The organism is Methylobacterium sp. NEAU K, assembly GCF_030700285.1.
Classification (GTDB): domain Bacteria; phylum Pseudomonadota; class Alphaproteobacteria; order Rhizobiales; family Beijerinckiaceae; genus Methylobacterium.
Genome location: NZ_JAUYZJ010000008.1, coordinates 1 through 54,491, shown reverse-complemented (window position 1 = coordinate 54,491; position 54,491 = coordinate 1). Strand labels below are relative to the sequence as shown.

The 54,491-nt window shown below is 69.0% G+C and carries 60 protein-coding genes (1 of these 60 running past the window's edge); 20 read left to right on the top strand and 40 right to left on the bottom strand.

Annotation, left to right across the window (positions count from 1 at the left end; genetic code table 11):
- The 3 genes from secD to Q8W67_RS08645 form a co-directional block, all read right to left on the bottom strand.
- On the bottom strand, nt 1–1,192 hold the 5' portion of the coding sequence (gene secD, locus Q8W67_RS08655) for a protein translocase subunit SecD (protein WP_305543764.1). It extends 413 nt beyond the left edge of the window; the window shows 1,192 of its 1,605 coding nt (coding positions 1–1,192); its start codon is at nt 1,190–1,192; its stop codon lies beyond the left edge, outside the window.
- Nucleotides 1,193–1,249: 57 nt separating this feature from the next.
- Nucleotides 1,250–1,585, bottom strand: coding sequence for a preprotein translocase subunit YajC (yajC, locus tag Q8W67_RS08650; RefSeq protein WP_305543761.1), 336 nt, complete (start codon nt 1,583–1,585; stop codon nt 1,250–1,252).
- A 131-nt stretch (nt 1,586–1,716) separates the two neighbouring features.
- Nucleotides 1,717–2,598: an alpha/beta fold hydrolase gene (locus tag Q8W67_RS08645; RefSeq protein ID WP_305543758.1), complete on the bottom strand. Its 882-nt coding sequence runs from the start codon at nt 2,596–2,598 to the stop codon at nt 1,717–1,719.
- A 126-nt stretch (nt 2,599–2,724) separates the two neighbouring features.
- Between Q8W67_RS08645 and Q8W67_RS08640 the strand changes: the two genes are divergently transcribed.
- A complete protein-coding gene (locus tag Q8W67_RS08640) occupies nt 2,725–3,117 on the top strand; it encodes a YidB family protein (protein WP_305543755.1) in 393 nt (130 codons plus the stop codon).
- An 82-nt stretch (nt 3,118–3,199) separates the two neighbouring features.
- Nucleotides 3,200–3,559: a YidB family protein gene (locus Q8W67_RS08635; RefSeq protein WP_370693844.1), complete on the top strand. Its 360-nt coding sequence runs from the start codon at nt 3,200–3,202 to the stop codon at nt 3,557–3,559.
- 71 nt (nt 3,560–3,630) lie between these two features.
- On the opposite strand, the gene Q8W67_RS08630 is transcribed toward Q8W67_RS08635, so the two are convergent.
- Nucleotides 3,631–5,067: a peptidoglycan DD-metalloendopeptidase family protein gene (locus Q8W67_RS08630; RefSeq protein WP_305543749.1), complete on the bottom strand. Its 1,437-nt coding sequence runs from the start codon at nt 5,065–5,067 to the stop codon at nt 3,631–3,633.
- A gap of 189 nt (nt 5,068–5,256) precedes the next feature.
- Here Q8W67_RS08630 and Q8W67_RS08625 point away from each other — a divergent pair, with 189 nt between their 5' ends.
- Nucleotides 5,257–5,823: a GNAT family N-acetyltransferase gene (locus Q8W67_RS08625; protein WP_305543746.1), complete on the top strand. Its 567-nt coding sequence runs from the start codon at nt 5,257–5,259 to the stop codon at nt 5,821–5,823.
- A 44-nt stretch (nt 5,824–5,867) separates the two neighbouring features.
- On the opposite strand, the gene Q8W67_RS08620 is transcribed toward Q8W67_RS08625, so the two are convergent.
- The 6 genes from Q8W67_RS08620 to Q8W67_RS08595 form a co-directional block, all read right to left on the bottom strand.
- Nucleotides 5,868–6,206, bottom strand: coding sequence for a hypothetical protein (locus tag Q8W67_RS08620; protein WP_305543743.1), 339 nt, complete (start codon nt 6,204–6,206; stop codon nt 5,868–5,870).
- A gap of 294 nt (nt 6,207–6,500) precedes the next feature.
- Nucleotides 6,501–7,769 carry an outer membrane beta-barrel protein gene (locus tag Q8W67_RS08615; protein ID WP_305543740.1) on the bottom strand — a complete coding sequence of 423 codons (1,269 nt, stop codon included), beginning with the start codon at nt 7,767–7,769 and terminating at the stop codon, nt 6,501–6,503.
- 224 nt (nt 7,770–7,993) lie between these two features.
- Nucleotides 7,994–8,842, bottom strand: coding sequence for a 23S rRNA (adenine(2030)-N(6))-methyltransferase RlmJ (locus Q8W67_RS08610; protein ID WP_305543737.1), 849 nt, complete (start codon nt 8,840–8,842; stop codon nt 7,994–7,996).
- A gap of 66 nt (nt 8,843–8,908) precedes the next feature.
- Nucleotides 8,909–9,571, bottom strand: coding sequence for a ribonuclease T2 (locus tag Q8W67_RS08605; RefSeq protein WP_305543734.1), 663 nt, complete (start codon nt 9,569–9,571; stop codon nt 8,909–8,911).
- Nucleotides 9,572–9,573: 2 nt separating this feature from the next.
- The gene (locus Q8W67_RS08600; protein ID WP_305543732.1) at nt 9,574–10,035 is read right to left on the bottom strand and encodes a hypothetical protein; all 462 of its coding nucleotides are present in this window, start codon (nt 10,033–10,035) and stop codon (nt 9,574–9,576) included.
- A 169-nt stretch (nt 10,036–10,204) separates the two neighbouring features.
- Entirely contained in the window at nt 10,205–11,194 is a 990-nt protein-coding gene (locus tag Q8W67_RS08595) for an extensin family protein (RefSeq protein ID WP_305543729.1), read from the bottom strand.
- Between the two features lie 112 nt (nt 11,195–11,306).
- On the opposite strand from Q8W67_RS08595, the gene Q8W67_RS08590 reads away from it, so the two are divergent.
- The gene (locus Q8W67_RS08590) at nt 11,307–12,539 is read left to right on the top strand and encodes an amidase (RefSeq protein ID WP_305543726.1); all 1,233 of its coding nucleotides are present in this window, start codon (nt 11,307–11,309) and stop codon (nt 12,537–12,539) included.
- Between the two features lie 49 nt (nt 12,540–12,588).
- On the opposite strand, the gene Q8W67_RS08585 is transcribed toward Q8W67_RS08590, so the two are convergent.
- Nucleotides 12,589–13,734, bottom strand: coding sequence for an AI-2E family transporter (locus tag Q8W67_RS08585; RefSeq protein ID WP_305543723.1), 1,146 nt, complete (start codon nt 13,732–13,734; stop codon nt 12,589–12,591).
- A 247-nt stretch (nt 13,735–13,981) separates the two neighbouring features.
- On the bottom strand, nt 13,982–14,449 hold the full coding sequence (locus tag Q8W67_RS08580; RefSeq protein WP_305543720.1) for a molybdenum cofactor biosynthesis protein MoaE: 468 nt from the start codon (nt 14,447–14,449) through the stop codon (nt 13,982–13,984).
- Between the two features lie 201 nt (nt 14,450–14,650).
- On the opposite strand from Q8W67_RS08580, the gene Q8W67_RS08575 reads away from it, so the two are divergent.
- The gene (locus Q8W67_RS08575) at nt 14,651–15,670 is read left to right on the top strand and encodes a gamma carbonic anhydrase family protein (protein ID WP_305543717.1); all 1,020 of its coding nucleotides are present in this window, start codon (nt 14,651–14,653) and stop codon (nt 15,668–15,670) included.
- Between the two features lie 125 nt (nt 15,671–15,795).
- Here Q8W67_RS08575 and Q8W67_RS08570 read toward each other — a convergent pair whose 3' ends face one another.
- The 10 genes from Q8W67_RS08570 to Q8W67_RS08525 all read right to left on the bottom strand — a co-directional run bounded on the left by Q8W67_RS08570 (nt 15,796) and on the right by Q8W67_RS08525 (nt 25,135).
- Nucleotides 15,796–16,524 (bottom strand): amino acid ABC transporter ATP-binding protein, encoded by a 729-nt coding sequence (locus Q8W67_RS08570; protein ID WP_305544171.1) that lies wholly within the window; start codon nt 16,522–16,524, stop codon nt 15,796–15,798.
- Between the two features lie 152 nt (nt 16,525–16,676).
- Nucleotides 16,677–17,369: an amino acid ABC transporter permease gene (locus Q8W67_RS08565; RefSeq protein ID WP_305543714.1), complete on the bottom strand. Its 693-nt coding sequence runs from the start codon at nt 17,367–17,369 to the stop codon at nt 16,677–16,679.
- A 60-nt stretch (nt 17,370–17,429) separates the two neighbouring features.
- Complete coding sequence (locus Q8W67_RS08560) at nt 17,430–18,152, bottom strand: amino acid ABC transporter permease (protein WP_305543711.1); 723 nt, start codon at nt 18,150–18,152, stop codon at nt 17,430–17,432.
- A 78-nt stretch (nt 18,153–18,230) separates the two neighbouring features.
- The gene (locus Q8W67_RS08555; protein WP_305543708.1) at nt 18,231–19,154 is read right to left on the bottom strand and encodes an amino acid ABC transporter substrate-binding protein; all 924 of its coding nucleotides are present in this window, start codon (nt 19,152–19,154) and stop codon (nt 18,231–18,233) included.
- A 386-nt stretch (nt 19,155–19,540) separates the two neighbouring features.
- Entirely contained in the window at nt 19,541–20,662 is a 1,122-nt protein-coding gene (locus Q8W67_RS08550) for a branched-chain amino acid ABC transporter substrate-binding protein (protein WP_305543705.1), read from the bottom strand.
- 49 nt (nt 20,663–20,711) lie between these two features.
- Nucleotides 20,712–21,080 carry a DUF6867 family protein gene (locus Q8W67_RS08545; RefSeq protein ID WP_305544168.1) on the bottom strand — a complete coding sequence of 123 codons (369 nt, stop codon included), beginning with the start codon at nt 21,078–21,080 and terminating at the stop codon, nt 20,712–20,714.
- Between the two features lie 5 nt (nt 21,081–21,085).
- Nucleotides 21,086–21,883: an ABC transporter ATP-binding protein gene (locus tag Q8W67_RS08540; protein WP_305543702.1), complete on the bottom strand. Its 798-nt coding sequence runs from the start codon at nt 21,881–21,883 to the stop codon at nt 21,086–21,088.
- The gene (locus tag Q8W67_RS08535; protein ID WP_305543700.1) at nt 21,880–22,809 is read right to left on the bottom strand and encodes an ABC transporter ATP-binding protein; all 930 of its coding nucleotides are present in this window, start codon (nt 22,807–22,809) and stop codon (nt 21,880–21,882) included. The genes Q8W67_RS08540 and Q8W67_RS08535 overlap by 4 nt, the downstream gene beginning before the upstream one ends.
- On the bottom strand, nt 22,809–24,218 hold the full coding sequence (gene livM / locus Q8W67_RS08530; protein ID WP_305543697.1) for a high-affinity branched-chain amino acid ABC transporter permease LivM: 1,410 nt from the start codon (nt 24,216–24,218) through the stop codon (nt 22,809–22,811). The genes Q8W67_RS08535 and livM overlap by 1 nt, the downstream gene beginning before the upstream one ends.
- Entirely contained in the window at nt 24,218–25,135 is a 918-nt protein-coding gene (locus tag Q8W67_RS08525; protein WP_305543694.1) for a branched-chain amino acid ABC transporter permease, read from the bottom strand. The genes livM and Q8W67_RS08525 overlap by 1 nt, the downstream gene beginning before the upstream one ends.
- Nucleotides 25,136–25,380: 245 nt before the next feature.
- Here Q8W67_RS08525 and Q8W67_RS08520 point away from each other — a divergent pair, with 245 nt between their 5' ends.
- The 5 genes from Q8W67_RS08520 (at nt 25,381) to Q8W67_RS08500 (ending at nt 30,292) form a co-directional block, all read left to right on the top strand.
- The gene (locus tag Q8W67_RS08520) at nt 25,381–26,661 is read left to right on the top strand and encodes a dicarboxylate/amino acid:cation symporter (RefSeq protein ID WP_305543691.1); all 1,281 of its coding nucleotides are present in this window, start codon (nt 25,381–25,383) and stop codon (nt 26,659–26,661) included.
- Between the two features lie 28 nt (nt 26,662–26,689).
- Nucleotides 26,690–27,601 (top strand): amino acid ABC transporter substrate-binding protein, encoded by a 912-nt coding sequence (locus Q8W67_RS08515; protein ID WP_305543688.1) that lies wholly within the window; start codon nt 26,690–26,692, stop codon nt 27,599–27,601.
- A 109-nt stretch (nt 27,602–27,710) separates the two neighbouring features.
- Nucleotides 27,711–28,385 (top strand): DUF1007 family protein, encoded by a 675-nt coding sequence (locus tag Q8W67_RS08510; protein ID WP_305543685.1) that lies wholly within the window; start codon nt 27,711–27,713, stop codon nt 28,383–28,385.
- Nucleotides 28,376–29,368 carry a nickel/cobalt transporter gene (locus Q8W67_RS08505; RefSeq protein ID WP_305543682.1) on the top strand — a complete coding sequence of 331 codons (993 nt, stop codon included), beginning with the start codon at nt 28,376–28,378 and terminating at the stop codon, nt 29,366–29,368. The genes Q8W67_RS08510 and Q8W67_RS08505 overlap by 10 nt, the downstream gene beginning before the upstream one ends.
- A gap of 213 nt (nt 29,369–29,581) precedes the next feature.
- On the top strand, nt 29,582–30,292 hold the full coding sequence (locus Q8W67_RS08500) for a hypothetical protein (RefSeq protein WP_305543679.1): 711 nt from the start codon (nt 29,582–29,584) through the stop codon (nt 30,290–30,292).
- Here the strand turns inward: Q8W67_RS08500 and Q8W67_RS08495 are convergent, their stop codons facing one another.
- Both Q8W67_RS08495 and Q8W67_RS08490 read right to left on the bottom strand, forming a co-directional pair.
- Complete coding sequence (locus Q8W67_RS08495; RefSeq protein ID WP_305543672.1) at nt 30,293–30,880, bottom strand: histidine phosphatase family protein; 588 nt, start codon at nt 30,878–30,880, stop codon at nt 30,293–30,295.
- A gap of 41 nt (nt 30,881–30,921) precedes the next feature.
- Complete coding sequence (locus tag Q8W67_RS08490) at nt 30,922–31,317, bottom strand: VOC family protein (RefSeq protein WP_305543665.1); 396 nt, start codon at nt 31,315–31,317, stop codon at nt 30,922–30,924.
- Nucleotides 31,318–31,770: 453 nt separating this feature from the next.
- Between Q8W67_RS08490 and Q8W67_RS08485 the strand changes: the two genes are divergently transcribed.
- The gene (locus Q8W67_RS08485) at nt 31,771–33,462 is read left to right on the top strand and encodes a methyl-accepting chemotaxis protein (RefSeq protein ID WP_305543663.1); all 1,692 of its coding nucleotides are present in this window, start codon (nt 31,771–31,773) and stop codon (nt 33,460–33,462) included.
- Between the two features lie 43 nt (nt 33,463–33,505).
- On the opposite strand, the gene recF is transcribed toward Q8W67_RS08485, so the two are convergent.
- From recF to dnaN, 3 genes are all read right to left on the bottom strand, one after another.
- Nucleotides 33,506–34,642, bottom strand: coding sequence for a DNA replication/repair protein RecF (recF, locus tag Q8W67_RS08480; protein WP_305543660.1), 1,137 nt, complete (start codon nt 34,640–34,642; stop codon nt 33,506–33,508).
- Entirely contained in the window at nt 34,635–34,916 is a 282-nt protein-coding gene (locus Q8W67_RS26790; protein ID WP_370693841.1) for a type II toxin-antitoxin system RelE/ParE family toxin, read from the bottom strand. The genes recF and Q8W67_RS26790 overlap by 8 nt, the downstream gene beginning before the upstream one ends.
- 236 nt (nt 34,917–35,152) lie before the next feature.
- A complete protein-coding gene (gene dnaN / locus Q8W67_RS08470) occupies nt 35,153–36,274 on the bottom strand; it encodes a DNA polymerase III subunit beta (protein WP_305543654.1) in 1,122 nt (373 codons plus the stop codon).
- A gap of 221 nt (nt 36,275–36,495) precedes the next feature.
- Between dnaN and Q8W67_RS08465 the strand changes: the two genes are divergently transcribed.
- Nucleotides 36,496–37,794 carry an MFS transporter gene (locus Q8W67_RS08465; protein ID WP_305543651.1) on the top strand — a complete coding sequence of 433 codons (1,299 nt, stop codon included), beginning with the start codon at nt 36,496–36,498 and terminating at the stop codon, nt 37,792–37,794.
- Nucleotides 37,795–37,971: 177 nt separating this feature from the next.
- On the opposite strand, the gene Q8W67_RS08460 is transcribed toward Q8W67_RS08465, so the two are convergent.
- Nucleotides 37,972–39,222: a hypothetical protein gene (locus tag Q8W67_RS08460; RefSeq protein WP_305543647.1), complete on the bottom strand. Its 1,251-nt coding sequence runs from the start codon at nt 39,220–39,222 to the stop codon at nt 37,972–37,974.
- A gap of 313 nt (nt 39,223–39,535) precedes the next feature.
- Here Q8W67_RS08460 and flgB point away from each other — a divergent pair, with 313 nt between their 5' ends.
- The 8 genes from flgB to recA all read left to right on the top strand — a co-directional run bounded on the left by flgB (nt 39,536) and on the right by recA (nt 47,663).
- Nucleotides 39,536–39,940, top strand: coding sequence for a flagellar basal body rod protein FlgB (gene flgB, locus Q8W67_RS08455; RefSeq protein ID WP_305543644.1), 405 nt, complete (start codon nt 39,536–39,538; stop codon nt 39,938–39,940).
- Between the two features lie 61 nt (nt 39,941–40,001).
- A complete protein-coding gene (gene flgC, locus Q8W67_RS08450; RefSeq protein WP_305543641.1) occupies nt 40,002–40,409 on the top strand; it encodes a flagellar basal body rod protein FlgC in 408 nt (135 codons plus the stop codon).
- 19 nt (nt 40,410–40,428) lie between these two features.
- Complete coding sequence (gene fliE / locus Q8W67_RS08445; RefSeq protein WP_305543638.1) at nt 40,429–40,743, top strand: flagellar hook-basal body complex protein FliE; 315 nt, start codon at nt 40,429–40,431, stop codon at nt 40,741–40,743.
- A 175-nt stretch (nt 40,744–40,918) separates the two neighbouring features.
- Nucleotides 40,919–41,185: a flagellar biosynthesis protein FliQ gene (gene fliQ, locus Q8W67_RS08440; protein ID WP_305543635.1), complete on the top strand. Its 267-nt coding sequence runs from the start codon at nt 40,919–40,921 to the stop codon at nt 41,183–41,185.
- A 51-nt stretch (nt 41,186–41,236) separates the two neighbouring features.
- On the top strand, nt 41,237–41,998 hold the full coding sequence (gene fliR / locus Q8W67_RS08435; RefSeq protein WP_305543632.1) for a flagellar biosynthetic protein FliR: 762 nt from the start codon (nt 41,237–41,239) through the stop codon (nt 41,996–41,998).
- Nucleotides 41,999–42,063: 65 nt separating this feature from the next.
- Nucleotides 42,064–43,131, top strand: coding sequence for a flagellar biosynthesis protein FlhB (locus Q8W67_RS08430; protein ID WP_305543629.1), 1,068 nt, complete (start codon nt 42,064–42,066; stop codon nt 43,129–43,131).
- 484 nt (nt 43,132–43,615) lie between these two features.
- Nucleotides 43,616–46,363, top strand: coding sequence for a cell cycle histidine kinase CckA (gene cckA, locus Q8W67_RS08425; RefSeq protein WP_305543626.1), 2,748 nt, complete (start codon nt 43,616–43,618; stop codon nt 46,361–46,363).
- Between the two features lie 238 nt (nt 46,364–46,601).
- Nucleotides 46,602–47,663, top strand: a complete 1,062-nt coding sequence (gene recA / locus Q8W67_RS08420) for a recombinase RecA (protein WP_370693843.1) — start codon at nt 46,602–46,604, stop codon at nt 47,661–47,663.
- A gap of 355 nt (nt 47,664–48,018) precedes the next feature.
- On the opposite strand, the gene rpsQ is transcribed toward recA, so the two are convergent.
- The 12 genes from rpsQ to tuf all read right to left on the bottom strand — a co-directional run.
- Nucleotides 48,019–48,285, bottom strand: coding sequence for a 30S ribosomal protein S17 (gene rpsQ, locus Q8W67_RS08415; protein ID WP_305543621.1), 267 nt, complete (start codon nt 48,283–48,285; stop codon nt 48,019–48,021).
- A 21-nt stretch (nt 48,286–48,306) separates the two neighbouring features.
- Nucleotides 48,307–48,522, bottom strand: coding sequence for a 50S ribosomal protein L29 (rpmC, locus tag Q8W67_RS08410; protein ID WP_243971952.1), 216 nt, complete (start codon nt 48,520–48,522; stop codon nt 48,307–48,309).
- A 12-nt stretch (nt 48,523–48,534) separates the two neighbouring features.
- On the bottom strand, nt 48,535–48,948 hold the full coding sequence (gene rplP / locus Q8W67_RS08405) for a 50S ribosomal protein L16 (protein ID WP_007569280.1): 414 nt from the start codon (nt 48,946–48,948) through the stop codon (nt 48,535–48,537).
- A gap of 11 nt (nt 48,949–48,959) precedes the next feature.
- A complete protein-coding gene (gene rpsC, locus Q8W67_RS08400; protein ID WP_007569278.1) occupies nt 48,960–49,706 on the bottom strand; it encodes a 30S ribosomal protein S3 in 747 nt (248 codons plus the stop codon).
- Nucleotides 49,707–49,716: 10 nt separating this feature from the next.
- Nucleotides 49,717–50,103 carry a 50S ribosomal protein L22 gene (gene rplV / locus Q8W67_RS08395; protein ID WP_305543609.1) on the bottom strand — a complete coding sequence of 129 codons (387 nt, stop codon included), beginning with the start codon at nt 50,101–50,103 and terminating at the stop codon, nt 49,717–49,719.
- A 1-nt stretch (nt 50,104) separates the two neighbouring features.
- Nucleotides 50,105–50,383 carry a 30S ribosomal protein S19 gene (gene rpsS, locus Q8W67_RS08390; RefSeq protein ID WP_007569276.1) on the bottom strand — a complete coding sequence of 93 codons (279 nt, stop codon included), beginning with the start codon at nt 50,381–50,383 and terminating at the stop codon, nt 50,105–50,107.
- Nucleotides 50,384–50,388: 5 nt separating this feature from the next.
- Complete coding sequence (gene rplB / locus Q8W67_RS08385; protein ID WP_020094256.1) at nt 50,389–51,225, bottom strand: 50S ribosomal protein L2; 837 nt, start codon at nt 51,223–51,225, stop codon at nt 50,389–50,391.
- Between the two features lie 25 nt (nt 51,226–51,250).
- Nucleotides 51,251–51,547, bottom strand: a complete 297-nt coding sequence (locus tag Q8W67_RS08380; protein WP_243905823.1) for a 50S ribosomal protein L23 — start codon at nt 51,545–51,547, stop codon at nt 51,251–51,253.
- Nucleotides 51,544–52,164: a 50S ribosomal protein L4 gene (rplD, locus tag Q8W67_RS08375; protein ID WP_305544166.1), complete on the bottom strand. Its 621-nt coding sequence runs from the start codon at nt 52,162–52,164 to the stop codon at nt 51,544–51,546. The genes Q8W67_RS08380 and rplD overlap by 4 nt, the downstream gene beginning before the upstream one ends.
- Complete coding sequence (rplC, locus tag Q8W67_RS08370) at nt 52,164–52,889, bottom strand: 50S ribosomal protein L3 (protein ID WP_149310831.1); 726 nt, start codon at nt 52,887–52,889, stop codon at nt 52,164–52,166. The genes rplD and rplC overlap by 1 nt, the downstream gene beginning before the upstream one ends.
- A 50-nt stretch (nt 52,890–52,939) precedes the next feature.
- Complete coding sequence (rpsJ, locus tag Q8W67_RS08365) at nt 52,940–53,248, bottom strand: 30S ribosomal protein S10 (RefSeq protein WP_007569268.1); 309 nt, start codon at nt 53,246–53,248, stop codon at nt 52,940–52,942.
- A 79-nt stretch (nt 53,249–53,327) separates the two neighbouring features.
- A partial coding sequence (gene tuf / locus Q8W67_RS08360; RefSeq protein WP_305543583.1) for an elongation factor Tu occupies nt 53,328–54,491 on the bottom strand: 1,164 nt, incomplete at its 5' end.

Sequence of the window (54,491 nt, the reverse complement as noted above, 5' to 3'; positions counted from 1 at the left end):
TGAAGCCGAACGTGCCGTAGGTCGCGAACATGAAGCAGACCACGAGGCCCGCCGCGACGAGCGTCGCGAGCTTGCCGGCCTCGATGGAGTCGCGCCCGAGGCCGGGGCCGACGACGCGGCGCTCGACGACGGTGAACTTGGCCGGGAGCGCGCCTGCCCGCAGCAGGACCGCGAGGTCGTTGGCCTGCTGGACCGTAAAGTTGCCGGTGATCTGGCCGGAGCCGCCGGTGATCGCCGAGCGGATCACCGGGGCCGAGACCACCTCGTTGTCGAGCACGATCGCCATGCGTCGGCCGACATTCTCTGAGGTCGCCTGGCCGAAGCGCTGCGCGCCGCGCAGGTTGAATTTGAAGCTCACCATCGGCTCGTGGGACTGCTGGTCGAAGGCGGGCTGCGCATCGGTCAGTTCGCCGCCATCAGCCATGACCCGGCGCTCGACCGGGACCTTGGCGCCCTTCTCGTCCTTCGAAGGCAGCATGTCGACGTCCCCCGAGGGGCTGTCGGCGAGCATGCGGAACTCGAGCTTGGCGGTGGAGCCGAGAAGCTTCTCGAGGCGCTCGGGGTTCTGCTCGCCCGGGACCTGGATCAGGATCCGGTCGGCGCCCTGCTGCTGGATCGAGGGCTCGGTGGTGCCGGTGGAGTCGAGGCGCCGGCGGATGACCTCGATGCCCTGGCTGACGGCGCGGCGGGTGCGGTCGGTGATGCCGGCATCGGTGAGCGTCAAGCGGATGACGCCGCCGGGCTGCTCGGCGATGTCGAGGGTGCGGGCGGCGGTCTGGCCCAGCGACGTGGTGATCGGCAGCGACAGCTCCTGGAGCTTCGGCAGGACCTTGGCCCTGGCCGCGTCGTCGGAGATCTTCACCTGCACGCCGCGCTGGAGCAGGCCGATGCCGCCGTCGGCGCGGACGTTCTCCTGCTGGAGCGTACGGCGCACGTCGTCGCGCAGCGCCTTGGCCTGGGAGGCGATCAGCTCGTTCTGGTCGACCTCAAGCAGCAGTTGCGAGCCGCCCTGGAGATCGAGGCCGAGCACGATCGCCCGCGTGGGCACGACCCAGGCCGGAAACCAGGACGGCAGGCTCGCCACAAAGCCCTTGCGCTGCTCAGGCGAGAAGAAGCTCGGCACAGCGAGCATCAGGCCGATCAGGATGAGGCCTAGCGTCGCGATGATCTTCGCACGGGAGAAGCGCAGCATAGGCCGTTGTTTTCTCTTTTGGGCCGGCGCGTCACGCCGGCCTCTTCAACCGGGAATTCAGGCGGCCTTGACCGGACCGCCCTTGGCGCGGACCTCGGAGATCATCGAGCGGACCACACGCACGCGGACGTTCGGGGCAATCTCGACCTCGATCTCGGGCTGGTCGTCCACGGCCTTGACCACGCGCCCGACCAAGCCGCCATTGGTGACGATCGTGTCGTCCCGGCGCACGGCCTTGATCAGCGTCTGGTGGTCCTTGACCCGCTTCTGCTGCGGCCGCAGGATCAGAAAATACATGATCACGAAGATCAGGACGAACGGGATCACCTGAAAGGCGATCTCCGCTCCGCCAGCGGCCGTACCGGCCCCTTGCGCGAAGGCGGGGGTGATCAACGAGCGTCTCCTGCGATTGGCACGCAGGCCTGCCGCCTGTTGCGGCGTCTGCAGACCTGTCGAAAAGCGCGCGGACTATAGCCACGGGCTTCCCGAAAGCAACGCCGAAGCGACGCGCCGCTGCGGGACCGTCACAGCAGGGCGAGAACCGCCTGCGCGAAGGCGTCCGGCGCCTCCTGGGGAAAATTGTGCCCGACCCCCGCGACGATCTCACGCCGGTACGGCCCAGTGAAGTGGCGCGCGTCGACATCGATCGCGGGCGGCGGACTGACGCCGTCATCGGCGCCGAGCAGCACCACGGACGGCGCTGCGATCGTCGGCTGGTCAGCCAGTCGCGCCTCGATATCCTCGAAGGTGGGGTCGCCCGCCACAAGCCCGAAGCGGTGGCGATAGGAGTGGACGACCACGTCGACGAAATCGGGAGTGTCGAAGGATTTGGCGGTCCGCTCGAAGGTCGCCGCGTCGAAATCCCAGCTCGGCGACCACAGGCGCCAGAGCAGGCGGCAGAACGCGTCCCGGTTCGCCGCGAGGCCCGCACGACCGCGCTCGCCGTGGAGGTAGTACTGATACCAGAGCCGGTGCTCCGCCTCTGGGGCGGCGGGCAGCCCGGAGGCCGGGATGTTCTGGATGTTGTAGCCGACACCGCAGCTCACGAGTCCCCTCGCGCGCTCCGGCCAGAGGGCCGCCGCCACGCAGGCCGCCCGGCCGCCCCAATCGTAGCCGGCGAGCACGGCGCGTTCGACCCCGAGGGCGTCCAGGAAGGCGAGGAGATCGGCCCCCAGCGCCGCCTGCTCCCCCGAGCGCGGCGTCGCGGGATCGCGGAAGCGGGTCGGCCCGTAGCCGCGCAGGTACGGGATCAGGCAGCGCACGCCGGCGGCGGCCAGCCGCTCGGCCACCGCGTCGAAAGCGTGCACGTCGTACGGGAAGCCGTGGAGCAGCACTGCGGGCGGCCCGTCCGGCGGCCCTACCTCCCGGTAGGCAACGTCCAGGACCCCGGCATTCACGCGCTGCACGGATCACTCCCTCGATGCGCCGGATCCAATATTATCTGATTCCCAGCGCAATTGCCGCATGCGCTTGCCGCCGCCGAGCTGCGCCCGACCTTGGGGCGCGGTAACGGGACGCGGAGACGACGGACTATGGGCCTGCTCGACGGTATGAAGAATGTCCTCGGCGACGTGGTCGCGGCGGCCGATCGGGCTGTCGAGCGCGCCGGCAGCGGCAAGCTCCCCATGGCTATGGCCAAGTTCTATCCCGGCGGCCTGGCCGCCTTTCTCGAGCGCCTGCGCGGGGACGGCCACGGCGACGCCGTCGACTCCTGGCTTTCCGCGGGACAGAACCGCCCCGTGCCGGTGGCCGCGATCGCGGCTTGCCTGCCGGAAGCCGTCACCGAGCGACTCGCCTATGACCTCGGCGTGCCGGCTGGTCGCGTGGCCACGGCACTCGCCGAGTTCCTGCCCGCCGCAGTGGCATCGCAGAGCGCGGACGGCAAGCTCAGGCCCCAGCCGAATTTCAGCACACAAATCCGCTGAAGCCCTCCGGTCGCCTGATTCTATTTGCGGCTCCCGGTATCGGTCGGAGACCGAAGTGCCCTAGAACCGTTTCGGACAATCGATCCACAGGAGGACCGGTATGAGCCTGTTCAATGCGCTCGGCGGCTCGCTCGAGCAGATGGCGCTCAAGGCGCTTCCCGGCATCGTTCAGCAGGTTCTGCCTGGCGGTCTCAACGTGCTGCTCGATCAGCTCCGCCGCTCCGGCTACCAGAGCCAGGTCGATTCCTGGCTGGGGCGCGGCCCGAACGAGCCGATCACCGCCGACGATCTCCGCAAGGCTCTGGACAACGAGCAAGTGCGCCAGATGGCGGAGAAGCTCGGCATCCCGATGGACCAACTGTTCCCGACGCTGGCCAAGGCGCTGCCGGATGCGGTCGACCGGAGCAGCCCGGACGGTGTGCTCCAGGGGCAGAGTTCCTGAGCGAGAGACCCGGAACGGAAACGGCGGCCCCTTTCGGGACCGCCGCACGCTTCTGAAGCCGAACTCGCGGCTCAGTTGCTGGCGAGCTGAGACATCGGGTCGACGGGGGCACCGCCCTTGCGAATCTCGAAGTGCAGCTGCGGTGACGTCACGTTACCCGAGGCTCCCGACTTGGCGATGGTCTGGCCGCGCTTGACCTTGTCGCCCGGCTTCACGTCGATCTCGCCGTTATGGGCGTAGGCCGAGACGTAGCCGTTGGCGTGACGCACCAAGACGAGCTTGCCGTAGCCTTTCACATCCGAGCCCGCATAGGCCACGGTCCCTTCCTCGGCGGCCTTGACCGGCGTGCCTTCCGGCACGGCGATGTTGATACCCTCGTTGCCCGACGTGCCGTAGCCCGAGATCACCCGGCCCTTGGCGGGCCAGCGGAAGCTCTCAGACGGCGTCGCCTCGGCGACGGAACCGGTGGCGGCGGGCTCGGGCTTGGCCGGGGCGATCGGCTTCGGTGCCTCCTTGGCGGCGACCTTCTCGGTCTTCTCCGCGGCGGCGGCCTTCTGCGCGGCCTCCTTGGCGGCCTTCGCTTCGGCGAGCTTCTGAGTCGCCTCCGCCTTCGCGGCGGCCTTCGCCTCGGCCTTGGCTTCCATGGCCTTCGCCTCGGCCTTGGCCTTGGCGTCCGCCTTCGGGTCGGCCTTCGCCTCCACCTTGCCCTTCTCGTCCGCTTTGGCGGCTTGGCCAGGACGCACGTGACGCTTCTTCTCGGCCTCCTTCAGGGATGCCTCCTTGCGCGTCTTCTCGTCGGCAGCCTTTCGGGCAGCCATGTCCCTGGCGAGCGCCTCCTTGCGCTCCGCCTCCTTCTCGGCAGCCGCGCGCTTGGCCGAATCCTTGGCCGATTCCTTGGCTTCGTCGCGCTTCGACGCGACCTTGGCTTCCGCCTGCCGGGCGTCCTCGCGCTTCTCCTCGGCGGCCCGGGCCGGCCGTGCCGTCATCGGAGCCGCCGCCGGGTTCATCCCGGAGGCGTTGTAGACCGGGATGATGATCTGTCGCCCGGGTGTGACCTGGCTCGCGTTGGTCAGGCCGTTGGCCGACAGGATCGCCGAGGCGGGCACGCCGAAGCGCGTCGACATCTGGTTCAGGCTGTCGTTCTGCGACACCGTGATCTGCGTGCCGCCATGCGTGCTCCATCCGGTCGAGCCGGTTGAGGCGATACGGGTCGCGGGCGCGGCGGCCGGGTGGCTCGGAGCCGGGCTCGCCGCGGCCGCCGGACGCGGGGTCGCGGGCGGGCTGAGAGCCTCGGACTGGATGCGGCCGGTGCGGATGACGGGCGCGGGCTTGAGGCCCCCCTCCGGCAGGCTGCCGGTGGCGGTGGGCTCCGACGAGAAAGGATTCGAGAAGGGGTTGCTCAGGCGCGAGGCGTCCGAGGAACAGGCGGCTGCACCGCCGCCGATGATGCCGATGAGCGCGACGCGCGACAGCGTCCGTAACCCCCGACCCGTACCGCGCACCCGCATCGACACACCCGTTTGCCTGACGCAACTTGATGCGCCAATGAAGACGGATTCAGGTTAAGCAACCGTTCCCGTTCAGCCTGTCCGCGGCCTCGTTGCACCCAGTGGTTTTGGTCGTCGGGCGGCGAGGGGGATGACGGGCGGGGGGAAAACGTGCCTTTTCCGGTTCGGAGGGCACCCCACATCGAGGAGATGTTTACCATCCGCGTCGCACGCGACAGCCTCGCCGACATGCCGGGGATCGAGACGGCCCGCCTCTCGATCGCCGCCCTGCGGTCGGAGGACGCCCAGGACCTGCGCAGGCTGACCGACGACCCGGCGATCACCGCTGCGGTCGACTTCCTGCCAACGCCCTTCACCCTGAGGGATGCCGAAGACCTGATCCGCAGCGGGTCGCGGGGCCAGGACCGCTTCCTCGGCGCCTGGACGCGCCGCACGGACGCGGCGCAGGCCGGCGCCGAGGTGCAGGCGGTTCAGGCGGCGTCCGAACTCGTCGGCGTCGTGGGCACGCATCTGCGCGGGCCCGGCGCGATCGAGATCGGCTATTGGATTGGTGGGGCGGCGCGTGGGCGCGGATTCGCGTTCGAGGCGGTCTCGGCGATCATCGGGCTTCTCGGCCGGCGCTTCCCGGCACGGACCATCGTGGCGGAATGCAGGCCCAGCAACATCGCCTCATGGGGCCTCCTGCAGAAGCTCGGATTCCGCGACACCGGCGAGGACGGCCACCGCCCAGGGCGGCGGCTGCTTGAGCGCCGCTGAGAACGGTCGACCGAACCGCCCGGCGCCGGTCCCGGCCGGATCCCTCAATTCACCGCTTCGGCCGTCGCCGACTTTGCACGCTCGACCGACCTGACACCCTCGACCGACTTGACCCGACGCCGCTTCTTCTTGCGCGGGCCACCGACCGCGATGGGCGGCTCGTCCTCGGACACACGCTCGGCGAGAGCGAAGCCGTGCAGTTCGGCCACTCCATTGCCATCCTGCGAACCCACCTCGGTCAGGGCGTAGAAGGCGGCGTGTACGATGTCCTTCCTGGACGCCTCGGGGTGCTGCTTATGGGCGGCGGCGCGCAGCGCCTTCGGCGTCATGCCGGGCGCGGCGATACTCCGCAGCGTCGCAGACAAAACCTCGATCGATGCCATTCCGACGCGTCCTCAACAGTGCCGCTCGCGGCGGGCGAAGGACGATAGATGGCGATCCGCCGATATTGCAAGTTCCGAACGCACGCCCCAACAGTTTTACTTTCTAATTCTATCAAAAATGCCGGAAGCGCAATTCTATATTTGGCGCATTGAATATTTACATTCGATATTTTCGCGATTATACACAAGCAGCCTTATCCGAATACCGAGCTTCAGGACGAACACAAAAAAACCCCCGGGTCCGGCCCGGGGGTTCATGCAGGCCCGGCCCGAGGGCCGACCTGAAGCGTCGGATCAGAACGTGATGCCGGTCTCGACCATGTAGCGGTCCTGCGTGGTGCGGTTGCCGGTGCGGCCGAAGCCGCTACCCAGTGTCCCGTCCGCGATGCTGCCGCGGGTGATGCCGCCGAGTTCGACGTGAGCGTATTCGAGCCGGAGGAAGTAGCGGTCGAACGTGAAGGTCGGCGTAACCGTGATCGAGAAGGCGTTGCTGCCTGCGCCGTACAGGAGGCTGGTGGTGCCGGACCCGCGCACGCCCGACTGCTCCTCGTACTCGATGCGGCCTGCGAGAGCGAAGTTGTCGGTGAAGGCGTAAGAGGCCAGCAGCGCGCCGCCGTAGCTTGAGGCACTGGTGAAGATGCCGGCGCGCGGATCACGCTCGACGTTCGTGTACTGGAAGTACGGGCTGATGATCCACGGACCGTTCGAGTAGGTGTAGTTGATGTCGAAGATGCCGCTGTTCTGCTGGAAGCCCGGGGTGGCGAACTGGTAGCGGGCACTCTGCGCGAAGGCGTTCTGCCGCCCGAGGTTCAGGCCGCCGTTGACGCCGATCGTGTTCGAATCGTCGATCTTGTAGGTGACGGCGCCCGTGAACCAGGTGATCTCGCCGGAGAAGAACCCGTCGGTTCCGGCGACCGAGGCCGACCACGGACCTTCAGCCCAGTTGAGCTGCACGCCCTGGTTGATCACGTTCTCCTGCACGAACAGCAGGCCGCGGTTGATGTTCAGATTCTGGAAGGTGAACGGCGCCTCCGTGCCGATCAAGGTCGGCATCCGGCCGCCCTGGATAGACCAGGCGTCGTTGATCTGGATCTTGCCGAAGGCGAGCGGCAGAGGCGTGAACAGCAGGTCGGTCTGCGTGATCGAGCTGACGTTGGGCACACCGAGCTGCGGGATCGCGTAGCCGCCGCCCTGGATGAAGAACTGGAACGTGCCTTCCGCCTTCTGCACCCAGCCCTGCAGGTTGGTGAAGTCGAACCGTGCGGTCCGGTCCCGGTCGTTAGGGGCCGCCGGGGTCGAGAACGACGAGAACGGATTGCTCTGCGTGTAGCCGTAGCCGGTGAGCGCGCCGCCGATGTAGAGGTCGCCGAGGCCACCGACCGCGAAGCAGGTCGGGTTCGGGTTCGCCTTTATCACCCCGTTGTAGGCCGGGCCGATCAGCGTGGCCTTGCAAGGTTCGGCCGGGGCAGGAACGGGCGCCGCAGCCGGCATGTCGGCCGCGAAGATGCTGGTCGAGGACAACAGCACGGTGGCCAGGCCGGCCAGGGTGGATCGCTTCAGCATGGTGTGGCAGCTCTTTGGAATTCGTCGACGGCCAAGCTGACACCGACCCACGAATGACACAAAAACAAACAAATGGCACTTGCCCATTTTTTGGTCATTCAAGACCGGCGAGCGCGGATCGACGAGGAAATGTGACTTTACCGCCACAATCCCGTGAGTAGCCCTGATCTGACCTCTCTCCTCGATCCGCGACTGCCTCGCTCCGATACCGATGTAGTGGCGAATCAATCTGCGGGGCCGATCGGATCACACAGAAAACCGCCGAACTCATTGCGCGCCATGCGTTGAGCCAGAGCCGGCAGGAACAGCATTGCCTCCTCGGCGAGACGCCAAGGCGGATTGACCACGATGAGCCCGCTGCCGCAGAGCCGCGTCGGGTCGTCAGGCCGGTCGATCAGCAAGTCGAGGCGCAGCGCAGGCCTGAGCAGGGCGGTGTCGAGGTCCCGGACCATGCGATCGATCGCGGCCTTGTCCTTGATCGGGTACCAGGCCAGGAAGATGCCGGTCGGCCATTTCGCTACCGCGCGGGCGAGGTGGGCGCCGAGCCGCTCGATCTCGCCCGGGACCTCGTAAGGCGGGTCGATCAGCACGAGGCCGCGGCGCTCGGGAGGCGGGATCTGGGCGTTGACCGCGGTCCAGCCGTCGAGGCTCAGAACCTTCGTGCGAGGGTCGCGTTCGTAGCGCCCGTGCAGGATCGCGGCGTCCGCCGGGTGGAGTTCCACGAACACGCCCTTGTCGCCGGGCCTCAACGCCGCGCGGATCACCGCGGGCGAGCCTGGATAGGCCGTGGCGCCGTACCGATCCCGCACCGCCGCCACGGCGGCCCTATAGGGGGCCAGCAGCGTCTCGATCTCAGGCGGGAAGGGGTCGCCCATCCGGCCCCAGCCATCCCGCCACTCGCCCGTGCGGGCAGCCTCGTCGGCTTCCAGGTCATAGACGCCGAGGCCCGCGAAGGCGTCGAGCGCCCGGAACGGTTTGTCCTTCAGCCGTAGATGGGCGAGCACCCGTGCCAGCACGAGGTGCTTGAGGACGTCGGCGTGGTTGCCGGCGTGGAAGGCGTGCCGATAGTTCATGACAGCGCCCTCAAGCGGATCCCGCGCTCCGGGTCCAGCCGGGCGCGGCGGAAACGCCGAAAAAAGTCAGCGGGCGGCGTCGAGGGTCACCTCGGGTGCGCGGCAATTGCCGCGGGCGACCTCGGGGCAGGGTGTGAAGCCGCGCAGGTCCTTGCCGAAGCAGATCCGGACTTCCTGCAGCTGTCCGCGCGTGCAGGTCACCGCCATCATGTCGGGGCGCAGGCCCCGGTTGGCGGCCACGAATTGCCGGGCGATCTCGATCGGCGCCAGCGTCTGCGGAGGACCATTGCCCTTGAGACCGTCCGGGATCGTCACGGCCAGGCGCGCGTCGCGGGCGGCCGCGAAATAGCTGGCGGGGTCGAGGCCGGAGCAGGTGCCGTGGCTGCGCCACTCATGGCGGGCCAAGCCCTCGCTCGGATAGACCTGCCCGGCCATCTCCATGGCTTGCCGGGTCGGCTGGCGCTCCACCGCGGAGCAGTTCTGGGGGTAGCCCTGGGCATATTGCGGCCAGAGTCCGTGCACGACGAAACCGAGGCCGCGGCCGGGGGTGCATTGCACGTCGTCCCGGCGCTGACCGGCGACCGCGCAGTAGGTCGGAGACCACGACAGGGAGAGCACGTAGAAATCGAACTCGCCAGGCGCGCCCCTGCGGGCGAAGCCGCCGTAATCCTGGGCGGAGGCCGGCCCCGCAAGCAGCAGGCCGGCGAAACAGGCGGCCCGGACGCGCATGGTCAGGGGCGCGCCATCCGGCAGGCCGTGGCGTAGGCGTAGGAGAGGTCGCGGTCGAGCCCGTGGACGCAGAACTCAACGCCCCAGGTCGCCCCGATGATGCCGAGGCTCTCGCGCACCGAGTAGTCGACCTTGCGGCGCACGCCGTCCGAGGTCGTGACGGTGGCGGTGCAGAAGCGGCGCGGATAGGTGTCGAGGCCCCAGGGGCGCCAGGCGGTGCGCTCGATCGTGTCGAACGACCGGATGGTCATCGACGAGTTCCAGAACTTCGCCTCCTTCTCGGCGAAATTCGTCGAGACCCGCTCCAAGACCTCGGGGGCCTGGCAGCCGGGAATCTGCGCGTCGAACGGGAAGATCCGCTCCTCGGCGGGTTCGATGTCCTCCCGGGCGGAGCGGGCGAGTGCCGGCTGCACGACGGAAAGGAGTGCCAGCCCGAGGGCGAAGCCGTGAAGGATCGAGCGCATGGCGCGTGCCTCGGCGGGGGTGCGGTCCTGCATGCGCGAGACGATGGCCCGGCCAGTGCGCCAGTCAAGCTCTCGATGGCCGGCGGGGGCACTTTAGCCGGGCGGTGCGGCGCTGCGGCTACACTGACCGGCGACGCTCACGAGCCCGCGTCAAGCGGACGCTCGCGGCTCAGTAGATCGGCCCGGTGCTCGGCGGGGGCGCCCCGAGTTGCAGCGGCTCGTCGTATTCAGGCCCCGGCTCCTCCGGCATGGCCGTAGCGACTCGCGGCGGCGGCCGGACCGGCGGCGCGGAGGCGTAGGCCGAAGCTGCAGGGACGCGGGCCGGGGCGCGGGCGACCTGGGTCGGGCTCGCGGCCTTCGACATCGGCGTGAGGCCGTAGGGATCGTCCTCCTCGACATCCAGGGGCGCCTGCGGGGCGGCCGGCTGGCGGGGCGGCGGCAGCGGGCGCGACAGGGGCCGCTCGGCGCCGGTCCCGAGTTGCGGCGTGAACTTGATCAGCGGCTGACAGATCCGCTTCAGCCCGCGCGGGTCGTGCCGCGCCAGGTCGACGTGGATGTGGTCGTAATGGAACACGTTCGAGCCCGGCGCCAGCACAGTGCTGAAACGCTGGCAGGCGCCGAGAAACACCTCGCGCAGAAAACCCTGCTCGGCCTCGGTGCCGCGCCAGCCGCCCTTCACGGTAATCACGTGGCCGTCGGCGAGCTTGAACGACATGACGTCCACGGCGTTTCCGAAGCCGTGCTCGGAGAGCTTGGCGCCCGGCTGGTTGTTGCGCCCGCGGCAGGAATACGAGCCGGCGTTGATCTCGGCCACCGGCACGCCGAAGTACAGGTTGGCGGCGGGCTGGATCGTGTCGGCGAGCCAGGCCTCGGCCTCCGCGAGGGCGGGGCAACCCAGCGTCATCCGCTGCTTCATCACCACCGTGCCGCCGGCAAGCCGCGTCACCCGGAAGGGCTGTTGCATGCCGCACGGGCCTGGCCCGTCCATGGCTGCGATCGGCGTGATGAACTCGGTCGGCTGCACGAGCTTCTTGGCCAGGCAGACCTGCTCCGCCTGGTCGCGCCACGGGTCTCGCCGCTCGAAATGGTTGATCGAGCAAGCGGTAAGCCCAGCGCCGAACAGCGCCAGGGCGGAGAACACGGATACGCCACGCCACATGACCCGGACGATGCGCACGGTCCCGTAAAGCGTTCGTCAACGCCGTTTCCGGAATGCCGCGCCCTGTGGCACCCCGGTTGACAGCGGCCCCCGACCGCGGACTGAATGCAAAATGCTTTCTCTCCTCGACCTCCGCGCCCGCATCGAAGCCGGCACCCTGACGCCCGCGGGCGCGATCGATCTATGCCGCGCGGCGATCGCCGCGCGGGAGCCGGAGTTGCGCGCGCTGGTCGCGATGGACGAGGCGGCGGCCATCCCCGAAGCCGGGCCGCTCGCCGGCATCGCGGTCGGTGTGAAGGACATCATCGACAGCGCGGGCCTGCCGACCCAGATGGGCTCGTCGATCTACGAGGGCTGGCGCCCCCGGGGCGACGCGGCGGTGGTGGCGCGGCTGAAGCGCCTCGGCGCCGTGGCGCTGGCCAAGACCACCACCACGGCCTTCGCGAGCAGTGACCCGACCGGGACGGTCAATCCGCACGATCCCGGACACACCCCGGGCGGTTCATCGGCCGGCTCGGCCGCCGCGGTGGGCGCGGGGCTGCTGCCCCTGGCGCTCGGCACCCAGACCGCGGGCTCGGTGATCCGGCCCGCGAGCTATTGCGGCTGTGCGGCGGTCAAGCCGTCGTTCCGGCTGATCCCGACCGTCGGGGTAAAGACTTATTCCTGGGCGCTCGACACGGTCGGCCTGTTCGCCGCCGGTGTCGCCGACGTCGCCCACGCCCTGGCGCTGGTGACCGGCCGCCCGGAGATCGACCGGGCCGAGGCGGCGTCCGCCCCGCGCATCGGCCTCGTCCGGCAGGACTTCGCCGAGCCGCCGGAGCCGGAAGCCGAGTCCGCGCTGATGCGGGCGCGGCGGGCGGCCGAGCGGGCCGGCGCACGGGTGACCGACCTCGCGCTGCCGCCGGAGCTGGCGCAGGCCTGGGAACGCCACCGGTTCATCCAGAACTACGAGGGCCGACTGGCGCTCGCCTGGGAATACGACGCCCATCGCGATGCGCTGCCGCCGCGGGTCCGCGAGCACCTCGATGTGGGCGACGGAATCAGCCCCGCCGAATACGACGATGCCCGCCGCCATGGCCATCACGCGCGCCGCGTGCTCAAGGGGGTGTTCGCGGATTACGACGCGATCCTGACCTTCTCGGCCCCGGGCCCGGCCCCCGCGACGCTGGCCTTCACGGGCGACCCGCGCTTCAATCAGCTCTGGACGCTGATGGGCGTACCTTGCGTGAACGTGCCGGTGCCGGGCGACCGCCTGCCGGTGGGCGTGCAGGTGATCGGCCGCTTCGGCGACGACGGGCGGGCGCTGGCGGTGGCCAGGATGATCGAATACGCGCTGCGCAGCTGACGGGAGCCGGCTCAGCCCGGCCGAGGGGACTCATCCCCTCGGCGTCCTGTCACGCGCTGGGCTGCTCGTGCAGGGTGTCCTCCACGTAGAGCTGCTCCAGCAGAACCTTGATCACCGCCATCAGCGGCAGCGCCAGGGCGATGCCCCACAGGCCGAAGATCACGCCGAGGACGAGCTGGCCGGCGAAGATCGTGGCCGGCGGAATGTCCAGCGCCCGCTTCTGGATGAACGGCGTCAGGCCATAGCTCTCGAGGCACTGCACCGCCAGATAGACGCCTGTCGCGCCGATGACGGCCTTGGTGCCCGAGGCCAGGGCGGCCAGGATGATCACGAGGCCCGCCACCAAGGGCCCTACTGTCGGCACGAAGGCGAGCAGCCCCGCCTGGAGCCCGAGGATCAGCGCGCCGCCGATCCCCAGGAAGGCGAGCCCGGCCCACGTGCAGACGAAGATCACCGCCATGATGATGATCTGGCCGAACAGCCAGTGCCGCAGGGTCTCGCCCGCCCCGTCGAGGACCTGGGCGGCGCGCCACCGCTTCTTCGGCGGCACGAACCGCAGCGCCCCGTCGCGGTAAGCCTTCGGGTCGGCCGCGAAGGCGAGGCCCAGGAAGGCGATCACCAGGACGTTGCCGAGCGCGTCGAACAGCCCGAGGATGACGGCTGCCGCGGGCCCGAGGACGCTGCCGGCGTCCGAGACGATCGAGCCGCCGCCCTTGAGCAGACCGTTGGCGAGGCCGCCGAGGCCGCCCTCCTTCTGTCCGGGCTCGGAGGCGCCGTTCTTGCGCCCCCCCTGGGGCGCGAGGCTCGGCACGTCGATGCCGCGCTCGGAGAGCCAGCCCGACACGGTGCCGGCCTGATCCTTGATCGTGGTGCCGAGGTCGCGCCCCTGCTGCACGATAGTCGCGCCGCCATAGGTCCCGAACCCCACCACGGCGGCGGCGACCGCGAGGCTGGCGATCGTCAGCCGCAGGGCCCGGGGCAGGGGCAGGACGTGGCCGAGCCCCCGGGTCAGGCCATCCAGGAACACACCGAGCAGCACGCCGGCGAAGATCAGCAGGAGCGTGCCCACCGACATCCAGGCGAGCGCCAGCGCCGCCACGAAGCAGACGACGGCGATCCCGGAGGCCGCGAGCGGCAAGGTTCCGCGCCAGGGCCCGACCGGGCCGTCCAAATCCCGAAGTTTACCGTCCGTCATCTTCGCTCCTGCACCGCGGGTTCACGAACGCCGCGGGCCAGTCGCGGTCAAGTGCGGCGCCGACCATCCTTGTGCGCGGCGCATCCAGCGGAACCCGCACGCGGGCACAGCGGGACCCGCACCGACGCCCTCGGGCCCGGCCGGAGGATCTGGAGCGGGGACCCGCTCGGCAGCGCAGTCCGCCCCCGCATCGCTTTCGCCGGAGGGGTCGTAGCGGTCCTGCTGACGGCGAATCTGTAGGGTGTTCTCAGCCCCAACGGTCAGCCGCCGCGTCGTCATGCGCGGCCGCCTCGACCCAGCCGCCGGTGGTGCCGTCGGCGAGGTGCTCGCGCTTCCAGAACGGCGCGCGGGTCTTGAGGTAGTCCATCAGAAAGCTCGCCGCCTCGAAGGCCGCGACCCGGTGGCTGGAGGCGGTCACCACCAGCACGATGCCGTCGCCCGGCGACACGCGCCCGTGCCGATGGATCACCCGCAGGGCCTGGAGGGGCCAGCGGGCGACGGCCTCCTCGGCGACCCGGAGGATCTCGGCTTCGGCCATGCCGGGATAATGTTCGAGCTCGAGCGCCGCCAGCCGGCCGGCCTCGTCGCGACACAGGCCCGTGAAGGTGACGACCGCGCCGGCCCGGCCGCCGAGTTCGGCGCTCACCCGGGCGATCTCGGCGGCGGTGTCGAAGGGTTCGGCCTGAATGCCGACGCTCGGGGCGGGCGCGCTCATGCTCCGGTCCAACGGGTCCCCGGGCGGCGCGGGCCTGTCCCACGCCTGTCACTCCCGGCCGCGCCCCTATATGGCACGGTCTGCCGCGTTCGCCGCAGGTCCGATGCGAGCACAGGCCGACACGACTGGCGATCGATGCAGCTTTCGAGATCCTCCGGATCGTCGCGGGCGCTGCGGCCGCCGGTGGAGAAGGATGACCGCGTGACCCCCGACCTGATCCTGCCCTACGAGGGTGTCCTGCCGGACTTCGCGAGCCGCCCCGTCTGGTGCGGTCGCGGCAGCACGGTGATCGGCGCGGCCCGCATCGGCGCACAGGCCTGGATCGGCGACGCGGCGGTGATCCGCGCCGACGGGCAGAGCATCAGCCTCGGGGACCGGTTCTGGCTCGGCCATCGCTCGACGGTGCACATCGCCACGCGCACGCACGGCACGCAGGTGGGCGACCGCGTCACGGTCGGGCGCAACAGCGTCGTGCACGCCTGCACAGTCGGCTGCGACGTCGTAATCGAGGACGACGTGGTGATCCTCGACGGGGCCGAGATTGGCGACGGTGCGGTGATCGAGGCTGGGTCGACGGTTTTCCCGAGGACGAAGCTGCCCGGTGGTTACGCCTATGGCGGCACTCCCGCGCGCGCGAACCGCGCGATCGGTCCGGACGAGGTCGCCGAGCGCGCCGAGCGCCTGCGCGAGCGGATGGGCGACGGATCGGCCACGGAACCCGGCGCCCTCCCGGAAGTCGAGGACAGCGTGTTCGTGGCCCGCACCGCCCGCCTGCGCGGCCGGGTCAGCCTCGGCGCGGGCGCCAGCGTGTTGTTCTGTTGCGACCTGAACGCCGAGGTCGGGCCGATCGTGGTCGGGGCCGACACCAACATCCAGGACAACACCGCAATCCGCACCCGAGCCGAGGGCGTGGTGATCGGGCGTGACACGACGATCGCCCACAACGTCCGGATCGCCGATTGCCGGATCGGCGCACGCGCGCTGATCGGCATCGGCGCCACGATCGCTCCGGGTACGCTGATCGCCGACGACGTCATGTTGGCGGCGGGCGCCACCACCGATCCGGGGCAGATGCTGGAGGCCGGCTATCTCTGGGGCGGCCGCCCGGCCCGGATCCTTTCCGCCCTCGATGCCGAGAAGCGCGCGATGATGATCCGCATCGTCGAGGGCTATTGCCGGCACGGCCGGGAGTACCGGGCCGCCCAGGAGGGATTGGCCTAGCGGCGCGCCGGGCCGATGGCCGCCGGACCCATGAAGCAGCGCCGCCCTCTGACGGCCCCGCAGTGGGGGTGGGGGGCCGCGCGTCAGCCTGGGGCTCGACCCCTTTGGCGAGGCCTTATCGAAAACTAGTGCTGCAGGATCTTCGACAGGAAGGTCTGGGCGCGCTCGGACCGGGGGCTGCCGAAGAAGTCCTCCTTCTTGGCATCCTCGACGATCTCGCCGCGGTCCATGAAGATCACACGGTCGGCGACCTTGCGGGCGAAGCCCATCTCGTGGGTCACGACCATCATGGTCATGCCTTCCTTGGCGAGTTCCACCATCACGTCCAGCACCTCGCCGACCATCTCCGGGTCGAGCGCCGAGGTCGGCTCGTCGAACAGCATCACCACCGGGTTCATCGCCAGCGCCCGGGCGATGGCCACGCGCTGCTGCTGGCCGCCGGAGAGCTGGCCCGGAAACTTGTCGGCATGGGCGCCCAGTCCGACCCGGGCGAGCAGGTCGAGACCGCGCTTCTTCGCGTCCTCGGCGCTGCGTCCCAGAACCTTGCGCTGGGCGATGGTGAGGTTCTCGGTGATCGACAGGTGCGGGAACAGCTCGAAATGCTGGAACACCATGCCGACCCGGGCGCGGAGCTTGGGCAGGTTGGTCGCCTTGTCGGCGACCCTGGTGCCCGCCACCGTGATCTGGCCCTTCTGGAACGGCTCGAGGGCGTTCACGCACTTGATCAGGGTCGACTTGCCCGAGCCCGATGGGCCGCAGACCACCACGACCTCGCCCTTGGCGACCTTGGTGCTGCAGTTCGTCAGCACCTGGAATTCGCCGTACCATTTGCTGATGTTGTCGATGGCGATCATCGTCTCGCCGGGGCCCAGAGCGGGCGCGCCCGAGACGAGACTGCCCGGCTGCAACCCGGGGTCGCGCGGGGCGTGGCCGGCATCGGCCACGGGTTCGGTGACGGACGGGGCCGGCATCGGGGTCGAGGTCATGGCGCGGACTCCAGTGTCGGTCAGCGGATGATGGCCACGCGGCGCTGGAGGCGGCGCACCAGGAACGAGGCCGAGAAGCAGATCGCAAAATAGACGACGGCGGCGAAGACATACATCTCGACCAGGCGGCCGTCGCGCTGCGCCACCTTCGAGGCTGCGCCCATGAAATCGGTGAGCGAGAGCACGTAGACCAGCGAAGTGTCCTGGAACAGGACGATCGTCTGGGTCAGCAGCAGCGGCAGCATGTTGCGGAAGGCCTGGGGCAGGATGACGTTGGCCATCGCCTGCCAGTAATTCATGCCGAGCGCGTAGGCGGCCCCGGACTGGCCCTTCGGGATCGACTGGATGCCCGCGCGCATGATCTCGGAGAAGTAGGCCGCCTCGAAGGCGGTGAAGGTGATCAGCGCCGACGGGAAGGCGCCCACCTGGATCGGGGTCGAGGCCCCGGTCATGTAGGCGCCGATATAGGGCACCAGGAAGTAGAACCAGAAGATCACCAGCACGAGCGGCAGCGAGCGGCACAGTTCGACATAGCCCTTGGCGACATGGCTCAGGCCAGGCACGCTCGACAGCCGCGCCATCGCCAGAAGGGTGCCGATCGCCACGCCGCCCGCGGCCGCCATGGCGGTCAGGGTCACGGTGAAGACCATGCCCTGCCCGAACAGGTAGGGCAGCGACGAGAGGATGACGTTGAAGTCGAAGTTCGAGAGCATCGGGGCCTGTTCGCGGTGGCCGTGCGCCGGCGGATCGGGAAATCGTGGGTCGGTGGCGGTTCAGCGCTGGCCGGGGATCGCCACCGCGCGCTCCAGGTAGGTCGCCGCGGTGACGACGATGAGGTTGATGATCACGTAAAGCAGTGTTGCCGCGGTGAACGCCTCGAACACCTGGAAGGAGAATTCCTGCATCGAACGGGCCCGGGCGGTCAGTTCCAGGAGGCCGATGGTCAGTGCAACGGAGGTATTCTTGAGGTTGTTCAGGAATTCCGAGGTCATCGGCGGCAGGATGATCCGGTAGGCGTTCGGCAGCAGCACGTAGCGGTAGGTCTGGAAGACCGTGAAGCCCATCGCGGTGCCGGCCATGCCCTGGCCGCGCGGCAGCGACTGGATGCCGGCGCGCACCTGTTCGGCCACCCGCGAGGCGGTGAAGAAGCCCAGGCACACCACCGCCGTGTAGAAGGGCGCGTCGGGCATCTGCTTGATCGCGTCGCCGAATCGCACCGGCACGACCTCCGGAAGCACGAAGTACCAGAGGAACATCTGCACGAGCAGCGGCACGTTGCGGAACACCTCGACATAGGCCGTGCCGATCGCGTTCGCGGCTTTCGACGGCAGGGTGCGCATCACCCCGATCAGGGAGCCGAGGAAGAACGCGATGAACCAGGATGAGAGCGCGGTCGCGATCGTCCACATGAGCCCGGAGAGCAGCATGTCGAGATACGTGCCGGTGCCCTCCGGCGACGCGTCGAAGAAGATCCGCCAGTTCCAGTTGTAGTTCATCGCGCCACTTCTGCCGTGATCCTATAAAATGTGCACCGCAGGACCGGGCCCGCGGTGCGCATCATCGATGGACGCGTCTCAGTAGGCCGCTGGATCGGGGCTCGCGATCGGCGTCGTGAACTGCTTCTTCATCTCCGCGCTCATCGGCAGGTTGAGGTTGATGTTGCGCGGCGGGATCGGTTTCGTGAACCAGGTATCGTAGAGCGCCTTGCCCTCCGGGCTCGTGTAGAGCTTTGCGGTCGCCTCGTCGGCAACCTTCTTGAAGGCCGGGTCGTCCTTGCGCAGCATGATTCCGTAGGGCTCGGGCTTCGACAGCGCCTCTGTGGAGATCTCGTAGGCGGACGGGTCCTTCGAGGAGGCGACCAGCGAGGCGAGCAGCACGTCGTCCATCACGAAGGCGGCGGCGCGGCCGGTCTCCACCATCAGGAACGCCTCGGCGTGGTCCTTGGCCGGCAGGATCGTCAGGCCGAGCTTCTTCTCGGTATTGGCCTCGTTGATCTGCTTGATGTTCGTGGTGCCCGAGGTCGAGACCACGGTCTTGCCCTTCAGATCCTCGATCGTGTGCAGGTTGGCCGACTTCTTCGAGACGAAGCGGGTCGCGGTCAGGAAATGGGAGTTGGTGAAGCCCACCTGCTTCTCGCGCTCGGCATTGTTCGTGGTCGAGCCGCATTCGAGGTCGATCGTCCCATTGGCCATCAGCGGGATACGGGTGGCGGAGGTGACCGGGTTGAGCTTCACGTCGAGCTTGGACAGGCCGAGATTGGCCTTCACGGCGTCAGCGATCTTGTAGCAGATGTCGAGCGCGTACCCGACCGGCTTCTGGTCGCCGCCGAGATAGGAGAACGGCACGGAGGCGTCGCGGTAGCCGATGGTGATGGCGCCGCTGTCCTTCACCTTCTTGAGGGTGCCGGTCAGTTCCTCGGCGCGCAGGCTCACGGGGGCCAGGGCGAGGCTCAGGCCGAGCGCCGCGGCGAGGCCACGGCGAGCGATATCAGACTGCATCGGTACGGAACTCCTGGATCGGGCCGAACGGTGTCGGCTGGCGGCTGGGCGCTCGGGCCTGCCCGCTCGGGCGACGCCTCTGCAATGATGGTGCCGGGAGGGGGGCGATACGCCAGCCACAACCGCGGCCCGATACGGAAAGAGAACGGCAATGGTCGTTCGACCGTCCGCGGACGCGGTTCCCGCCGCTCCCATTCGGCATTCCTCCGACACGCCGAGCCGGTCTGCTCGCTCGCGCCTCCGGCATCATGCACAGTTCTTGGGCGTACGCACGGGGTGAGGTGCACGGAACGATGGATAAGGCTGACGTTTCCGCCGCGTCGGAAATGGCACCGCCGCCCCGCACGATCGCATGCGGGACGGCGGCGGCCGGACGGCGGTGCGGGCTACTTCGTCAGTTCGTTGCCGGCGTAGTCGATCTTGCCGTCTGCGCCCTTCTTCCACTCGTACATGACGTAGTCCGGCCGCGTGATGTCGCCCTTCTTGTCGTAGGCGATCGGCCCGACCACGGTGTCGATGCTCTTGCCCTGGTGCAGCCAGTCGGCGAGCTTCTTGCCGTCGCTGGAGCCGGTCTCGGCCATCGCCTTGGCGAGCACCTGCACCGCCGCGTACGAGTAGAGCGTGTAGCCCTCGGGATCGATGCCCTTGGCCTTGAACGCAGCGAGCGCCGCCTTGGCGTTCGGGTTCTTGCGGGCATCCGGCGGGAACGTCGTCAGCGTTCCTTCGGCGGCTGGGCCGGCGATCGCCACCAGCTCGCGGTCGACCATGCCGTCACCGCCCATCATCGGCGCCTTCAGGCCCTGGTCGCGCATCTGGCGCAGGATCAGCCCGGCCTCGGTGTAGTAACCGCCGTAATAGACCACGTCGATGTTGGCTGATTTCAGCTTGGAGACCAGTGCCGAATAGTCCTTCTCGCCCGGATTGATGCCCTCGAGCAGAACCTCCTTGCCGCCCTTGGCCTTGAGCGCCTTCAGGGTCTCCTCGGCCAGGCCCTTGCCGTAGGGGGTCTTGTCGTGGACGAAGGCGATCTTCTTGCCCTTGAAGTGCTCGGCGAGATACGTGCCCGCCACCGTGCCCTGCTGGTCGTCGCGGCCGCAGGTGCGGAACGTGTTCCACATCCCGCGCTCGGTGAACTTCACGTTCGTCGAGGCCGGGGTGACCTGGATGATGCCGGCGTCGAGATAGACGTCGGAGGCCGGGATCGACACGCCGGAATTGTAATCGCCGACGACAATCTTCACCCCGTCGCTGGCGAACTTGTTGGCCACCGAGACGCCCTGCTTCGGGTCGGAAGCGTCGTCGCCGACCGTGACCGTGAAGGTCGTACCCTTGACCGTGCCGGCCTTGTTGAGGTCCTCGGCGGCCTGGCTCGCGCCGTTCTTGAGCTGCGCTCCGATGGCGGCGCTGTTGCCCGTGATCGGCGCGGCGATGCCGAGCTTGACCTCGGCAGCCTGCGCCGCCGCGATCATCGCACCCAGGGCGAGCCCGGCCAGCAAAATCGACTTCATCGCGAAATTCCCCATGTGGTTAGGTCCGCAGGTGCGGATCCGGGCGACCTCATCGGACCTCTTCCGCCACGGGCGTGCGTGCGCGCCATGTCAGCGGTGAGGTCTTCTCGTAGAGCCAGCGATACTGGCTCGTCATCTGGCGCGTGCGCGTGAATCGAAAGCCCGCCGCGCCTATGATCATGACCACGATCGCGTCGACCGCATAGTAGTGCAGCGAGACAAGTGTCCCGGAAAACAGCGCGAAATGGATGAAGCGCACCGCCGCCGCCACGAGGAGCAGGGCCAGCGCGCATTGCCAGAACGGCCGCCAGCCGCGGGCGACCGCACGGGCGGCCATCCAGCCGGCCCAGCCGCCCATCAACACGGTCACGAATAGGAACAGCCAGGCCGATTCCTCTTCGTACAGAAAGCCTTGCAGCATGCTCACGCCCCGACCGGGCCGGTATGGCCCCCTTCCAGATAGGCGGCCTTGACGTTCGGATCGTCGAGCAGCGCGCGCCCGGTCCCGCTCATCGTGACGCGGCCGTTGACCAGCACGTAGCCGCGGTGCGCGAGCTTCAGGGCGTGATAGGCGTTCTGTTCGACTAGGAAGATCGTCATCCCGTCGGTGCGGTTCAGCTCCCGGATCGCGTCGAAGATGCCCTTCACCACCAGCGGCGCGAGGCCCAGCGACGGCTCGTCGAGGAGCAGCAGGCGCGGACGGCTCATCAGGGCCCGGGCGATGGCGAGCATCTGCTGCTCGCCCCCGGACATGGTGCCGGCCCGCTGGTGCAGGCGCTCCTTCACCCGCGGGAACAGGTGGCAGACCTTCTCGAGATCCTCCGCGAAGTGGCGCTCGCCGTGCAGCGAGGCGCCCATCTGGAGGTTCTCGTAGACGCTCATGCGCGGGAAGACCCGGCGGCCCTCCGGCGACTGGGCGACGCCGAGCCGCGCGATGGCGTGGGTCGGCAGCCGGGTGATGTCGCGCCCGTCATAGGTGATCGTGCCGGAGCGCGCCTGGGGGCTGCCGAAGATCGTCATCATCAGGGTCGACTTGCCGGCCCCGTTGGCGCCGATCAGCGTGACGATCTCGCCCTCGGCCACGTCGAGGTCGACCCCCCTGAGGGCGGCGACGCTGCCGTAGTAGGTGGACACGTCGCGCACCGCGAGGAGCGGAGGCTTGCCGCCCGCCTGGATCGCCCGGGTCTCCTCGACCAGGACGTTGATGCCGGCCACGCTCATACCGGCGCCTCCGTATGGATCGTGCTCGACGGCGTGCCGTCCCCGTGCGGCACGCTGATGCCGACCTCGGCTTCCACCGCCTCCACCTCCTCGTCCTCGACGCCGAGATAGGCGGCGATCACCTTCGGGTCCGCCCGCACCTCGGCCGGGCTGCCGTCGGCGATCTTCACGCCGTAGTCGAGCACCACGACGTGGTCCGAGATCTCCATCACCACCGACATGTCGTGCTCGATCAGGAGCACCGAGGTGTCGTGCGCGTCGCGGATGTGGCGCAGGAGGGCGTTGAGCTCAGCCGATTCGCGCGGGTTGAGGCCGGCCGCCGGCTCGTCGAGGCAGAGCAGCACCGGATCGGTGCACATCGCCCGGGCGATCTCCAGCCGCCGCTGCGCGCCGTAGGGCAGGGCGCCCGCGGGATCGTCGGCCCGCGCCATCAGGTCGATCCGGTGGAGCCAGGCCTTGGCCCGCTCGATCGCCGCTCCTTGCGCGTCCCGATAGCCTTTCAGGCCGAGGAGCCCGAGGACGGTATAGCCCGAGGCGCGCATCAGCGGCTTGTGCTGGGCGACCAGTAGGTTCTCCAGCACCGTCATGCCCTGGAACAAGCGGATGTTCTGGAAGGTCCGCGCAACCCGGGCGGTGCGGTTGACCGCATGGTTCGGCAGCCGCTCGAGGAGATGCGTCGTGCCGTCGGCATGAGCGAGCGTCAGCATGCCCTCGGTCGGCTTGTAGAAGCCGGTGATGCAGTTGAACACCGTGGTCTTCCCGGCCCCGTTCGGGCCGATCAGGGCGGTGATGTCGCCGCGCCGGGCCTCGAAGGACAGGTCGGAGACGGCGGTCAGGCCGCCGAACCGCATGGTCAGGTGCTCGACGGCGAGCACCGGCGGGGCGAGGGGCTGAGCCTGCGCCCGGGATCCCGGTTGAACCGCCATCAGCCGTGCCCCTCGCTCACATGGGCGCCCGAGACGGCACGGCGCTCGCCGAGCGACACTGACGGCAGGCGCACGGAGATCAGGCCGCGGGGTCGCCAGACCATCATCGCCACCATGGCGAGTCCGAACAGCAGCAGGCGGTACTCGTTGGGGTCGAAGCCCTCGCCGAACACGGCCTTGAGGAAGCCGAGGTTGCGCAGCATCTCCGGCCCGCCGACCATGGCCACCGCGGCGATCGCGACGCCGACCTGGCTGCCCATGCCGCCCAGCACCACGATCGCCAGGATGATGGCGCTCTCCAGGAAGTTGAAGCTCTCGGGGCTGATGAAACCCTGGCGTACGGCGAAGAACGAGCCGGCGATGCCGCCGAACGCTGCCCCCAGGGCGAAAGCCGTGAGCTTGGTCGCCGTCGTGTCGATGCCGAGCGACCGGCAGGCGATCTCGTCCTCGCGCAGCGCCTCCCAGGCCCGCCCGATCGGCAGGCGGCGCAGGCGCAGGGTGACGAAGTTGGTGAACAGCGCCAGCCCGAGGATGAGGTAGTACAGGAACACGAGCCGGTGCATCGAATCGTACGGGATGCCGAACCGGGCGGCAAAGCCGTCCTCACCCGCGCTGAAGGGGATCCCGAAGAAGGTGGCGCGCGGGATCGACGAGATGCCGGCACCGCCCCCGGTGACGTCGGTCCAGTTGATCAGCACCAGCCGGATGATCTCGCCGAAGGCCAGCGTGACGATGGCGAGGTAGTCGCCGCGCAGGCGCAGGACCGGAAAGCCGAGCAGCATCCCCCACAGGCCGGCGAACAGGCCCGCGAGCGGCAGGCAGACCCAGAACGACAGGCCGAAGGTGGTCGACAGAAGGGCATAGGAATAGGCCCCGACCGCGTAGAAGGCGACGTAGCCGAGATCGAGCAGCCCCGCCAAGCCGACCACGATGTTGAGGCCCCAGCCGAGCATCACGTAGGTCAGGATCAGGATGCCGAGATCGATCCAGTAGCGGGCCGAGGACAGGCCGCCGGTGGCCAGCGCGGCGATCAGCGGCAGGGTCAGGGCGATGCCGATGAACAGCCGGAGGCCGACCTTGGAGGTCTTCTGGCCCGCATCGGGCTCGCCGTGGACGGCCTCGGTGGCCTGGGCCGGTGAGGGCGTCAGCGCGCGGCGGGCATCCCGGCGCAGCAGCACGACGCGCTGGAGGATGCGGGCGACGAAGATCGCCGCGCAGAGGGATGCCACCAAGCCCCAGCGCGGTACGAGCAGGAGGTCACTGCCGGGACCGGGCTCCGTGCGGTAGCTGACGATCGGCACGCACAGGCCGAAGGCGACGAGGGCGTAGAGCGCGGCGTCGCGCAGGATTCCGGCTATCGCGGATCCCAGGATCGCGGAATCGGAGATCGAGGTCTTGGAATGGGCCATCAGACCTTCTCGACCTCCGGCCGGCCCAGGATGCCCGAGGGCATGAAGATCAGCACGATGGCCAGGATCGAGAACGCGGCGACGTCCTTGTACTCGATGGAGAAGTAGGCCGACCAGAAGGTCTCGATCAGCCCGATGATCAGGCCGCCGAGCACGGCGCCCGGAAGCGAGCCGATGCCGCCGAGAACTGCCGCCGTGAAGGCCTTCACGCCCGGCACGAAGCCGTCCGAGAAGGACACGACGCCGTAGTACATGAGGTAGAGGACGCCCGCGACGGCCGCCAGCGCGGCGCCGAGGACGAAGGTCAGCGAGATCGTACGGTCGACGTCGATGCCGAGCAGCGCGGCCATCTTGCGGTCCTGCTCGCAGGCGCGCTGAGCCCGTCCGAACGGGGTGCGCTGCACGAGGTACCAGAAGCCGGTGAGCAGCACGGCGGTCACCGCCATGATCAGGCACTGCTTGTAAGCCAGGAACACCGCGTAGCCGTCGCGCTCGAACAGGGTGATGCCGCCCGACAGCATCGGCGGCGTCGGTTTGTTGCGCGCGCCCTGAACCACCTGCACGAAATTCGACAGGAAGATCGACACGCCGATCGCCGAAATCAGCGGCGCCAGCCGGAACGAGCCGCGCAGCGGCCGATAGGCGATGCGCTCGATCGCCCAGCCCCAAAGGGCAGTGAGCACCATGGCAACCACGAGAACGACGAGAAAGGCGAGCGCGATCGAGCTGATCCCGAGCCAGGTCGTCAGCAGCAGGAAGGTGATCAGCGCGATGAAGCAAGACACCATGAACACATCGCCATGGGCGAAGTTCACCATCCCGATAATTCCGAACACCATCGTGTATCCGATCGCGATCAGACCATAGATCGAGCCGAGCGTCAGCCCGTTGATCAACTGCTGTACGAAGACGTCCATGTACTCTCGCGGGCGCGGGTTTCTTAATCCACCCTGAGAAAGCCCCAGGCAGGGCGGCAGAGCAAGTCCCGTACCGCAGCCGCGGCCGGCCGGCCACAGGTTTCAATGCCGCGCGAACGTCCCGAGAAAACAGTCGGGCAACTCAGTAACGCGCCACGAACGGGCTTGCGTATGGCGTAGTTCGTGCTTCACGTTAACGAAAATTAGTGCTCGGCCATCCCGGTCGGCGGCGAGGAGCAGTACCGATGTCGGGTTCACGGCTCACGACCTTGATTTTCGTCGGCATGCTGCTGGGGATCGCTGTGGGCTACGCGTGCAGCATCACTTGGCCGGACCCGCAGACGGCTAAGGAGATCGCCGGCTACATCGCGCTGATCTCGGACATTTTCCTGAGGCTGATCAAGATGATCATCGCGCCGCTGGTGTTCTCGACGCTGGTGGTCGGCATCGCGCATCTCGGCGACACCGCCTCGGTCGGCCGAGTCGGCGGCAAGGCGCTGCTGTGGTTCGTCGGCGCCTCGTTCTGCTCGCTGATGCTGGGCCTGATTCTGGTCAACCTGATGCAGCCGGGTCACAACCTGAACCTGCCGCTGCCCGATGTCGGGGCCGGCACGGGCCTGAAGGCGGCCTCGCTGTCGCTCAAGGAGTTCGTCGCCCACTTGGTGCCGAAGAGCGCCGTGGAGGCCATGGCCAACAACGAGATCCTGCAGATCGTGGTCTTCTCGATCTTCTTCGGCGTGGCCTTGGCGGCGCTCGGCGAAAAGGGCCACCTCCTGGCCCAGGGGATCGAGGGCCTGGCCGACGTCATGCTCAAGGTGACGGGCTACGTGATGCTGTTCGCCCCCGTGGCGGTGTTCGCGGCGATCGCCGCGACGATCACCACGCAGGGCATCGGCGTCCTCGTCACCTACGGCAAGTTCCTGATCGAGTTCTATGCCGGGCTCGGCGTCCTCTGGATGCTTCTGATGGGGGTCGGCTTCCTGATGCTCGGCGGCGGCGGCATCGTGCGGCTGTTCAACCTGATCAAGGAGCCCTTCGTGCTGGCCTTCTCGACCGCGTCGAGCGAGGCGGCCTATCCGAAAATGCTGACCAACCTCGAGAAGTTCGGCGTGCCCAACCGCATCACCTCGTTCGTGCTGCCGATGGGCTACTCGTTCAACCTCGACGGCTCGATGATGTACTGCACCTTCGCGGTGATGTTCATCGCCCAGGCCTACAACATCCCGCTGACCTGGGGCCAGCAGCTCACGATGCTGTTCCTGCTGATGGTCACCTCGAAGGGCATGGCCGGCGTGCCGCGCGCCTCGCTGGTGGTGATCTCGGCCACGCTGGCGCAGTTCAACATCCCGGAGGCGGGGCTGCTGCTGATCATCGGCATCGACCAGTTCCTAGACATGGGCCGCTCGGCGACCAACGTTCTGGGCAACAGCGTCGCGACCGTGGCGGTCGCCAAGTGGGAGGGCCAGCTCACCGCCTCAGACCAGCGCCTCGACCACGTCGGCACCCTGCCTTCGCCCGCCGAGTAGCGCGGGGGCGGGCATTCGGAGAACGGTCATGGCGATGCGGTTCGGTGCGGTGTTGCTCCTGGCCTTGGCGGCCGCGCCGCGTCCCGCCGGGGCGGTCGAGCTGCTCACCGGCACGCTGAAGAGCGTGGCCGAGCGCGGCGAGATCGTGCTCGGCTATCGCGAGAGCTCGGTGCCGTTCTCGTTCGTGGAAGGCCAACATCCGGACGGTACGCCCCGGGCGATCGGCTACGCCATCGACCTCTGCGGCGAGATCGCCGACGACATCCAGGCTGCGATCGGCAGGCCGGTAAAGATCCGCTACGCGCCGGTGACCGCGGAGACCCGGATCCCGGCGGTGACCTCGGGCCGGATCGACCTCGAATGCGGCTCGACCACCGCCAATGCCGAGCGGCGCAGGCAGGTCGCCTTCTCGCCGGTGGACTACATCAGCGCCACGCAGCTGCTGGTGAAGCGAGGGTCCGCCATCGCCTCCTACCGGGACCTCGGCGGCAAGACCGTGGTCGTCACCGCCGGCACCACCAACGAGAAGGCCGTGCGCGACCTGCTCGCCAAGCTCAGGATCCAGGCGCAGGTCGTGACGGCGCCCGACCACGCGGCCTCCTACACGATGGTGAAGGCCGGCCGCGCGGACGCCTTCGCCACCGACGACGTGCTGCTCTACGGGCTGATCGCCACCGACGGCCAGGACGGAACCGACTACACGGTGCTGCCGGACAAGCTCTCCTACGAGCCCTACGGCATCATGTTCCGCAAGGATGATCCCGAACTCGCCGCGGTCGTGACCCAGACCTTCACGCGGCTGGCCGAGTCGCGGGCGTTGCGCTGGACCTACGAGCGGTGGTTCCTCAAGCGACTGCCTAACGGCGAGCGCCTGAACATCCCGATGTCGAACGACCTGCGGACGAGCTTCCAGCTGATGGGCCTGGACGCGCAGGAGTGACCGGTCCGGGCAACCGGCACAGGCCGACGCCTCGCTTTTGCCAAACGCGTGGATGAGGAAGGGACCACGCGTCCGTTCCTCCCCTCCGCCGCGAGCGTGCCTCCGCCCCATGCCGATCGCCGCGTATGTCCCCAGAGCCGTTGTCCGCCTGCTGGCCGCCGGGCTCGGCTTGGCTGCCACGGCGGCGTCCGCGCATCCGCATGTCTGGGTCAGCGCAAAGGCTCAGCTCGTCTATGAGTCCGGTAAGCTCGTCGGCGTGCGCGACACTTGGAGCTTCGACCCCGAATACACGGCCTTCGTCACGCAGGGGCTCGATACCAACAAGGACGGCACGCTAACGCCGGACGAGCTGGCCGGGCTCGCGGCCGAGAACACCGCGAACCTCGCCGAGTTCGGCTACTTCACCAAGCTGAAGGTCGGCGGCAAGGAGCAGGCCTTCGCCGACCCGAAGGAGCCGACGATGCGCATGGAGGACAAGGCCCTGGTCCTGAGCTTCCTGCTGCCCCTGAAGGCCCCGGTCCAGCAGGGCAGGGGCGTCGCCGCCCTGGAGGTCTACGACCCGACCTACTTCGTCGCCTTCTCCTTTGCGGAGGGCACCGACGCGGCCACGCTGGCGGGCGCGCCGCAGGGCTGCGCCGCCACCGTCACCCGCCCGAAGACGGAGCAGCCGAAGACCGCCGAGACCGGAGCGCCGGGCATGACGGAGGCCTTCTTCGAGGCGCTCACCGCCGCCTCGACCTACGGCGTGCAGTTCGCCAGCCGGATCCTGGTCGCGTGTCCGTAGGGGTCGGCCTCGATGCGCCGCCGCGGTTCGGGCGGCTCGGGCTTCGCCTGGGGCTCATGGTCGCCGCCATCGTGCTGGCCGCCCTCGCGGCCGCCGGGATCGCGTGGCTGATCGCACCCGGGATCGCCGCACCGCCGGCGCGCTCGCCCTTCGGCATCGGGTTCCGGGAGGCGGCCCCGGCCTCCACCGGCCTCGGCGGCGTCATCCTGGCGTTGCAGGCGAGCTTCTCACGCAGCCTCAACGCCGCGGTCGTGGCGCTGAAGGGCGGGGGCGCCTGGGCACCGCTGATCGGTTTCGCCTTCGCGTACGGCGTGTTTCACGCCGCCGGCCCCGGCCACGGCAAGGCGGTGATCGCAGGCTACATCCTGGCGGGTGAGCGGGCGCTGCGGCGTGGCTGCGCGCTGAGCGCCTGCGCGGCCCTGCTCCAGGCCCTCGTCGCCGCGGCGATCGTCGGGATCGGCACCGTGTTGCTGAACGCCACCGCTTCGGGCGTGACCCGGGCCGGGACCCTGATCGAGACCGTGAGCTTCGCGCTCGTCGCCGTGGTCGGGCTGGCGCTGACGTGGCGCAAGGCCGGGCGCCTCGCCCTGCTCGGGGCGGGCTGCGGGCCCGGCTGTGCCCATCTGCCCGATGCCGGCGCGATCGATGCCCTGGATTCGTGGCGCGAGCGGGCCGGCGTGGTCCTGGCGGCGGGCTCGCGCCCCTGCGCCGGGGCGGTGCTGGTCCTGGTCTTCGCGATCTCGCAGGGCGTGCCGGGCGCAGGGATCCTGGCGGTCCTGGCGATGGCCCTCGGCACGGCGGTCACCACGACGGCGCTGGCCTGCCTGGCGGTCTTCGCCAAGCGCGCGGCCCTGCGCCTCGCGGGCGGCCGGGGCCAGGCGGGTTGGCTGGTGATCGGCGGCCTGGAGCTGCTGGCCGGTGCCTTCGTGCTGGTACTCGGCGTCGTGATGCTGTCGGGCCTCGCGCTGGGTGTCGGCGGCTAGGAATGGCCTTTCAAGGCCCGAGACCTTTCGCCGGTCCGGGGCGGCGCCGCGCGAACCCCGTGACCCCGTCCCGGACCCTGTCAAAGCGCTTCGTGCCCTCTGGAAACCCGTTCCGGAACGCGCTGCGCAAGGAATCGCCGTCCTCCGCGCAGACGGTCTCGCCAGCGGGCCCGTGCCGTGTCACGCTGCGCTCCCGTTACGGGGGGAGCGCGGATGCACGCCGACTTCGAGAAGATCCTGAACTGGCGCCTGCTCGCCGGTTCGCATCCGTTCCCGGGACCCGAGGGCGGGACATGCATCAACGAGGCGGCGATCGTGGCCGCGGGCCTGCCCTATAGGGCGATCCGCTCCAGCGCCGATTGCCCGCCCTGCTTCTCGCGGCCGATCGCGGCCTATGCCCTCGGGCTCAACGACGCCATGCCGGACGATGCCCGGCCGCAGCTGATGAGCTTCGTGCTGCGGCTCTCGGGCAGCGCAGACCGGCCGGAGGTCGAGACTTCCCGCATCCGGCGCCTCGCCCTGGAGAGCATCCGGCGGATCCTCGCACCGCTCTGCACGCGCGCCGGCATGGCCGAGCATGCCGAGGCCTGTGCCGGCGCGCCGGACCTGCCCGCAGCCCTGGCGGCGGCGAAATCGGCCGAATGGCGGGGCGGCGCACTCGCCCAGGAGGCCGCCCGGGCGCGGCGGTGGCGGGACGGCGCGCTGACCGCCGCGGTGGCGCGCACCGCCACGGCGGCTCTGCGGGCCGCCGACGATGCGCGATGCGCCGCCGAGGTCGCCGAGGGCGCGGCACCGTTCGTGCCGGACACCTGGGCGCGGGCCTGCACGATCCTCGATGCCGCCCTCGCCATCGGCCGGCAGGCGTCGGCGATCGATCTGGTCGGTGCCCGCGCGCGGCTCGATGCGGCGCGGGCCTCGGCCTGATCAGGCCAGGGCGGGCTCGGCGGCGAGGTCCAGCTCGATCGAGGCGCAGTTCTCCAGGAACGTGCCGCTGAGATGATAGAAGAAGGTGCCGTGACCGACCACCGCGATGGTCTTCTCGGGCCGAGCCCGCAGCCACCCCCGGAAGGCGGCCACGCGGGCGTCGAACAGGGGGCGCGGCTCGACGGGATAGCCGCCGACCTCCGAACCGGGCTCCGCGTGCCACCACACCTCCGGAAGGTGCCCCACGTCGAGATGGGGGAAGTCCGCGGCGATCTCCGAGGCCGCCCGGCCGACGTCGCAGCTGCTCTCCTGGCATTCCCGGTGAAGCACCTCGACCAGCACGCGCGGGCGGCTCGGGTGTTCGCCGAACAGGATCGCGGCGGTCTCGATCGCGCGGGTGAGCGGCGACACCACCACCAGCTCGAACGGGATGCGCTCCAGACGCACCCGGGCATCCCGGGCCTGGGCCCGGCCGCGCGGGGTCAGGCGGGCATCGGGAAGGCCCGGGTCGCCCCCGCCGAGCCGGTGGGCGGCGTTGAACGTCGATTCCCCGTGGCGGATGCAGACGATTCGGGTGTTCTCTCGCATGATGCTCGGACGCGTCTCTGGGCAGGCGGAAAGCGGGGCGATCAGGCGAAACGGCCGCCGCGCTGGATGACCTCGATCTTGTAGCCGTCGGGATCGGTGGCGAAGAAGAAGCGCGCCAGCACCTCCTCCCCGTGCTTGAGCGACTTCAGGTCTGTGGCCGTGAAGCCCTCGCGCCGGTGGCGCGCATGCTCGGCCTCCACATCGTCGACCACGAAGGCGATGTGCCCGTAGCCGTCGCCCAGATCGTAGGGCGTGTCGCGGCCCTTGTTCACCGTCAGCTCCAGCTCGAACGGCGAGGCCGGATCGCGCAGGTAGACCAGGGTGAAATCCGGAAAGTCGTAGCGGTCCGACACGTCGAGACCGAAAGCGCGGGCGTAGTAGTCGCGGGCGCGCCCCTCATCGAGGACGCGGATCATGGCGTGGACGGGCTTGGACATGCGTCTGCGGTTCCGTGAGCATTCGGACAGGTCGGGATAGCGGCACATGTGGCGCCGCCGCGGCGCCGCGGAAAGGGCTGACGCATCGACATCGCGGCACGACCTGAGCCGGCGCGCCGGGCGCATGCGGGCCGGCGCACGGAACCGACGAATAGCAATCAAGCTATAAATAATAACCATGTATAGCAAACAGGCCGTGCGTCAAAATTTTGATACACACGATTGAATTCGATTCGAACATCGATCGAATATCTGTCATCGATCCAACAATAGAAAGGCATATGGCCGTCGCAAAATCAGCGAGATCGGCATCTTTTTAACTCCCGGATTGAAAATCTTGCCGGCACAGACATAACGATTTCAGATTTTAGCGCATGATTAACTGCGATAGGCCAGAAACGGGATCGACCCAGCCTTAAACTCCAACGACTCGCCCAGCCGGAGCCGAACACGATGATACGCCTGTCGAACATGAAGATCTTCGCCAAGCTGGCATTGATCATCTCCCTGATCGGCGCGATCGTCGGCGGCTGCGTCTGGTATGCCCAATCGCGGATGACGCAGATCGACGACGCCTACAGCGCGTTCATCAGCAACGAGGCCGTGGGCATCTCCGAGATCCAGCACGTCAACCAGCTCGTGTTCGAGCTGAACTACTTCGTCTACCGGATCATCGCCGAGACCGAAGAGGCGCAGATGAAGGCCGCCAACGGCGGCTTCGAAGCCGCCGTGCCGAAGCTGAAGGAAACGCTCGGCGCGCTTCGCGGCCATACGCCCACCTTCACGACCCGCATCGACGAGCAGACCGCGCGCATCGAGCGGTTCCTCCGGGACGTGACCGAGGTGCGCCGGCTCGGCACCCTCAATCAGAACGAGCAGGCCATCGCGCTGGTCCATTCGGCGATCGATCCGACCTTCGCCAGCCTGGCGGCGAACGGCAACAAGCTCGCCGAGGACATCAACGCCTACATGCAGAAAGGCTCCGACGACCTGACGGATCAAACCAACGCCACTCGCCGTAGCCTGATGATCCTCAGCGCGGCCGGCATGCTCGCCGGCCTCGTCGCGGCGTTGTTCATTTCGATGATCGGCATCACCCGCCCGCTCGACCGCCTGGTGGCCGTCCTGCAGCGGATGGCGAAGGGCGAGATCGACGCCGAGATCAAGGAGGCGACCCGCAGGGACGAGGTCGGCGCGGTCGGGAAGGCGGTCGAGGGCATCAAGGCGATGGTGGCCCGCAAGGCCGCCGAGGAGGCCGAGATCAAGCGTCTGGCCGACGAGGCCGCGGCGGCCGAGCGCAAGCGGACCATGATCGAGCTGGCCGACGGGTTCGAGCGCGCGGTCGGCGGTATCGTCGGCATGGTCTCGTCCTCGGCCACGGAGCTGCAGGCGACCGCGCAGGCCATGACGGCCAGCGCCAGCGCGACGGCCAACCAGTCGACCACGGTGGCGGCGGCGGCCGAGGAGGCGGCCGCCAACGTCCAGACCGTGGCGGCGGCGGCCGAGGAGCTGGGCTCGTCCGTGCAGGAGATCGGCCGGCAGGTGCTCGGCTCGGCCGGCCTCGCCCAATCGGCGGTCGGCGAGGCGGACCAGACCCAGCATCTGGTGCAGGCGCTGAGCCAGGCGGCCACGCGCATCGGCGACATGGTCGGGCTGATCTCGAACATCGCCGGGCAGACGAACCTGCTGGCGCTCAACGCCACGATCGAGGCGGCGCGCGCCGGCGAAGCTGGCCGCGGCTTCGCCGTGGTGGCGGCGGAGGTCAAGGAGCTCGCCGCGCAGACCGCCAAGGCCACCGAGGAGATCAGCCAGCAGATCGGCCAGATCCAGGGGGTGACCGGCCAGGCCGTCACGGCGATCGGGGCGATCACGGCGCGCATCCGCGAGATCGACTCGGTGGCGACCTCGATCGCCGCGGCCGTGGAGCAGCAGGGCGCCGCGACTCAGGAGATCGTCCGCAACGTCTCGCAGGCCGCCGCCGGCACCTCCGAGGTGACGAGCAACATAGCGGGCGTGGCCCAGGCCTCCGAGGAAACCGGCACGGCCGCGAGCCAGGTTCTCGGCGCGGCCGGCGAGCTGTCGCGCCAGTCGGAGCATCTCGGCGCGGAGGTGTCCCGCTTCCTCACCACGGTGCGGGCCGCCTGAGGCAGGCGGCCGGGCTCGTCCCCCGGACGGGCTCAGGATCGGGTCACGGCCCGATCCGGAGCACCTCCGTCCGGTCGCCGGCCTGCGCGAAGGCGGCCGGGTCGGCCCCGGTCATCCAGACCTGTCCGGGCAAGGCTTCGAGGGCCTCGAACAGGCCGGCGCGCCGGCGCGGGTCGAGATGGGCGGCGACCTCGTCGAGGAGGATCAACGGTGCGATGCCGCTCATCGCCCGCACCAGGCGGGCATGAGCCAGGACGAGGCCGATCAGCAGGGCCTTCTGCTCCCCCGTAGAGGCAGTGCCCGCCGGGACATCCTTGGGACCGTGGCGGACCACGAGGTCGGTGGTTTGGGGCCCGGTCAGGGTGCGGCCGGCAGCCCGGTCGCGGTTACGGCCGTTGCGCAGGGCCAGCCGGAAGCGGTCCTCCGCCTCGATGGCCGGCCAGACCGCCACGAGGTCGTCGAGATCCCCCTCCAGGCGGATCGACGCCCAGGGGAAGGGTTGCGCGTCGTCGCGGGTCTCGGCGATCAACCGGTCGAGCCGCTCCGCGGTCTCCCGGCGGGCCAGAGCCACGGCGACACCAAGCTCGGCCACCTCCCGCTCCACCGCGTCGAGCCATCGACCGTCGTCGGGACGTTCCTCCAGCAGCCGGTTGCGCGAACGTAGGGCCCGCTCCATGGCGGAGACCCGGGCCCCGTGCCCGGCATCGACCGCCAGCACGAGCCGGTCGAGAAACCGGCGCCGGTCGCCGGCGGCGCCGCGGAACAGTCCGTCGAGATCCGGCGTCAGCCAGACCACGCGGAGGAATTCGCTGAAGGCCACCGGCGAGGGGGCGGGGGCGCCGTCGATGCGGCAGAGGCGGCTGCTGCGGCCCTCCGGACCCGGCGGCTCCAGCCCGGTGCCGAGACGATGCTCGGCGCCGTCCCGGTCCAAGGTGAGGGACACCGCGAACCCGCCCGGGCCGCCCGCGCGCGCCATCGCGGCGAACTCCGCCCGGCGCAGGCCGCGCCCCGGCACGAACAGGGAGATCGCCTCGAGCAGGTTGGTCTTGCCGGCCCCGTTCTCGCCCACCAGGGCCACGAAGCGGGCCGCGGGCGCGAGGTCGAGGTCGGCGTGGTTGCGGAAATCGCGGGCGATCAGGCGGGTGAGGCGCGCAGTTCCGGTGCTATCGGGTTCACTCATGAGGCGGCAAGGCGGAACGATCGCCGGCCGCATGCGGCCCGCGATCGATCGAAATCCGGTCGTCGAACTTGCGATGATGAATCAGGTAAGATCGGAATTTGAGGATCCGTACGTTGGGAGCGATCTCCGACGCGGGCCTGCCGCTCATCGGCTGCCGACCCAATGCGGGACATCGGATGCGGAGCGCCGCGAAGAAGCTGACGGCGGGAGCGGGATCGTCCGAGGCTATGAAGTCGCTGACCGCGCGCAGATCCGTTCGCGCCTGCCGCGACACGAGGACAGGCTTCGCGTGCCGGCCTTCTCCCAGGCGGTATTGCGCGCTGCCGATTCATCCGGCGTCGCATCGTGAGGTTCGTCGTCTCCGCTCAAGACCCCATGCCGCAAAGCCGTCCGCAACGTGGCGAGCCGATCTTCGTTCAGGAGGGGTAACCCGACACTGGCTGCGATCCAGCGCTCGAGCGAAGCCGCCTGTAGGGGGTCGCAGGCGACCGTTCCGGGGCTGGCGAACCGTCACACCCGCATGGGCATCAGCACGTACAAGGCCGGCGCGCCCTCACGGTCCTGGATCAGGGTCGGCGAGCCCGGATCGGCGAGCTTGAACAGAGCCGTGTCGCCCTCGAGCTGCGCCGTGATGTCGAGAAGGTAGCGGGCGTTGAAGCCGATATCGAGGCCGGCCGCCTCGTAGTCGACATCGAGCTCCTCGGTGGCGCTTCCCGAATCCGGGTTGTTGACCGAGAGCGCCAGGCGCCCCTCGCTGAGCCCGAGCTTCACGGCGCGCCCGCGCTCGGACGAGATCGTCGAGACCCGGTCCACCGCCTTGGCGAAGGTATCGCGTTCCACCGTCAGCCGCTTGTCGTTGTTGGCCGGGATCACCCGCTGGTAGTCCGGGAAGGTGCCGTCGATCAGCTTGGAGATCAGGGTCAGGCCGCCCGCGAAGCGCAGGCGGATCTTGGCGGGCGACAGGTCGACCGCGACCGTCTCGCCGCCGTCGTCCAGGAGCTTCTGGATCTCGGCCACGGCCTTGCGGGGCACGATCACCCCCGGCATGCCGACGCTGCCCTGCGGGGCCGGGATCTCGACCCGGGCGAGCCGGTGACCGTCGGTGGCCACCGCCCGCATCACAGGGCCGCCCTCGGTCTCCAGCGTGTGCAGGTAGATGCCGTTCAGGTAATAGCGCGTCTCCTCGGTGGAGATCGCGAACTGCGTCTTGTCGATCAGCCGCTTGAGGTCGGCCGCGGCGATCTCGAACCCGTGCGGCATCTCGCCGGCGGCGAGGTCCGGGAAGTCGCCTTCCGGCAGGGCGCCCAGCGCGAAGCGCGAGCGGCCGGAGCGGATCGTCATCTGGCCGGATTCGCCGCCGGTCTCCAGCGAGACCTGGGCGCCCTCCGGGAGCTTGCGGACGATGTCGTAGATCACGTGCGCCGGGACCGTGGTGGCCCCCGCATCCGCCACGTCGGCAGGCACGCTCTCGGTGACCTCGATGTCGAGGTCGGTCGCCCGGAGCTGGAGCCCCGAGCCCTCCGAACGCAGCAGAACGTTCGACAGGATCGGGATCGTGTTGCGGCGCTCGACGACCCGGTGCACGTGGCCGAGCGACCTGAGCAGGGCTGCGCGCTCGACGGTGACTCTCATCGCAATACTCGAGTGATGTGGAAGGGCGCCGCAGCCGGAACCCGTCTCGGAATTTGGCCGGGCAGCTTGGCGAACGGGGCAGGCGAACGCAAGGCCGCCCTGGGCGCATCGCACAGCTACGCCGCCCCGATGTCGATTTCAGGGTTCCCGCGCGAGCCGCACCGTGCGAAAGCGCCGCGGCCGACACGATACCGTATTTTCGCCCGAGTCCCAAACAGACCATGCTCCAGACCCTCGAGATCGCGGCATCGAGAGAGACCGCAACCAGGGCCTCCCCCGGCAGCATCCTGGCCGCGAGCTTCGTGGGCACGGCGATCGAGTTCTTCGATTTCTACATCTACGCCACCGCCACCGCGCTGGTGATCGGGCCGGTGTTCTTCCCGGCTGGCGCACCCGGGGTACAGCAGCTCAGCGCGTTTGCGACCTTCGCGATCGCGTTCATCGCGCGGCCCGTGGGTGCGGCCCTGTTCGGGCATTTCGGCGACCGGGTCGGGCGCAAGGCCACGCTGGTCGCGTCGCTCCTGATCATGGGCCTCTCGACCGTCCTGATCGGCTGCCTGCCGACCTACGCCACCGCCGGCTGGTGGGCGCCGGCGGCCCTCTGCATCCTGCGCTGCGGGCAGGGCATCGGGTTCGGCGGCGAGTGGGGCGGCGCGGCGCTGCTGGCCGTGGAGAACGCGCCGCCGGGCCAGCGCGCGTGGTACGGGATCTTCCCGCAGCTCGGTGCGCCGGTCGGCTTCGTGCTGGCCAATCTGGGCTTCCTCGCCCTCAGCTTCGGCCTCTCGCCCGAGAGCTTCCAGGCCTGGGGCTGGCGCCTGCCGTTCCTGGCCTCGGCTGCGCTGGTCGGAGTCGGGCTCTACGTGCGCCTCAAGCTCACCGAGACGCCGGCCTTCAAGGCCGCGCTGAGCCACGCGCAGCCGGAGCGCATCCCGTTTGCGACCATGCTGACGCGGCACGGGCGCGCGGTGCTGATCGGCACCTTGGCGATGGTGGCGGTCTACGCGGTGTTCTACCTCTCGACCGTGTTCGCGCTGGGCTACGGCACCGGCACGCTCGGCTACGCGCGGCCGACCTTCCTGCTGTTCGAGTGCATCGCGGTCTGCTTCATGGCGCTCGGCACCGTGCTCTCGGGCGCCGCGGCGGACCGCCTCGGGCGCAGGCCGATGCTGCTCTCGGGGATGGCCGCGGTGTTCCTGCTGGGCTTCCTCATGGGGCCGATGCTGGGCGCCGGGACGTGGCCGCCGGTCCTCGGCTTCCTGTGCCTCAGCCTGCTGGCGATGGGTTGGGTGTTCGGGCCCATGGGCGCCGTTCTGCCCGAGCTGTTCCCGACCCGGGTCCGGTACACCGGCGCCTCCGTCACCTACAACCTCGCCGGCATCCTGGGCGCCTCGGGCGCGCCCTACATCGCCCAGGAGCTGGCGGCGTATGGCGGGATCGGCTTCGTCGGGCTCTATCTGGCGGTCGCGGCCATCCTCAGCTTCGTCGCCGTCCTGGCGATGCGAGAGACGGCCCACGATTAGCGCATCGCCCTATTCCGAACGCCGGCTGCCACCGTTCGGAACGATCCTCTCAGCACCACCTGCCGGAGCTGTGACCGCTCCGGCCGGTGGTGCTCAGGTGCGCGCTTGAACGGTCCGGTCGGCGCGTTCGGGCCGGGCGCTCCGAACGATGGCTACCTGCCGGCAAACACCGGCGCCTCAGCCCCGCTTGTCCAGCGGGCGCCCGAGGAGGCGTGCGAACTCGGCCTCGATCTCCTCCACCGAGAAGGGATTGCCGGCGGATTTCGGATCCGGTCGCGGAGCGGCGACCGCGGCCTGGAACGGCGGGGCGACCTTCGGCAGCGTCGGCTGGGGCACCGGCGGAGGCGGTGCGGGCGATGCCGGCGCGGACGGACGGGGCGTCTCCGGGGCAGCCCGGGGCACGGGCGCCGGGGACACGGGCGGAGCGGGCATTGCGGGAGGCGTTGATGGAGGCGGCGGCGCGGATGCCATCGCCGCGGCCACAGGATCGACCTCCTCGGAAGCGGCGGGGGGCGCGGGGGCCGGCGTCACCGCCGAGGAGGGACGCGACAGCGCAGCCTGAAGTTGCCGGGCCATGTCGGACAGGACGGCCGGATCGACGGATCGCCGTTCGGACGTGACGGTCAGGCTCGGCGCCTTCGGGGCCGCCTCGGGACGCATCGAGCCGGCCTCGGGCTTAGGTTCGGGCTTAGGTTCGGGCCTGGGCTCGGAGGCGGGATCCGGCCGGGGCTCGACGAGCGGCGCTGCGGTCCGGCTCAGGATCCGCCGCGGCGCCGCCGCCGCGCGGGCGGCCGGAGCCGGCTCCGCGGCGGGGGCTTGCGGCACGGGGACCGAGCCGGAGGACGCGGAGACCGACGGCGCGGAGACTTCCTGCGCGAGCTCGTCGCCTGCGAGCCGGGCTAGATCCAGCCGGAACGTCACCGGCGGCGCGTCATCCGAGCGCGGCACCGGCGGGGGCACGACGACCGGCATCTCGAAGCCGGGCTTGAACAGCGGTTCCGCGCGGCGACCCGGGATCTCCGGGAGGACCCGCGGCGGCTCGGGCAGGCGGCCGCCCTGCGCGAGGGGATCCGCCGGCGGCTCGACCAGGGGGTCCGAGGCCCCCTCGGGCAGCAGGGCCGCTTCCGGCAGGGGGCGCTGGGTCCGCTGAATGTTGCGCTCGACCACCACGTCGTTGGGGCCGCCCACGAGCAGCAGGTGCTCGACATTGTCCCGGCGCAGCAGGATCAGCTGCCGGGCACGGTCGAGCTCGTATACGTCGACGATCCCGAGCCTGGGCTGGCGCCCGCGGCTGTTTGCGCGCCCCGGCAGAGCGAGGCTGCGTCCGGTCAAGCGCCGCACCGTGAACACGATCGCGGCCAACGCCGTGAAGATGACGGCGAAGATCACGACATACTGGACGATGGCGGAACCCTCAGAGCCAAACACGGATGGCAGCCATTGCAAAATTACGCACTCGCACGTTCCGGCCGCCGCAGGGCCGCGCCCGGCACGGGACCCATCCATACCACGTCGACGGGGCGACGTGGCAGTCGACGTTAAGACTTCGTTAACAGGCCTTTAAAATTAGCGCCGTCAAGACAGCAGGTTGTGAAGGACGAACCGGCGCCGTCGCCGGACCGTCGCCCCGCCCCGGCCCGATCCTCGGCCGGCCTGCGCTTAACTGCGCATTAACCATGCGCGCGGCAGATTTTGCCGAGCCCGCTCGATCCGGCGCGGCGCCGCGAGACCGGAGGCGACCTTGGCCCTGACCGACCTGCCCATCCTGGGGATGCTGCGAACCCGGATGCAGTGGGCCCAGGCGCGCCAGGGCCTGATCGCCGAGAATGTCGCCAACGCCGACATGCCCGGCTTCAAGCCCCGCGACCTCGCGGAGCTGCGCTTCGACCGGGAGACGGGGAGCGCCGTATCCTCGTCCCCGAGCCTCATGCTGACGAGCCCGGCCCACATCGCCCCCCCCGGGCAATCCGGGGCCGGGGCCGACACCAAGCGGGCCAAGGGCTTCGAGATTCGGCCGAACGGCAACGCGGTCAATCTCGAGGACGAGATGATGAAGGCCGGCGACAACCAGTCCGACTACCAGATGGCCGCCTCGCTCTACCAGCACAGCCTGACCACCCTGAAGATCGCCATCGGCAAGAGCTGACCGTTTCGGACGCTATCGTTCGGACGCGGCGTCGCGGCACGCGGCAGGAGGGCCCTGAGCCATGGAATTCAGCAAGTCACTCACGGTCGCGGCGGCCGGCCTCAAGGCCCAGTCGGGCCGGATGCGGATCATCGCCGAGAACATCGCCAACGCCGATTCCGCGCCGGCCTCGCCGGGGGCCGAGCCCTATCGCCGCAAGATCCCATCCTTCACCAGCCACATGGACCCGGAGACCGGCGCCAAGCTGGTCGAGGCGGGACGAATCCGGCGCGACCCCTCCGCGTTCAGGACGAAGTTCGAGCCGGGCAACCCCGCGGCCAACGCCCGCGGCGAGGTGCAGATGCCCAACGTCAACGCGCTCATCGAGAACATGGACCTGCGCGAGGCGCAGCGATCCTACGAGGCGAACCTCAACATGGTCACCGCCACGCGCAAGATGCTCGCGCAGACGCTGGCGATCCTGAAGTGAACGCGAAGGGAGCCTAGCGATGGCGACGAGCAACTTCGCGGCCGGCGCCTACGCGGCCGTCCAGGGCCTGGCCAGCGGCCGGCCGACGCCCCGGGTCCAGCCGGCGGGCGAGACCGGCGGCGACTTCATGCAGCTCCTCGGCAACGCACTGGAGCAGGTCGGAGATGCCGGGAAGCGGGCCGACGGGCAAGCCTTCTCGGCGGCCGCCGGCAAGGCCAACGTCGTCGACGTGGTCACCGCGGTGGCCGAGAGCGAGACCGCCCTCCAGACCATGGTGGCCGTGCGCGACCGCATGATCTCCGCCTACGAGGAGATCATGCGGATGCAGATCTAGCGCACTGTCCTGCTTCAGATGCCGCGGTGCTCAAACACGAAGCGCCGTCATCCCGGACCGCAAGAGAGGAGCCCGGAACGACGGCGCCGAACGTCAAGCCGTCAGAGCACGAATGACGGTGCACCGGCACTGAATCCCGGTCCTCATCCGCCCTCTCAGAGCAAGCCGCAGAACCATGACCGGCCTCGCCATCCTCGACGTCGCCCGCGACGGCATCTTCGTGTTCCTCAAGGTGGCCGGCCCCTTGATGCTGGTCGCGCTCGCGGTCGGGCTCGCGGTCTCGCTGATCCAGGCGCTGACCCAGGTCCAGGAGCAGACCCTGATCTACGTGCCCAAAATCGTGGCGGTGTTCGCCGCGCTCCTGCTGATGCTGCCATTCATGGGCGACGCCATGGCCGGCTACATGACCCGCATCGCCGCGCGCATCGCGGCGGGCGGCTGATGAGCGCCCCCGGCGCGACAGGGGCGGCGCGCGCGTGCCATAGGGGCGGCGATGAACCTTCTCCTGCCCGGCGTCGCCTCGGCCTACCTCATCACCTTCGCCCGCGTCGGCACGCTGATCATGCTGATGCCGGGCGTCGGCGAGCAGATGGTGTCGCCGCGCATGCGCCTGTCCTTCGCGCTGCTCACCGCCTTGGTGCTGTTCCCCACCGTGCGCCCGCTGCTCGGCGGCACGGAGGGGCTGGCCGGCCCCCGGCTGATCGGGCTGCTGTTCGGGGAGACCATCGTCGGGCTGGTGCTCGGTCTGTCGGTCAGGATGGTGCTGGCCGCGCTGCAGACCGCGGGGGTGATCATCTCGCAGCAGCTCGGCCTGTCCTACGCCATGACGGTGGACCCGAGCATGGGCGGGCAGCAGGCGGCGCTGGGAAACTTCCTCTCGCTGCTGGGCGTCACGCTGATCTTCGCCGCCGACCTGCATCACCTGGCCATCGAGGGCCTGGCGCGGAGCTACGCGGTGCTGCCGCCGGACGGGATTCCGGCCTTCTCGGACGCGCTGATGCTGGCGCTCCGGGCGCTCGCCCGTGGATTCACGCTGGCGGTGCAGATCTCCGGGCCGTTCATCGCCTTCGGGCTGCTGTTCAATCTCGGCCTCGGGGTGCTGTCGCGGCTGATGCCGCAGCTGCAGGTCTTCTTCCTGGCGGTCCCGGCCTCAGTGCTCATCGGCATGCTGATCCTGATGGGCTCGCTCGGCGTCATGATGGGCGTCTTCCTGGACGATCTCGGCCGGTATCTCGGGGAGTTCGTCAGCCGCTGACCGCCGCCGCCGACCGGGACCGCGCGCGCCCCGCCCGCCGCCACACGCACTGAGTTCGAACACCGATGGCCGAGGGCGCGGAGCAGGAAGACAAGACCGAGGAGCCGACTCAGCGGCGGCTCGATCAGGCGATCGAGCGCGGCGACGTCGCGACCAGCTCCGAGATCAACACCTTCGCGATCCTGGGCGCCTTCACGCTGGCGCTGGTGATCGCTGCGCCGAGCATCGCCCAGAGCCTGACGCAGGGCCTCAAGACCTACCTCGCCAACGCCCACGCGCTGCCCGACGACGCCACCGCCATGAAGGCCGCGGCGACGCGGGGCCTCTGGCTGTGGCTGGAGGCGGTTGCGGTGCCGGTCGGGATGGCGGCCGCCGCCGGCCTCGCCGCGGGCCTGCTCCAGCACCCGCTGGTCCTCAGCACCGAGACCCTGGTGCCGAAATTCGAGCGCATCTCGCCGATGTCCGGCCTGAAGCGACTCCTGGGGGTCGAGGCGCTGTTCCAGTTCGGCAAGGGGCTGGCCAAGATCGGCGCCGTGGGCGTCGTCGGCGCGGCGCTCCTGTGGAACGATCGCGACCGGCTGGAAGTGTTCGCCCGGCTCGACCCGGCGGCGTGCCTGCCGGCGATCCTGTCTCTCAGCCTGCGACTGCTCGCCGGCATGCTGTGCGTGCATCTGGCGATCACGCTCGGCGACGCGCTCTACGCGCGCTTCCGCTGGCGCAAGCGCCACCGCATGTCGAAGGAGGAGATGAAGCAGGAGATGAAGGAGGCGGACGGCAATCCCGAGGTCAAGGGCCGCATGAAGCAGCTCCGCATGGCCCGGGTGAAGAAGCGGATGATGGCCGCCGTGCCGACCGCCACCGTGGTGGTGACCAACCCGACCCACTACGCGGTCGCCCTGCGCTACGAGGCCGGCATGGCCGCGCCGATCTGCGTCGCCAAGGGCGTCGACGCGCTGGCCCTGCGCATCCGCGCCGTGGCGGCCGAGCACGGGGTAGCGGTGATCGAGAATCCGCCGCTCGCCCGCGCGCTGCACGCCACCGTGGAGATCGACCGCGAGATCCCGGCCGAGCACTATCGCGCGGTGGCCGAGGTGATCGGTTTCGTGCTGCGCCTGCGCCGCAGGGCCGCGTAGGGACCCGTCGCAGGCGGGCATAGGGTTTGACGATGCCCTCGCGAAGCGGGCGCCGCGATCCCTGGACGCTCCCGTCGAGGCCCGCTGCGCTCGCTCCTCGGGGCCGGCGCATGCACACCACTCCGCTCGAACCCGCCACTTTGAAAGACGGCCCTTTTTCCCTCTGCCTTGCCGGGAAAAGTCAGGGGTGGTTCCGGATGAGGTGCAAACGGGAAGGAAGGCGCGTTGTGTCTTGCATGGGGCTGGATGCGAGCCTCATGGCGCCACGCGATGACGCCGGGGTTGGAATGTCGAAGCCTCACCGCCGTACCGGCACGGCGATCGCATCCGGCCGCACCGAAAAGCCACGCTTCGTCCACCTTTTTTCGCGAGGCTACGCCGAGGCTTGGCGCGACGAGTATGGCGCGACGAGAGTGGTGCCGCGCTGCCCTTGCCCTGATATTGCCGGCGGGCCTAACCGGGTGACTGTTCTGGAATGATGCCGATGGCCGACGTCACTGGACCTCCGGCGCCCGCCGCGGGCACGCAGAATGCGGGACTGCCGATCGCGAATGCGCACGGGAACGGCTCGATCGACCGCTCGGAGCAGCCGGGTCGGGTCGGGCTGCTGCTCGTGCTCGCGGGCCTCCTGGTCGGGGCCGCGATCGGGCTGTCCTTCGTGGCCAACGAGCAGGCCCAGTCGCTGATCGTCTGGCTGCTCGCGCTGCTGGCCATGGCCGGCGTCTTCTTTCTGTTCGCCCTCGCCATCGGGGCGCTCCAGCTCAGCGGCAGCGCGACCCGCGACGACATCACCAAGGGCATCGTCGACGCGTCCCCCGACGGGGCGCTGGTCGTGGAGGATGGCGGCCGCCTGATCTACGCCAACGGGGCCTACCTGCGGATTGCCGGCGGCGACACCTTCTCGAACCTCGCGCCCGTGGAGCGCATCCTGGTCGGGTCGCCGGAGGTCTCGGAGGCGGTCTACCGCCTGTCGCAGGCCTCCCGCGACGGGCGGGCGCACACGGAGGAGATCCGGATGTCGCCGCCTCTCGGGCCCCTGGCGGACGAACGCGGCTTCGGGTGGTACCGGGTCTCGGTGCGTCCCCTGGCACGCCCGCGCCGTGCCGCCTCGCTCTGGACGGTGGCCGACATCACCGCCGAGCGCGAGCGCCAGGAGAACGTCTTCCAGGAACTGCAGCACGCGATCGACTATCTCGACCACGCCCCGGCGGGCTTCCTGTCGATCGATCCGGCGGGCGCTATCGTCTACATGAACGCGACTCTGGCCGCCTGGCTCGGCTACGACCTCGCGAGCGTCGGCCCGGGTGGCCCGCACCTCACCGAGATCGCCCCGGAGGCCGACGTGCTCGTGCGCACCGCCGGCCTGCCGGGGGAGGTCCGCACCGACCGGTTCGACCTCGACCTGCGCCGCCGCAACGGCCACACCCTGCCGGTGCGGCTCTATCACCGGGTCGCCTTCGGCAAGGACGGCAAGCCCGGCTCGTCGCGCACCTTCGTGATCAACCGCTCGGCCGGGGCCGAGACCGACGAGCCGCAGCGCGCGGCCGAGGTCCGGCTGGCCCGCTTCCTCAACAATTCCCCGATCGCCATCGCGACCCTCGACCGGTCCGGCCGGATCGCCCGGGCCAACGCCTCCTTCACCCGGCTGTTCGGCACGGTGCCGCGCCAGGCCGACGAGGGTGAACCTGAGGGGGAGGGGACCCAGCGCGCCGAGCCCAACGTCGCCGACTCGGTGGTCGACCGCAGCTCCCTCGAGGCCGGCCTCGCCCGCGCGGCGAGCGGCCTCTCCGACCCGGAGCCGATCGAGGTCCAGCTCACCGGTCCGGGGGGCCGCTCGGCGCGGCTCTGGCTCAGCCCGGCCGATGGCGGCGACGCCGTGCGCGAGGCGGACGAGGCCGAGCGGGTCATCCTGTACGCCCTCGACACCACGGCGCAGCGGCAGCTGGAGCAGCAGGTCGCCCAGGCGCAGAAGATGAACGCCGTGGGTCAGCTCGCCGGCGGCATCGCACACGACTTCAACAACGTGCTGCAGGCGATCATCGGCTACTCGGACCTGCTGCTCGCGAGCCACCGGCCCACCGATCCGGCGTTCCAGGACATCATGCAGATCAAGCAGAACGCCAACCGGGCGGCGGGCCTCGTCCGCCAGCTCCTGGCATTCTCCCGCCGCCAGACCCTGCGCCCGGAGGTGATGAATGTCGGGGAGGGGCTCTCCGAGCTGACCCTGCTGCTGAAGCGCCTGCTCGGCGAGCGCGTCGCCCTGGAGCTGAAGCACGGCCGCGACGTCTGGCCCGTGAAGGCCGACGTCAACCAGTTCGAGCAGGTGATCGTGAACCTCGCGGTCAACGCGCGCGACGCGATGCCCGAGGGCGGCAAGCTTATGATCCGCACCGAGAACGTGGTGGATCCGGGCTCCTCCGCGGTCGCCGAGGGGCGGGGCGGGGCGCCCGCAGGCGACCACGTGCTGATCGAGGTGCGCGATACCGGGCAGGGCATCCCCCCCGAACTGATGGAGAAGATCTTCGAGCCGTTCTTCACCACCAAGGAGATCGGCAAGGGCACCGGCCTCGGGCTCTCGACGGTGTTCGGCATCGTCAAGCAGTCCGGCGGCACCATCGACGTCCAGTCGACGGTCGGGGAGGGCACGGCCTTCCGCATCTACCTGCCGCGGCACATCCCGGTGGCGGAGCCGGAGGAAGCCGCGCCCCCGAGCCTGCCGCGGGCAGACCTGCCCGTCTCGCAGGCCGCGGTACCATCGAAGCAGGCAGGCCCGGGCGACGCCTTCGTGCTCGTGGGCGACCCGAAGGGTGGCACTGCGGCGGCGGAGAAGGCCGCCCCGCGCAAGCCCGCGGCCGACCATACCGGGCAGGGGACGATACTGCTCGTCGAGGACGAGGATCCGGTCCGTGCGGTCAACAGCCGGGCGCTGTCGGCCCGCGGCTACACCGTTCTGGAGGCCGCCTCCGGCCTGGAGGCGCTGGCGATCGTGCGCGAGGGCCTTCAAGAGATCGACCTCGTCGTTTCCGACGTGGTGATGCCCGAGATGGACGGCCCGACCCTGCTGCGGGAGGTCCGCAAGCACCAGCCCGACCTGAAGGTGATCTTCGTCTCGGGCTACGCGGAGGACGCCTTCCGCAAGAACCTGCCGGAGGGCGAGACCTTCAATTTCCTGCCGAAGCCATTCAGCCTCAAGCAGCTCGTCGAGACCGTGAAAAAGACGATGGCCGATTGAGGCCGGCCATCGACGCGCCCCGCTCCTGACGCTCGGGCCGCGGATTCTTCGCGGCCTGAGCCCATACCGCCGAGAACGCGCATAACCTCCGCGTCCTGCCGGTGCAGGACAGCCGCGCCCTTGCCGAAAAAGAACAAACCGGGTACACACGGCCGGTGTTGACGCGCGTTGTGAACTGCGCCCAACCCCTTCATAAGGAGCCCGCCAGATGGCCCAGCCCGCATTGAAAGTGGTCGACATGCCCCCCGTGGACAAGGACAAGTCCAAGGCGATCGACGCCGCCCTGTCCCAGATCGAACGCGCCTTCGGCAAGGGCTCGATCATGCGGCTCGGCAAGAACGACAAGGTGCAGGAGGTCGAGACGATTTCCACGGGCTCGCTGGGCCTCGACATTGCGCTGGGCGTCGGTGGGCTTCCCCGCGGCCGAGTCGTGGAGATCTACGGGCCCGAATCGTCCGGCAAGACCACGCTTGCGCTGCACACGATCGCCGAGGCCCAGAAGAAGGGTGGCGTCTGCGCCTTCGTGGATGCCGAGCACGCCCTCGACCCGGTCTATGCCCGCAAGCTCGGGGTCAATCTCGACGACCTGCTGATCTCGCAGCCCGACACCGGCGAGCAGGCCCTGGAGATCACCGACACGCTGGTGCGCTCGGGCGCCATCGACGTGCTGGTGGTCGATTCGGTGGCTGCACTCACCCCGCGGGCCGAGATCGAGGGCGAGATGGGCGAGAGCCAGCCCGGCCTACAGGCGCGCCTGATGAGCCAGGCCCTGCGCAAGCTCACCGGTTCGATCTCGCGGTCGAACTGCATGGTGATCTTCATCAATCAGATCCGGATGAAGATCGGCGTGATGTACGGCAGTCCCGAGACCACCACGGGTGGCAACGCGCTGAAGTTCTACGCCTCCGTGCGCCTCGACATCCGCCGCATCTCGACGCTGAAGGACCGCGACGAGGCGATCGGCAACCAGGTCCGCGTCAAGGTCGTCAAGAACAAGGTCGCGCCGCCGTTCAAGCAGGTCGAATTCGACATCATGTTCGGCGAGGGCGTGTCGAAGGTGGGCGAGCTGATCGACCTCGGCGTAAAGGCCGGCATCGTCGAGAAGTCCGGCGCGTGGTTCTCCTACAACAGCCAGCGCCTCGGCCAGGGCCGGGAAAACTCGAAGGGCTTCCTGCGCGACAACCCTGAGATCGCCAACAAGATCGAGGCTTCGATCCGCCAGAATTCAGGCCTCGTCGCCGAGAAGATCCTGGAGAACGCCAAGCCCACCGACGACGACCTCGACGAGGGCGAGGCCTGAGATCGACCGGCTAGCGGGTTCCCAAAGGGCTTGAGGCCCTCTGGCGGAGTTCGGGACCGCGTCCCGAGGCTCGCGGGGCTTCCGCTCTGCACCCGCAACAGGTCCCGGGCCCTTCGGATCCGGGACATTCGCAGCGGCGGATGAAGGCCGCCGCGTTCAACACACGACCGATCCTCGAAACGACAACGCCCGGTACGAATCCGGCCCCATGAGGGTCGAACTTCGTCCGGGCGTTCGTCGTTCCGGGAACGTGAAAGGCGGGGACAGGCGCCGAGCCCGGCGCATTATCCCTGACCAACCACAACCAGGAACGTTCAGGCGGACGCAGAAACCCGCAGCCGCCGATATCCCTGGCTCACGCGGCTTCGCCGGCCTCGACGACCGCAGCAGCCTTATCCTCAACCAGCTTCCAGGTCTTGGTCTTCGAGAACGGACGGCACTCCTCGATGAACACCGTCTGCCCAACCTTGGCGGCATTCGCCTCGTCGTGGGCATGATAGTTCTTCGAGCGGCGCACAGTCTTCTTCATCACCGGGTGCGTGAAGCGGCGCTCCACCTTCACCACGATGGTCTTCTCGCCCTTGTCGCTGACGACGGTGCCCTGCAGGACGCGCTTCGGCATGGTGTTCTCCTAAGCCCTTCGTCAGCTCTTGGCCGCCTGAAGCGTCTTCGAACGCTGCAGGGTGCGGACGCGGGCGATGTCGCGGCGGACCTCGCGGACGCGGGCGACGTTCTCGAGCTGACCGGTGGCCCCCTGGAAGCGCAGGTTGAACTGCTCCTTCTTGAGGTTCAGCAACTCGTCGTTCAACTGATCCGGCGACAACGCCTTGAGATCAGACACTCTCTGGGTCGACTTCACGATAGCCTCCGTTCAGTCGGCGATGCGCTGGACGACCCGCGTGCGGATCGGGAGCTTGGCGGCGCCGAGGCGAAGGGCCTCCTTGGCGATGTCTTCGGCAACGCCGTCGACCTCGAACATGATCCGGCCCGGATGGACACGGGCAGCCCAGTAATCCGGGGCACCCTTACCGGAGCCCATTCGGACTTCGGTCGGCTTCGAGGAGACCGGAACGTCCGGGAAAACCCGGATCCAGACACGGCCCTGGCGCTTCATCTCGCGGGTGATCGCGCGGCGGGCCGCCTCGATCTGCCGGGCGGTGACCCGCTCCGGCTCCACCGCCTTCAGACCGAACTGGCCGAAGTTCAGCTCGAAGCCGCCCTTGGCCGCACCGTGGATGCGGCCCTTGAACTGCTTGCGGAAGCGGGTCTTTTTCGGTTGCAGCATGGCTTCCTACCTTACGCGTGCTCGCGCTCGCGGCGTCCGCGCTCGCGGCCGCCCTCGCCATCGCGCTCACGGCGCCCGCCGGAGCGGCCGCCCTCTTCCTGGGCCTTCTTGTCCTGAGCCATCGGGTCGTGCTCGAGGATCTCGCCCTTGAACACCCACACCTTGATGCCGCAGGTGCCGTAGGTCGTGAAGGCGGTGGCCGTCCCGTAATCCACATCCGCGCGGAGCGTGTGGAGCGGAACCCGGCCCTCGCGGTACCATTCCTGGCGGGCGATCTCGGCGCCGCCAAGACGGCCCGAGCAATTGATCCGGATGCCTTCGGCACCCAGACGCATCGCCGACTGTACGGCACGCTTCATGGCGCGACGGAACGCGACGCGGCGCTCGAGCTGCTGGGCGATCGAGTCGGCCACCAGAGTGGCGTCGATCTCGGGCTTGCGCACCTCGACGATGTTGATCGTCACATCGGCCTTAGTCATCGTGCCGACGAGCTTGCGAAGCTTCTCGATATCCGCGCCCTTCTTGCCGATCACCACGCCCGGACGGCCCGAGTGAATGGTGACACGGCACTTCCGGTGCGGGCGCTCGATCACGATCTTCGACACCGCAGCCTGCTTGAGCTGCTTCATGAGGGCGGCGCGGATCGCGACGTCCTCGTGCATGAGTTTGGCGTATTCGCCCTTGCCGGCGAACCAGCGGGAGTCCCAGGTCCGGTTGATGCCGAGCCGGAGACCGATCGGATTGACTTTCTGGCCCATCAGATCCTCCTCAGGCCGCTTCGGCCTGGCGGACTTCGCGAACCACGATGGTGAGGTTCGAGAAGGGCTTCAGGATGCGCGCGCCGCGACCGCGGGCGCGGGCGTGGAAGCGCTTGAGAACGAGCGCCTTGCCGACGAACGCCTGGGAGACGATCAGGTCGTCCACGTCCAGGTCGTGGTTGTTCTCGGCGTTGGCGATCGCACTCTCGAGGCACTTCTTGACCTCGGTCGAGATGCGCTTGCGCGAAAACTGCAGGTCGGCGAGGGCCGTATCGACCTTCTTGCCGCGGATCATCTGCGCCACGAGGTTGAGCTTCTGAGGGCTGACGCGCAGCATGCGCGCGACCGCCTTCGCCTCGTTCTCGGGGAGCGCGCGGGGGGTGGCTTGCTTGCCCATCTCAGCGCCTCTTCGCCTTCTTGTCGGCCGCGTGACCGTGGAAGGTGCGGGTCGGCGAGAATTCGCCGAACTTGTGCCCCACCATCTCCTCGGAGACGTAGACCGGAATGTGCTTCTGCCCGTTGTGCACACCGAAGGTGAGCCCGACGAACTGCGGGAGGATCGTGGAGCGACGGCTCCAGATCTTGATGACCTCGGAACGCGAGGAACCCCGCGCCGCCTCGGCCTTCTTGAAGAGGTAGCCGTCGACGAACGGCCCCTTCCAGAGAGAGCGTGCCATAGCGATTACTTCTTGCGGTTGTGGCGGCTGGACAGGATGAACACGTCGGTCCGCTTGTTGGACCGGGTCTTCTTCCCCTTTGTGGGCACGCCCCAGGGCGTGACCGGATTGCGGCCGCCCGAGGTACGGCCCTCGCCGCCGCCGTGCGGATGGTCGACCGGGTTCATCGCCACGCCGCGGTTGTGCGGGCGCTTGCCGAGCCACCGGTTGCGCCCGGCCTTGCCGAGCGAGATGTTCATGTGGTCCGGATTCGAGACTGCGCCGACACTGGCGAAGCACTGACCGTGGACGAGGCGCTGCTCGCCCGAGTTCAGACGCAGCGTCACGTAGCCCTGGTCGCGCCCGACGATCTGCGCGTAGTTCCCGGCCGATCGGGCGATCGCCCCGCCCTTGCCGATCTTCAGCTCGACATTGTGGACGATGGTGCCCACCGGCATCGAACCGACCGGAGCGGCGTTGCCCGGCTTGATGTCAACCGACTCGCCGGCCACGACCTTGTCGCCCGGCTGCAGCCGCTGCGGCGCCAGGATGTAGCTCTGCTTCCCGTCGGGAAAGTTGATCAGCGCGATGAAAGCCGTGCGGTTCGGATCGTACTCGATACGCTCGACGGTGGCGGCGACCCCAAGCTGCTCGCGGCGCTTGAAGTCGACATTGCGCAACACGCGCTTGTGACCACCGCCGCGGAAGCGGACGGTGATGCGACCGAGGTTGTTCCGGCCGCCGGAAGAGCTCTTGCCCTCCGTCAGCGCCTTCACCGGCTTGCCCTTGTAGAGCTCACGGCGGTCGACGAGCACGAGCTGGCGCAGGCTCGGCGTGACCGGTTTGAATGTCTTCAAGGCCATCGGCTTGGATCCCTAAAACCCGTCCTCAGAGCCCGGTCGTGACGTCGATCGTGTGGCCCTCGGCCAGGGTCACGATCGCCTTCTTCACGTCGGAGCGCTGCCCGCGGAGGCCGCGGAAAATCTTCTTCTTGCCCTTGGTCACGAGGGTGTTCACCGCCGTGACCTTCACGTCGAACAGCTTCTCGACCGCCTCCTTGATCTGAGGCTTGGTCGCCTTGGGGGCGACCCGGAAGACGACCTTGTTCTGCTCGGTCAGGTTCGTCGCCTTCTCGGTGATGACCGGGGCGACGATGATGTCGTAGTGGCGCGGATCGGCACTCATTTGAAACGCTCCTCCAGCGCGTCGACGGCGGCCTTGGTCAGGACGAGCGTGTCGCGGCGCAGGATGTCGTAGACGTTGATGCCCTGCACGGGCAGCACGTCGATCTGCGGGATGGCACGCGCGGCGCGGCCGAAGTTCACGTCGACCTCGGCACCGCCGATGATCAATGCGTTCGAGAGGCCCATCTTGCCGAAGCGCTCGACGAGACCCTTGGTCTTGTGGTCCTCGATCTTGATGTCGTCGACGACGATCAGGGTCGAGGCCTTGGCCTTCGCCGAAAGGGCGTGGCGCAGCGCCAGGGCACGGACCTTCTTGGGAAGGTCGTGGCTGTGGTCACGGGGAACCGGACCGAAGGCCCGGCCGCCGCCGCGGAACTGCGGCGCCGAGGCCGCGCCGTGACGGGCGTTGCCGGTGCCCTTCTGTTTATACAGCTTCTTGCGCGTGCGGTTCACGTCCGAGCGGTGCTGCACGGCATGGGTGCCAGCGCGCCGCTTGGCGAGCTGCCAGCGGACCATGCGCTGCAGGAGGTCTGCCCTCGGCTCGAGGCCGAAGATCTCCTCGTTGAGCTCGACCGAACCGGCGCCGGCGCCGTCGAGAGTGGTGACATCGAGCTTCATCACGCGGTCTCCTCAGCCGCAGCGGCCTCGGGAGCCGGGGTGGAAGCGCCGTTCTCACGGAACTTGCCCGGCAGCGGAACATCGGCGGGTAGCTTGCGCTTCACCGCGTCGCGGATCTGGATCCAGCCGCCGGCAACGCCCGGCACCGCGCCCTCGACCAGGATCAGGCCGCGCTCGGGATCGGTGCGCACGACGCGCAGGTTCTGGGTGGTGACCCGCTCGACGCCGAGATGACCCGGCATCTTCTTGTTCTTGAAGGTTTTGCCCGGATCCTGGCGGCCGCCGGTCGAGCCGATCGAGCGGTGCGAGATCGACACGCCGTGGGTGGCGCGCAGGCCGCCGAAGTTCCAGCGCTTGATACCGCCCGCGAAGCCCTTACCGGTGGTGGTGCCGGTCACATCCACGAACTGACCGGGGATGAAATGGTCGGCGGTGATCTCGGCACCGACCGGGATCAGGGCATCCTCGGACACGCGGAACTCGGCGAGCTTCTTCTTCGGCTCGACCTTGGCGACCGCGAAACGGCCCCGCTCGGCAGCCGAGACGTTCTTAACTTTGGCCTTGCCGACGCCGACCTGCAGCGCGACGTAGCCGTTCTTCTCGACGGTGCGGTGGGCGACCACTTGGCACTGATCGATCTTGAGCACTGTGACGGGGACATGCTCCCCCGCGTCTGTAAAGACGCGGGTCATGCCGACCTTCTGTGCGATGACGCCTGAGCGCATAGGTCTCTCCCTCGCGCGATGAAACGGTAAGCTCTAAGTCCCGGCGGGACTCAGAGCTTGATCTCCACGTCCACGCCCGCGGCGAGGTCGAGCTTCATAAGCGCGTCCACCGTCTGCGGCGTCGGATCGACGATATCGAGCACTCGCTTATGCGTGCGCATCTCGAACTGCTCGCGCGACTTCTTGTCGATGTGCGGCGAGCGGTTCACGGTGAACTTCGCGATGTGCGTCGGAAGCGGGATCGGGCCCCGGATGGTCGCGCCGGTGCGCTTGGCCGTGGAGACGATCTCCTTGGTCGACGCATCGAGGATGCGGTGATCGAACGCCTTGAGGCGGATGCGGATGTTCTGACCGTTCATAATCCTGAAACCTTGAGAGGGACGGCGGGGGGTGCGAGGACAAGTCCCCGCCGCGCCCTGCTAAGGATGCTGTCCTGTCTTACTCGTTGATGGCGGCGACGACGCCGGCACCGACGGTGCGGCCGCCCTCGCGGATGGCGAAGCGCAGCTTCTCCTCCATGGCCACCGGGACGATCAGCGTGACGTCCATGGTCACGTTGTCGCCCGGCATCACCATCTCGGTGCCCTCCGGCAGCGTGCACACCCCGGTCACGTCCGTGGTCCGGAAGTAGAACTGCGGCCGGTAGTTGGTGAAGAACGGCGTGTGGCGCCCGCCCTCCTCCTTGGTCAGGATGTAGGCCTCGGCCTTGAACTTCGTGTGCGGCTTCACCGAGCCCGGCTTGCACACCACTTGGCCCCGCTCGACGTCCTCGCGCTTGGTGCCGCGCAGCAGAACGCCGACGTTGTCGCCCGCCTGGCCCTGGTCGAGCAGCTTGCGGAACATCTCGACGCCCGTCACCGTCGTCTTGGTGGTCGCCCGGATGCCGACGATCTCGACTTCCTCGCCCACCTTGATGATCCCGCGCTCGACCCGGCCCGTCACCACCGTGCCGCGGCCCGAGATCGAGAACACGTCCTCGATCGGCATCAGGAACGGCATGTCGATCGGGCGCTCCGGCTGCGGGATGTAGCTGTCCACCGTCGCCATCAGCGCCAGGACGGCCTCCTTGCCGATCTTCGGCTCCTTGTCCTCCAGCGCCATCAGCGCCGAGCCCTTGGTGATCGGGATGTCGTCGCCCGGGAAGTCGTACTTCGACAGAAGCTCGCGCACCTCCAGCTCGACCAGCTCCAGAAGCTCCTCGTCGTCGACCATGTCGACCTTGTTGAGGAACACCACCAGCGCCGGAACGCCGACCTGACGCGCCAGCAGGATGTGCTCGCGGGTCTGCGGCATCGGGCCGTCGGCCGCCGACACGACCAGAATCGCGCCGTCCATCTGCGCCGCGCCCGTGATCATGTTCTTCACGTAATCGGCGTGCCCGGGGCAATCCACGTGCGCGTAGTGCCGGTTGGCCGTCTCGTACTCCACGTGCGCCGTCGAGATCGTGATCCCGCGCGCCTTCTCCTCCGGAGCCTTGTCGATCTGGTCGTAGGCCGTGAACGTCGCCCCGCCCGTCTCCGCCAGAACCTTCGTGATCGCAGCCGTCAACGACGTCTTGCCATGATCAACGTGGCCGATCGTGCCGATGTTGCAGTGCGGCTT

Bases quoted from the DNA above. Each gene is read 5' to 3' on its own strand.
- Q8W67_RS08640 (WP_305543755.1), top strand. From the start codon at position 2,725: ATGGGCCTGCTCGACGGTATGAAGAATGTCCTCGGCGACGTGGTCGCG.
- Q8W67_RS08630 (WP_305543749.1), bottom strand. From the start codon at position 5,067: ATGCGGGTGCGCGGTACGGGTCGGGGGTTACGGACGCTGTCGCGCGTC.
- Q8W67_RS08625 (WP_305543746.1), top strand. From the start codon at position 5,257: ATGTTTACCATCCGCGTCGCACGCGACAGCCTCGCCGACATGCCGGGG.
- Q8W67_RS08620 (WP_305543743.1), bottom strand. From the start codon at position 6,206: ATGGCATCGATCGAGGTTTTGTCTGCGACGCTGCGGAGTATCGCCGCG.
- Q8W67_RS08615 (WP_305543740.1), bottom strand. From the start codon at position 7,769: ATGCTGAAGCGATCCACCCTGGCCGGCCTGGCCACCGTGCTGTTGTCC.
- Q8W67_RS08610 (WP_305543737.1), bottom strand. From the start codon at position 8,842: ATGAACTATCGGCACGCCTTCCACGCCGGCAACCACGCCGACGTCCTC.
- Q8W67_RS08605 (WP_305543734.1), bottom strand. From the start codon at position 9,571: ATGCGCGTCCGGGCCGCCTGTTTCGCCGGCCTGCTGCTTGCGGGGCCG.
- Q8W67_RS08600 (WP_305543732.1), bottom strand. From the start codon at position 10,035: ATGCGCTCGATCCTTCACGGCTTCGCCCTCGGGCTGGCACTCCTTTCC.
- Q8W67_RS08595 (WP_305543729.1), bottom strand. From the start codon at position 11,194: ATGTGGCGTGGCGTATCCGTGTTCTCCGCCCTGGCGCTGTTCGGCGCT.
- Q8W67_RS08590 (WP_305543726.1), top strand. From the start codon at position 11,307: ATGCTTTCTCTCCTCGACCTCCGCGCCCGCATCGAAGCCGGCACCCTG.
- Q8W67_RS08585 (WP_305543723.1), bottom strand. From the start codon at position 13,734: ATGACGGACGGTAAACTTCGGGATTTGGACGGCCCGGTCGGGCCCTGG.
- Q8W67_RS08580 (WP_305543720.1), bottom strand. From the start codon at position 14,449: ATGAGCGCGCCCGCCCCGAGCGTCGGCATTCAGGCCGAACCCTTCGAC.
- Q8W67_RS08570 (WP_305544171.1), bottom strand. From the start codon at position 16,524: ATGATCGCCATCGACAACATCAGCAAATGGTACGGCGAATTCCAGGTG.
- Q8W67_RS08565 (WP_305543714.1), bottom strand. From the start codon at position 17,369: ATGCTCTCGAACTTCGACTTCAACGTCATCCTCTCGTCGCTGCCCTAC.
- Q8W67_RS08560 (WP_305543711.1), bottom strand. From the start codon at position 18,152: ATGAACTACAACTGGAACTGGCGGATCTTCTTCGACGCGTCGCCGGAG.
- Q8W67_RS08555 (WP_305543708.1), bottom strand. From the start codon at position 19,154: ATGCAGTCTGATATCGCTCGCCGTGGCCTCGCCGCGGCGCTCGGCCTG.
- Q8W67_RS08550 (WP_305543705.1), bottom strand. From the start codon at position 20,662: ATGAAGTCGATTTTGCTGGCCGGGCTCGCCCTGGGTGCGATGATCGCG.
- Q8W67_RS08540 (WP_305543702.1), bottom strand. From the start codon at position 21,883: ATGAGCGTGGCCGGCATCAACGTCCTGGTCGAGGAGACCCGGGCGATC.
- Q8W67_RS08535 (WP_305543700.1), bottom strand. From the start codon at position 22,809: ATGGCGGTTCAACCGGGATCCCGGGCGCAGGCTCAGCCCCTCGCCCCG.
- livM (WP_305543697.1), bottom strand. From the start codon at position 24,218: ATGGCCCATTCCAAGACCTCGATCTCCGATTCCGCGATCCTGGGATCC.
- Q8W67_RS08525 (WP_305543694.1), bottom strand. From the start codon at position 25,135: ATGGACGTCTTCGTACAGCAGTTGATCAACGGGCTGACGCTCGGCTCG.
- Q8W67_RS08520 (WP_305543691.1), top strand. From the start codon at position 25,381: ATGTCGGGTTCACGGCTCACGACCTTGATTTTCGTCGGCATGCTGCTG.
- Q8W67_RS08515 (WP_305543688.1), top strand. From the start codon at position 26,690: ATGGCGATGCGGTTCGGTGCGGTGTTGCTCCTGGCCTTGGCGGCCGCG.
- Q8W67_RS08510 (WP_305543685.1), top strand. From the start codon at position 27,711: ATGCCGATCGCCGCGTATGTCCCCAGAGCCGTTGTCCGCCTGCTGGCC.
- Q8W67_RS08500 (WP_305543679.1), top strand. From the start codon at position 29,582: ATGCACGCCGACTTCGAGAAGATCCTGAACTGGCGCCTGCTCGCCGGT.
- Q8W67_RS08495 (WP_305543672.1), bottom strand. From the start codon at position 30,880: ATGCGAGAGAACACCCGAATCGTCTGCATCCGCCACGGGGAATCGACG.
- Q8W67_RS08490 (WP_305543665.1), bottom strand. From the start codon at position 31,317: ATGTCCAAGCCCGTCCACGCCATGATCCGCGTCCTCGATGAGGGGCGC.
- Q8W67_RS08485 (WP_305543663.1), top strand. From the start codon at position 31,771: ATGATACGCCTGTCGAACATGAAGATCTTCGCCAAGCTGGCATTGATC.
- recF (WP_305543660.1), bottom strand. From the start codon at position 34,642: ATGAGTGAACCCGATAGCACCGGAACTGCGCGCCTCACCCGCCTGATC.
- dnaN (WP_305543654.1), bottom strand. From the start codon at position 36,274: ATGAGAGTCACCGTCGAGCGCGCAGCCCTGCTCAGGTCGCTCGGCCAC.
- Q8W67_RS08465 (WP_305543651.1), top strand. From the start codon at position 36,496: ATGCTCCAGACCCTCGAGATCGCGGCATCGAGAGAGACCGCAACCAGG.
- flgC (WP_305543641.1), top strand. From the start codon at position 40,002: ATGGAATTCAGCAAGTCACTCACGGTCGCGGCGGCCGGCCTCAAGGCC.
- fliE (WP_305543638.1), top strand. From the start codon at position 40,429: ATGGCGACGAGCAACTTCGCGGCCGGCGCCTACGCGGCCGTCCAGGGC.
- fliQ (WP_305543635.1), top strand. From the start codon at position 40,919: ATGACCGGCCTCGCCATCCTCGACGTCGCCCGCGACGGCATCTTCGTG.
- fliR (WP_305543632.1), top strand. From the start codon at position 41,237: ATGAACCTTCTCCTGCCCGGCGTCGCCTCGGCCTACCTCATCACCTTC.
- Q8W67_RS08430 (WP_305543629.1), top strand. From the start codon at position 42,064: ATGGCCGAGGGCGCGGAGCAGGAAGACAAGACCGAGGAGCCGACTCAG.
- cckA (WP_305543626.1), top strand. From the start codon at position 43,616: ATGGCCGACGTCACTGGACCTCCGGCGCCCGCCGCGGGCACGCAGAAT.
- recA (WP_370693843.1), top strand. From the start codon at position 46,602: ATGCCCCCCGTGGACAAGGACAAGTCCAAGGCGATCGACGCCGCCCTG.
- rpsQ (WP_305543621.1), bottom strand. From the start codon at position 48,285: ATGCCGAAGCGCGTCCTGCAGGGCACCGTCGTCAGCGACAAGGGCGAG.
- rplP (WP_007569280.1), bottom strand. From the start codon at position 48,948: ATGCTGCAACCGAAAAAGACCCGCTTCCGCAAGCAGTTCAAGGGCCGC.
- rpsC (WP_007569278.1), bottom strand. From the start codon at position 49,706: ATGGGCCAGAAAGTCAATCCGATCGGTCTCCGGCTCGGCATCAACCGG.
- rplV (WP_305543609.1), bottom strand. From the start codon at position 50,103: ATGGGCAAGCAAGCCACCCCCCGCGCGCTCCCCGAGAACGAGGCGAAG.
- rpsS (WP_007569276.1), bottom strand. From the start codon at position 50,383: ATGGCACGCTCTCTCTGGAAGGGGCCGTTCGTCGACGGCTACCTCTTC.
- rplB (WP_020094256.1), bottom strand. From the start codon at position 51,225: ATGGCCTTGAAGACATTCAAACCGGTCACGCCGAGCCTGCGCCAGCTC.
- Q8W67_RS08380 (WP_243905823.1), bottom strand. From the start codon at position 51,547: ATGAGTGCCGATCCGCGCCACTACGACATCATCGTCGCCCCGGTCATC.
- rplD (WP_305544166.1), bottom strand. From the start codon at position 52,164: ATGAAGCTCGATGTCACCACTCTCGACGGCGCCGGCGCCGGTTCGGTC.
- rplC (WP_149310831.1), bottom strand. From the start codon at position 52,889: ATGCGCTCAGGCGTCATCGCACAGAAGGTCGGCATGACCCGCGTCTTT.
- rpsJ (WP_007569268.1), bottom strand. From the start codon at position 53,248: ATGAACGGTCAGAACATCCGCATCCGCCTCAAGGCGTTCGATCACCGC.